The 41,790-nt window shown below is 62.4% G+C and carries 36 protein-coding genes (1 of these 36 running past the window's edge); 14 read left to right on the forward strand and 22 right to left on the reverse strand.

Going from position 1 to position 41,790, the window contains the following annotated elements:
* The 7 genes from H163_RS0111770 to H163_RS0111800 form a co-directional block, all read right to left on the reverse strand.
* Nucleotides 1-467 carry the 5' portion of a DUF1028 domain-containing protein gene (locus H163_RS0111770; RefSeq protein WP_019964784.1) on the reverse strand. 292 nt of this gene lie to the left of the window's left edge, so only the first 467 of its 759 coding nucleotides appear in the window; it begins with the start codon at nucleotides 465-467; the stop codon falls past the left edge of the window.
* A gap of 3 nt (nucleotides 468-470) precedes the next feature.
* Nucleotides 471-2,255 (reverse strand): gamma-glutamyltransferase family protein, encoded by a 1,785-nt coding sequence (locus H163_RS0111775; RefSeq protein ID WP_026355756.1) that lies wholly within the window; start codon nucleotides 2,253-2,255, stop codon nucleotides 471-473.
* Nucleotides 2,256-2,277: 22 nt separating this feature from the next.
* On the reverse strand, nucleotides 2,278-3,147 hold the full coding sequence (locus H163_RS0111780; protein ID WP_019964786.1) for an ABC transporter permease: 870 nt from the start codon (nucleotides 3,145-3,147) through the stop codon (nucleotides 2,278-2,280).
* Nucleotides 3,144-4,091 (reverse strand): ABC transporter permease, encoded by a 948-nt coding sequence (locus H163_RS0111785; protein WP_026355757.1) that lies wholly within the window; start codon nucleotides 4,089-4,091, stop codon nucleotides 3,144-3,146. Before H163_RS0111785 ends, H163_RS0111780 begins: the two co-directional genes overlap by 4 nt.
* Nucleotides 4,092-4,192: 101 nt before the next feature.
* The gene (locus tag H163_RS0111790; protein WP_026355758.1) at nucleotides 4,193-5,704 is read right to left on the reverse strand and encodes an ABC transporter substrate-binding protein; all 1,512 of its coding nucleotides are present in this window, start codon (nucleotides 5,702-5,704) and stop codon (nucleotides 4,193-4,195) included.
* A gap of 164 nt (nucleotides 5,705-5,868) precedes the next feature.
* Entirely contained in the window at nucleotides 5,869-6,612 is a 744-nt protein-coding gene (locus H163_RS0111795; protein WP_019964789.1) for a FadR/GntR family transcriptional regulator, read from the reverse strand.
* Nucleotides 6,613-6,854: 242 nt separating this feature from the next.
* Nucleotides 6,855-7,553, reverse strand: a complete 699-nt coding sequence (locus H163_RS0111800; RefSeq protein ID WP_026355759.1) for an aspartate/glutamate racemase family protein — start codon at nucleotides 7,551-7,553, stop codon at nucleotides 6,855-6,857.
* Nucleotides 7,554-7,671: 118 nt separating this feature from the next.
* Here H163_RS0111800 and H163_RS0111805 point away from each other — a divergent pair, with 118 nt between their 5' ends.
* The 5 genes from H163_RS0111805 to H163_RS0111825 all read left to right on the forward strand — a co-directional run bounded on the left by H163_RS0111805 (nucleotide 7,672) and on the right by H163_RS0111825 (nucleotide 12,675).
* Nucleotides 7,672-8,283 carry a pyridoxamine 5'-phosphate oxidase family protein gene (locus H163_RS0111805; protein ID WP_019964791.1) on the forward strand — a complete coding sequence of 204 codons (612 nt, stop codon included), beginning with the start codon at nucleotides 7,672-7,674 and terminating at the stop codon, nucleotides 8,281-8,283.
* Nucleotides 8,284-8,292: 9 nt separating this feature from the next.
* Nucleotides 8,293-8,718 carry a DUF2306 domain-containing protein gene (locus H163_RS0111810; RefSeq protein ID WP_019964792.1) on the forward strand — a complete coding sequence of 142 codons (426 nt, stop codon included), beginning with the start codon at nucleotides 8,293-8,295 and terminating at the stop codon, nucleotides 8,716-8,718.
* Between the two features lie 69 nt (nucleotides 8,719-8,787).
* Nucleotides 8,788-10,833 carry a M3 family metallopeptidase gene (locus H163_RS0111815; RefSeq protein ID WP_040678743.1) on the forward strand — a complete coding sequence of 682 codons (2,046 nt, stop codon included), beginning with the start codon at nucleotides 8,788-8,790 and terminating at the stop codon, nucleotides 10,831-10,833.
* Nucleotides 10,834-10,888: 55 nt separating this feature from the next.
* The gene (locus tag H163_RS0111820) at nucleotides 10,889-12,253 is read left to right on the forward strand and encodes an FRG domain-containing protein (RefSeq protein WP_019964794.1); all 1,365 of its coding nucleotides are present in this window, start codon (nucleotides 10,889-10,891) and stop codon (nucleotides 12,251-12,253) included.
* A gap of 170 nt (nucleotides 12,254-12,423) precedes the next feature.
* Nucleotides 12,424-12,675: a type II toxin-antitoxin system ParD family antitoxin gene (locus H163_RS0111825; protein WP_026355760.1), complete on the forward strand. Its 252-nt coding sequence runs from the start codon at nucleotides 12,424-12,426 to the stop codon at nucleotides 12,673-12,675.
* A 414-nt stretch (nucleotides 12,676-13,089) separates the two neighbouring features.
* Here H163_RS0111825 and H163_RS0111830 read toward each other — a convergent pair whose 3' ends face one another.
* Nucleotides 13,090-13,305 (reverse strand): hypothetical protein, encoded by a 216-nt coding sequence (locus H163_RS0111830; protein WP_019964796.1) that lies wholly within the window; start codon nucleotides 13,303-13,305, stop codon nucleotides 13,090-13,092.
* A gap of 206 nt (nucleotides 13,306-13,511) precedes the next feature.
* Between H163_RS0111830 and H163_RS0111835 the strand changes: the two genes are divergently transcribed.
* Nucleotides 13,512-13,928 (forward strand): DUF423 domain-containing protein, encoded by a 417-nt coding sequence (locus H163_RS0111835; protein ID WP_019964797.1) that lies wholly within the window; start codon nucleotides 13,512-13,514, stop codon nucleotides 13,926-13,928.
* Between the two features lie 40 nt (nucleotides 13,929-13,968).
* Here H163_RS0111835 and H163_RS0111840 read toward each other — a convergent pair whose 3' ends face one another.
* The 3 genes from H163_RS0111840 to H163_RS0111850 all read right to left on the reverse strand — a co-directional run bounded on the left by H163_RS0111840 (nucleotide 13,969) and on the right by H163_RS0111850 (nucleotide 16,903).
* Nucleotides 13,969-14,724, reverse strand: a complete 756-nt coding sequence (locus H163_RS0111840) for an SDR family oxidoreductase (protein ID WP_019964798.1) — start codon at nucleotides 14,722-14,724, stop codon at nucleotides 13,969-13,971.
* A gap of 216 nt (nucleotides 14,725-14,940) precedes the next feature.
* Nucleotides 14,941-15,765 (reverse strand): S-formylglutathione hydrolase, encoded by an 825-nt coding sequence (gene fghA, locus H163_RS0111845; RefSeq protein WP_019964799.1) that lies wholly within the window; start codon nucleotides 15,763-15,765, stop codon nucleotides 14,941-14,943.
* Nucleotides 15,766-15,775: 10 nt separating this feature from the next.
* Entirely contained in the window at nucleotides 15,776-16,903 is a 1,128-nt protein-coding gene (locus tag H163_RS0111850; RefSeq protein WP_019964800.1) for an S-(hydroxymethyl)glutathione dehydrogenase/class III alcohol dehydrogenase, read from the reverse strand.
* A gap of 385 nt (nucleotides 16,904-17,288) precedes the next feature.
* Between H163_RS0111850 and H163_RS0111855 the strand changes: the two genes are divergently transcribed.
* From H163_RS0111855 to H163_RS0111870, 4 genes are read left to right on the forward strand one after another with little or no spacing between them, the layout of a single operon-like run.
* Nucleotides 17,289-18,542 carry a sarcosine oxidase subunit beta family protein gene (locus tag H163_RS0111855; RefSeq protein ID WP_019964801.1) on the forward strand — a complete coding sequence of 418 codons (1,254 nt, stop codon included), beginning with the start codon at nucleotides 17,289-17,291 and terminating at the stop codon, nucleotides 18,540-18,542.
* A 10-nt stretch (nucleotides 18,543-18,552) separates the two neighbouring features.
* A complete protein-coding gene (locus H163_RS0111860; RefSeq protein ID WP_019964802.1) occupies nucleotides 18,553-18,858 on the forward strand; it encodes a sarcosine oxidase subunit delta in 306 nt (101 codons plus the stop codon).
* Entirely contained in the window at nucleotides 18,855-21,875 is a 3,021-nt protein-coding gene (locus tag H163_RS0111865; protein WP_019964803.1) for a sarcosine oxidase subunit alpha family protein, read from the forward strand. Before H163_RS0111860 ends, H163_RS0111865 begins: the two co-directional genes overlap by 4 nt.
* Nucleotides 21,868-22,437 carry a sarcosine oxidase subunit gamma gene (locus H163_RS0111870; protein ID WP_019964804.1) on the forward strand — a complete coding sequence of 190 codons (570 nt, stop codon included), beginning with the start codon at nucleotides 21,868-21,870 and terminating at the stop codon, nucleotides 22,435-22,437. Before H163_RS0111865 ends, H163_RS0111870 begins: the two co-directional genes overlap by 8 nt.
* An 85-nt stretch (nucleotides 22,438-22,522) precedes the next feature.
* On the opposite strand, the gene H163_RS0111875 is transcribed toward H163_RS0111870, so the two are convergent.
* From H163_RS0111875 to H163_RS0111915, 9 genes are all read right to left on the reverse strand, one after another.
* Nucleotides 22,523-24,013: an inorganic phosphate transporter gene (locus H163_RS0111875; RefSeq protein WP_019964805.1), complete on the reverse strand. Its 1,491-nt coding sequence runs from the start codon at nucleotides 24,011-24,013 to the stop codon at nucleotides 22,523-22,525.
* 100 nt (nucleotides 24,014-24,113) lie between these two features.
* Nucleotides 24,114-24,632, reverse strand: a complete 519-nt coding sequence (locus H163_RS0111880) for an NUDIX hydrolase (RefSeq protein WP_019964806.1) — start codon at nucleotides 24,630-24,632, stop codon at nucleotides 24,114-24,116.
* A gap of 264 nt (nucleotides 24,633-24,896) precedes the next feature.
* Nucleotides 24,897-25,802, reverse strand: coding sequence for a nitrilase-related carbon-nitrogen hydrolase (locus H163_RS0111885; RefSeq protein ID WP_019964807.1), 906 nt, complete (start codon nucleotides 25,800-25,802; stop codon nucleotides 24,897-24,899).
* Nucleotides 25,803-25,897: 95 nt separating this feature from the next.
* On the reverse strand, nucleotides 25,898-26,101 hold the full coding sequence (locus H163_RS0111890) for a hypothetical protein (RefSeq protein ID WP_019964808.1): 204 nt from the start codon (nucleotides 26,099-26,101) through the stop codon (nucleotides 25,898-25,900).
* A gap of 131 nt (nucleotides 26,102-26,232) precedes the next feature.
* Nucleotides 26,233-28,065: a single-stranded-DNA-specific exonuclease RecJ gene (recJ, locus tag H163_RS0111895; RefSeq protein WP_244296132.1), complete on the reverse strand. Its 1,833-nt coding sequence runs from the start codon at nucleotides 28,063-28,065 to the stop codon at nucleotides 26,233-26,235.
* Nucleotides 28,066-28,080: 15 nt separating this feature from the next.
* Nucleotides 28,081-29,076: a class II fructose-bisphosphatase gene (gene glpX, locus H163_RS0111900; protein WP_019964810.1), complete on the reverse strand. Its 996-nt coding sequence runs from the start codon at nucleotides 29,074-29,076 to the stop codon at nucleotides 28,081-28,083.
* 46 nt (nucleotides 29,077-29,122) lie between these two features.
* Entirely contained in the window at nucleotides 29,123-30,454 is a 1,332-nt protein-coding gene (locus H163_RS0111905; protein WP_026355763.1) for a homoserine dehydrogenase, read from the reverse strand.
* Nucleotides 30,455-30,547: 93 nt separating this feature from the next.
* On the reverse strand, nucleotides 30,548-31,765 hold the full coding sequence (locus H163_RS0111910) for an LL-diaminopimelate aminotransferase (RefSeq protein WP_019964812.1): 1,218 nt from the start codon (nucleotides 31,763-31,765) through the stop codon (nucleotides 30,548-30,550).
* Between the two features lie 276 nt (nucleotides 31,766-32,041).
* Nucleotides 32,042-32,380: a hypothetical protein gene (locus tag H163_RS0111915; protein ID WP_147290428.1), complete on the reverse strand. Its 339-nt coding sequence runs from the start codon at nucleotides 32,378-32,380 to the stop codon at nucleotides 32,042-32,044.
* Nucleotides 32,381-32,661: 281 nt separating this feature from the next.
* Here H163_RS0111915 and H163_RS0111920 point away from each other — a divergent pair, with 281 nt between their 5' ends.
* Both H163_RS0111920 and H163_RS22720 read left to right on the forward strand, forming a co-directional pair.
* Complete coding sequence (locus H163_RS0111920) at nucleotides 32,662-34,485, forward strand: PHA/PHB synthase family protein (protein WP_019964814.1); 1,824 nt, start codon at nucleotides 32,662-32,664, stop codon at nucleotides 34,483-34,485.
* A gap of 27 nt (nucleotides 34,486-34,512) precedes the next feature.
* Entirely contained in the window at nucleotides 34,513-35,181 is a 669-nt protein-coding gene (locus H163_RS22720; RefSeq protein ID WP_019964815.1) for a DUF6653 family protein, read from the forward strand.
* A gap of 297 nt (nucleotides 35,182-35,478) precedes the next feature.
* On the opposite strand, the gene speB is transcribed toward H163_RS22720, so the two are convergent.
* Entirely contained in the window at nucleotides 35,479-36,438 is a 960-nt protein-coding gene (gene speB, locus H163_RS0111930; RefSeq protein ID WP_019964816.1) for an agmatinase, read from the reverse strand.
* Nucleotides 36,439-36,660: 222 nt separating this feature from the next.
* On the opposite strand from speB, the gene guaD reads away from it, so the two are divergent.
* Together guaD and H163_RS0111945 are read left to right on the forward strand one after the other, a co-directional pair.
* Entirely contained in the window at nucleotides 36,661-37,983 is a 1,323-nt protein-coding gene (gene guaD / locus H163_RS0111935) for a guanine deaminase (RefSeq protein WP_019964817.1), read from the forward strand.
* Nucleotides 37,984-38,085: 102 nt separating this feature from the next.
* Nucleotides 38,086-41,490 (forward strand): leucine-rich repeat domain-containing protein, encoded by a 3,405-nt coding sequence (locus H163_RS0111945; protein ID WP_147290429.1) that lies wholly within the window; start codon nucleotides 38,086-38,088, stop codon nucleotides 41,488-41,490.
* 70 nt (nucleotides 41,491-41,560) lie between these two features.
* Here H163_RS0111945 and H163_RS0111950 read toward each other — a convergent pair.
* Nucleotides 41,561-41,790, reverse strand: a 230-nt coding sequence (locus tag H163_RS0111950) for an integrase core domain-containing protein (RefSeq protein WP_019964821.1), incomplete at its 5' end; no start/stop codon positions are given.

Raw genomic sequence — 41,790 nt, forward strand, 5'->3', positions numbered from 1 at the left:
CCGCCCGCCGCTTCCCCTGCCTCCATTGCACCAAGCAGCCGCTCGGCAAAGGGAGCGGCTGACAGGTCCCTGTAGGCGGCAAGGGTCCGCTCCAGCACCTGCGGACCGGCAAGCATGTTGCCAGCCACGGATACGTTGTCCCCGATGAGATGCCCGGCCCAGTCGACGCATTTCTTGCCGGTGAAGACTGCATTGCGGCCCTGAGCGTCGATCAGATGCATCTGGCGCTGTTCGGCGCCGTCATCGCGTTCCGTCAGAACCTCGATGATCTCCTGCGGGCTCTTGCCTTCGCCCAGCATCGCCAGGCCATCTGTCCCGTAAAGCGGACTGACGAAGGCTTGCGTGGCAACAGCGCCCACGCCGCCGCGCATGTAGGGGACGGCGGAACCAACCGCAAAGAAGCGGCTGGCAACGGCAATGCCGAGGTGGCCGGTTTCAGGATCACGGGCAACGATGGACCAGGTCATGGCTCAGCGCCCCACCGCATAGGCCTGCATCAGGCGAGGCGTTGCCGCCGCCCGCAGCAGGCCATCGGCATCGCGGCGTGCAGCCGTCAGGCGCCCGACGCTCCAGCTGCCGGCAACGGTCACCTGATGCCCGCGCCGGCGCAGCTCTGCAATTGCCGCCTCGCCGAAGCTCTCCTCCACCATGATGTGGCCCGGCTCGGACGTGCGCGGATAGAAGGAGCCGGGGAAATGGGTGGAGTGGAACAGCGGCGCATCAATGGCCGCCTGCAGGTTCTTCGTGTGATGGGCATAGCGCAGGAAGAATGGCAGCTGCCACTGATCCTGCTGGTCGCCGCCGGGCGTTCCGAAGGCCAGGGTCGGCCGTCCCTGATAGAGTGCAATGGATGGCGTCAGGGTCGTGCGCGGACGCTTTCCAGGCGCAAGGGAGGTGGGCAGCCCTTCCTTCAGCCAGAACATCTGCGCGCGGGAATTGAGCGCAAAGCCAAGCCCCGGAACCACCGGCGAGGACTGCAGCCAGCCGCCGGAGGGGGTCACCGCCACCATGTTGCCCCAGCGGTCGATCACATCGATGTGGACCGTATCGCCCTTTTTCTCGGTCAGATGCGCCATGGTCGGCTCATAGACCGCGCCCCGGCCGGAGAACTCGGCCAGCATGGCCATGGTCGCATCGCGCTGCTGCTCGTAGCCGGGCACGGTTCCGGGGCGCAGGTCGAACGAGGCCTCAGGCCCGATCAGCTTGCGCCGCTCGCTGTTGTAGCCCTCCGACAGCAGGAACTCCGCCGGGATTTCCCCGAATTTCGGATCGCCGTAATAGACCTCACGGTCCGCATAAGCGAGCTTCATCGCCTCGACCACGTGGTGGACGAAATCGGGACCGGCCGGGTCCATCGCGGCAATGTCAAAGCCCTTGAGCAGCGCCAGCGACTGCAGCAGCACCGGCCCCTGCCCCCAGGCCTGCGTCTTGGCCACGGTCCAATCGTGGTAATCAAAAGTCTGCGGAGCCTCGATGGTGGCGCTCCAGTTCGCCATGTCATCGGCCGTCAGCACGCCCTTGTGCTTATGACCGCTCGCATCCATCACCTCGGCCGTCTTCAGGTAGTTGCCGATGGCCTCGGCAACGAAGCCCCGGTAGAAGGCATCACGTGCGGCCTCCACCTGCTCCTCGCGGCCGGTCTTTGCTTCCGCCTCCGCAATGATGCGCTTCCAGGTTTCCGCCAGAACCGGATTGCGGAAGTTGGCATGGGGCTCGGGTGCCGCGCCGCCGGGCAGCCAGGTCTCGTAGGAGGTCGGCCATTCCTTCTCGAAGAAATCACCCAGCCCCTTGATCGTTGCCGACACACGCGGCAGCATCGGATGGCCGTGCTCGGCATAGTAGATGGCAGGCTCCAGCACCTCGCGCAGAGACAGGGTGCCATAGTCGCGCAGCATCAGCATCCAGCCGTCAAAGGCGCCCGGAATGACGGTAGACAGCAGCCCGTCACCGGGGATCAGCTTCAGCCCTTCGCTGGTGTAGTGCTCAATGGTGGCACCTGCCGGGGCTGGCCCTTGCGCGCAGATCACCTCCACCTTGTCCGTCTTCTTGGAATAGATGACCGCCGGCATGTCGCCGCCGGGCCCGCACAGATGCGGCTCGACGATCTGCAGGACAAAGCCTGCTGCAACCGCCGCATCAAAGGCGTTGCCGCCCTTTTCCAGAATGCTCATGCCGACCGCAGAGGCGATCCAGTGGGTCGAGGTGACAACACCGAAGGTGCCGAGGATTTCCGGCCGTGTGGTGAACTCAGTCAATGTCTCTGCCTTCTTCTGCAAATCAGTGTTCGCGCGGGTCCAGCGCATCGCGCAGACCATCGCCCAGGAGGTTGAATCCGATCACCACAAGGAAGATCGCGGCGCCCGGCCACATGGCCATCCAGGGTGCCTGTGAGAGGAAATTCTTCGCCACATTCAGCATGGAGCCCCAGCTGGCCGCCGGTGGCTGCTGCCCGAGGCCGAGGAACGAAAGGCTCGCTTCGGCAATGATGGCGGTGGCAACGGTCAGCGTCGCCTGAACGATGATCGGCGCGGTGACATTGGGCAGGATGTAGCGGAGCATGATGTCCATGTGGCCAAGGCCGACAGAGCGGGCCCCTTCCACATAATCTTCCTGCTTCACCGCCAGCACCTGGCCCCGTGTCAACCGGACGAAAATGGGCATGGCCGACAGACCAATCGCAATCATCGCATTGGTGAGGCTCGGGCTGAGGAAGGCGGCAAGGGCGATGGCCATGATCAGGAAAGGCAGCGCCAGCAGCGCTTCGGTGACACGCGAGATGACGAGATCCACCCAGCCGCCGAAATAGCCGGCCAAAATGCCGAGAGGTACCCCGATGCCGGCGGCAATCAGCACCGAAAAGACACCGGCCATCAGCGAGGCTCTTGCCCCCCAGATCATGCGCGACAGGATGTCCCGGCCCAGATCATCCGTGCCGAGCCAGTGAGCCGCCGAAGGGGCCTTGCGGATCGCCGACCAGCTGGTAGCCACCGGATCGGCGATGGGCAGCAGCGGCGCAAGGATGGCAAGCCCTGAAAAGAAGGCGATGATGATGAGCCCGGCCAGCGCGCTGCGGCTGGAGCGCAGCTTCTTCCAGGACCGGCTGCCCTCGGGGCGGGCCGCCACGGATGGCTGTTCGATCGCAGTCATAGGCTTGCCCTCAGCCGTGGATTGAGAAGGACGTAGAGAATGTCGGCAACAAGGTTCATCGCGATGAAACCCACCGCCGTGCACATGACGACGCCCTGCACCACGGCGTAATCACGGTTGAAGACCGCATCGACGATCAGCTTGCCGAAGCCCGGAATGGTGAAGATCTGCTCGGTCAGCACGGCCCCGGCCAGCAGCTCGCCGAACAGCAGCGCACTCAGCGTGACGACGGGCAGCAGCGCATTGCGGAAGGAATGCGACAGCACCACCTCGCGCGGCGAAAGCCCCTTGGCCCGCGCCGTGCGGATGTAATCCTGCGACAGGACGCCGAGCATGGCCGAGCGCGTGTGCCGCATCAGCGTTGCCGCCAGCGCGGTGCCCAGCACGAAGGAGGGCATGATCATCGTCTGCAGCGAGCGGACGGGATCCACGAAGATCGATTCAAAGCCAGACGCCGGCAGCCAGCCGAGGTTCACCGACACCAGCAGGATCAGCATGATGCCGAGCCAGAAATTGGGCACCGACAGGCCCGACAGCGCAATGATGCTGGCAATATAGTCGATGGCCGTGTTCTTCTTCACCGCCGCCAGGATGCCCATCGGCACGCCGATCAGGAAGGCAAAGATCATCGACATGACAGCGAGCTGAATGGTGACCGGCAGCTTCTGGGCGATGAGTTCGGTTACCGGCTGGTTGGTGCGCAGGGAGACGCCGAGATCGCCGGTCATGACGCCGCCGAGCCAGGTGAGATACTGCACCGGCAGCGGATCATTGAGGCGGTATTTCTCCCGCAGCATTTCCAGAACCGCCGGATCACGCTCTTCTCCCGCCATCACAAGGATGGGGTCGCCGGGCAGAAGCTTCTGCAGCGAGAAGACGAAGATGGAAATGATCAGCAGGGTCGGGATGGCGACCAGCAGACGTTTCGCAATGTAGACAGGCATGGATGCCATCCTTCACGGCACGGTGGGATGGGGAGCGCTGCGGAGGATGCTCCGCAGCGCCGTGGACGCACGGAAACCAGCCCCGCAAGGGGGCGGTTCCGTCAGTCTTCCTTTTTCAGGCCGGTCAGGCGGATCATGCCGTCCGGCGAGGCAACGAAGCCGGTGACATTCTTCTGCATCGCCCAGATCCAGGACTGGTGCCCGAGATAGATGATCGGCATATCGTCGTTGAGGATCACGCTCGCCGCATCATACTTTTCCTTGCGCACGGCATCATCCGTCGAGGCACGCGCCTCGTTCAGAAGCCGGTCGACTTCCGGATTGCAGTACTTGGTGTCGTTGATGCCGCCATTGCAGCTGATGAACTGGTGGATGTTGCCATCCGGATCGACACGGCCCGACCAGTCCGAACGCGACAGCTGATAGTTTCCGCGCGTCTGCTCGTCGAGCAGCGTGGCAAACTCGGTCGACTTCAGGCTGACGTCAAAGCCCGCTTCCGCCACCATAGACTGCACCACCTGCATCATCTGCTGGGCAACCGGATTGTTGGCGACCTGAAGCTCGATGGGCACGCGGTCGTATCCGGCCTCCTGCATCAGTTCCTTGGCCTTTTCAACATCACGGGCAGGCACGGGAAGCGCGGCATTGAACCACGGGCTGTTCGGCGGGAACGGCTGGTTGCCGCCAACGGCCGTGCCTTCATAGACGATCTGGTTCAGGGCATCGCGGTCGATGGACAGCGAGAACGCCTGACGCAGGCGCTTGTCCTTGCCGAAAGGATTGTCGGCCCGCGGACCATTGGCGATGTTCACATAAAGCGCCATGTAGCCGATGTTGACCACATCCGCATAGGTGAGCTTCGCATTCGCCTTCACCGCCGCAGCATCGGTGGGGGCAAGACGCTCGATCATGTCGAGATCACCCGACTGCAGGTTGGCCAGCCGGACGGTGGAATCGGGGATCGGCAGATAGGTAACCTTGTCGATGAAGACATTGTCCTTGTTCCAGTAGTCCTGGAACTTCTCCAGCACGATCCGGTCCTGCTGGATGCGCTCGACAAACTTGAACGGCCCTGCGCAAACCGGGCTGGAGCCGAAGTTGGCCCCAAGCTTTTCAGCCGCTGCCGGGGAGACGATCATGCCGGCCCGGTCCGACAACTGGGCCAGCAGCGTCACGTCGGGCTTCTTCAGCGTGAACACGACCTCGAGCGGCCCCGTTGCCTCGATCTTCTCGACCGAGGACAGCTCGCTCTTGCGGCGGGACTCGGGCAGCGTCATGTTGCGCTCGATGGTGGCCACCACGGCCGCAGCGTCCATGTCCGTGCCGTCATGGAACTTCACGCCCTCGCGCAGCTTCATCGTCAGGGCCATGCCGTCCTCCGACCAGGCCCATTCCGTTGCCAGCTGCGGGATGATCTTCAGATCCGGCGACACATCAACCAGCTTGTCGCACATGGCGGTGTAGACGATGCGCCCGACAAAAGTGCGCGACTGCGCCGGGTCCAGCACATCGGCATCATCCTGCAGGCCGATCTTCAGCTCGGCGGCGGCAACGGGCAGCGCCGAAAGCGCCCCAAAGGCGAGCGCTGTCGTCAGGCGCAAAAGTCGGGTCATGCCATTCTCCTCTGTTCCATTGGTTCTGTTGGCTCACAAGGGACCGGCTTGTCTGTGCCGGCTTGTCCCGTCATCCGGGCGGCTTTCCGCCCGGTGATTTCCGCTTCGGGCGGCTTTCCGCCCGGTGAAGCTCTGTTTCCGGGCGGGAACCGCCCGGTGAAGTCTCAGGAGGCGATTGCCTCGTCAGCCGCGTCTGGCGCAGGCGTCTCATGATCGAGCGATGTCGCGCGGATGAGGCGCTCCTGCAGCATCAGGAGGTGCTGGCGCATCGCCTCCCCCGCCCGCGCCGGGTCACGCGCGGCGATCGCGGCAATAATGTCCTCGTGCTGTGCATAGGCCATGCTGATGCCCGTGCCGGTGCGGGCCCGCTCGCGGATGTTCTGCCAGGCCTCATCCTGCCGGACCTGGTTGATCACATCGAAAATGGTGAGGAACAGCCCGTTGCGCGCGCTCTGGGCGATCTGCCGGTGCAGGGCGCCATCCCACAATTCACGGGCATCGGCGTCATCACTCTCCTTGATGCGCCGGGCAAGATCACGCATGCGCGCCAGCTCCGCAGGCTTGGCCCGCAGTGCCGCCAGCTGCGCCAGTTGCGGCTCGATTCGCAGGCGCACCTCCATGATTTCCATGAAGTCGGTGCCTGCAACAATCGCATCAACCCCTTGCGCAAGGCCGCCCGGCCGCTGCCCGGCAAAAGTGCCCGCCCCCTGCCGGCGCCAGATCTCGCCTTCGGCTTCCAGCACCTCCAGCGCGCGGCGGATGGCGCGACGCCCGAGGCCGAGCTTGGCCGAAAGCGCCCGTTCGGTCGGCAGCTTTCCATCCACGCCGAAGTCACCTTCGCGCAGCATGTCGCGCAGCTTCTCCAGCGCGTAATTGGCATTGTCAGGATGCGGCACAGTCTGGACCATTGAGTGAACCATTTTCAAGATTGGTTCATCCTGTTAGACGACGCGGCAGTCTGTCAAGCGGCAAAGCTAAGCAAATGGCACGCCCAAAGACTGTGCAAATGCCCATCATTTTCGCGGGTAATCTGGAGATGGTTTGACGCCGCGCCCCGGGGCGCGCGCCTCACCCCACAACGGCGAACGGTAACGGCAGACTCCGGAGACAGGAGAAAGATGTGAACCAATGCAGGATCTGGTTCAGTACCTCAAATCTGCCCGCAGGCCGCCTGATGCAGCCAGCGGCCGAGGGTGAGGATGTCGAAGACCGGCAGGCCGAAGCGCAGCCGTAAGGCAGACGAGAACGGCGGCAGGTTGGTGCATTCCAGCAAGAGTGCGCCGGTGGAGGGATGCTCCGCGATCAGCCGCTCTGCCACCCCCTCCAGCTCCGCCTGAAGTGCAGGTGCATCATAGGCCGCCCCGCCCTCGATCAGGCTGCGGAAAGCCCCGCCCTGCGGCAGGCCCGCAACCGGCGTTGCCGGATCAGCGCCCACACCCTCAAAGTGCGCAGGGCCAAGGGAGCCAGCATCATAGGTGATCACCCCGACCGTGCGCCCCTTGGGCAGGAGGCTGGCAATCACCGGGATCTGCAACAGGCTGGAGGTGGCCAGCGGCAGGGACAGACGGGTGGCAAGTGCCGGCTGGCGCGCCGCCAGAAAGCCGCAGGAGGTGATGAGCGCCACGGCGCCCTGCTCCCGCAACGCCTCTCCGGCGGCGGCGAAGGCATCCAGCAGATCCGCATCATCCCCACCCACCACCTTGCGCGCCGTTGCACCGCTGACAGTCCGGTACAGCACCGGAAACGGCCAGCTGGCCGCATTGCCCACATCGCCTGGCGGGCGCTCAAAAGCGGTGTCCAGCATGATGATGCCCAGCGGCGGCACCGGTGCGGCAGCGGCATGATCCATGATCTGCAACGGTTTTCCCCGTGTTGAAAAATTCTGCCCTGCCACATTAAAACACTGGCAGGCCGGACCTGATCAGGATTAGCTCTAGCGCAGCAAAGGCATCAGGGACACCGGCACGATGAGCATCATCACCAGCATTGACGATCTGGAAAAACTCTATGGCACTGCGGGCCCTGCTTCCACCGTCAAGGAAAGCCCGCGCATCACGCCGGAATACCGCCGCCTGATCGAAGCCGCACCCTTCTGCGCGCTGGCCACCAGCGGTCCGGAGGGGCTGGACTGTTCGCCGCGCGGCGACAAGGGCTCCTGCGTCATCATCGAGAATGACACCACCCTGCTGATGCCCGACCGGCGCGGCAACAACCGGATCGATTCCTTGCGCAATGTGGTGCGCGATCCGCGCGTGGCGCTGATGTTCCTCATTCCCGGCCATGGCAACGCCCTGCGCGTCAATGGCCGCGCCGTTGTCAGCATCGATGAGGCGCTGCTGACCCGGCTGGAAATGGAAGGAAAGCGGCCTCGCTCCGTTCTCGTCATTTCCATCGAAACCATCTACTTCCAGTGCGCCCGCGCCATCATGCGCGCCGGACTGTGGGACACCGCCGCCCATGTGGACTCCAGCACCCTGCCGACGCCGGGCCAGATCCTCGCCAGCCTGTCCGATGGCAGCGTCGGCGGCGAGGCCTATGACAAGGAATGGCCAGAGCGCGCCCGCACGAGCATGTGGTGAGGTGGCGCCATGACACTTGAGCCGCTTCTGGCAGCAGGCCCCATCATTGCGACGCATGCCCTTGCCGCCATCGCCGCTGCCGTTCTGGGCGCGATGCAGCTGGCCGCACCGAAGGGAACCCTTCCCCACCGCAGCCTTGGCTATCTCTGGGCAGGGCTGATGCTCTGGGTCGCCGGGTCCAGCCTCTTCATTCACGAGCTGCGGATGACCGGCCCCTTCAGCCCCATCCACATTCTCTCGCTCATCACCCTCATCGGCGTTCCCGCTGCCGTTTACGCGGCCCGGCGCGGCAGGCTGGCCACGCATCGCAAGGCCATGCAGCACATCATGTTCTGGGCGTTGCTGGTGGCCGGGCTCTTCACGTTCATGCCGGGCCGCATCATGCATCAGGTTCTCTTCGGCCCGCCCGCCACCTCCTCCGCAGTCAGCAACTGACGTTTGGCATCTGGAAACTCTTGCCCCATATGAAGGCAGAACGCCTGCCGCCAACCATTGGAAAATCTCATGTCCGGAAACCCTCTCCTCACTGTCTGGTCCACGCCCTTTGGCCTGCCGCCCTTCGCTGACATCACCCCGGCGCATTTCCGCGAGGCCTTTGAAACGGCCATGCAGAGCGCACGCAAGGAAATCAACGCCATCGCAGATCAGGCAGAGGCACCAAGCTTTTCCAATACGATCATTGCCCTTGAAACGGCTGGCGAGGACCTGTCCCGCGTTGCCCGCACCTTCTTCAACCTGACTGGCGCGCACACCAGCGCCGAACTTCAGGACATCGAGCGCGACATGGCGCCGAAGCTCGCCAAGCACGGCTCCGACACCATGCTGAACCCGAAGCTGGCCGCCCGCGTGTTTGACCTTTGGGAGCGGCGCGAGAGCCTCGGCCTGACTGGCGAGGAACTGCGGGTGCTGGAGCGCTACAAGCTGGGCTTCACCCGCTCGGGCGCAGGGCTGGACGAGACCGGCAAGGCCCGCATGGCAGAAATCGGCCAGGAGCTGGCGACCCTCGGCACCCGCTTTGCCCAGAACGTGCTGAAGGATGAATCCAGCTATCAGCTCGTGCTGGAAACGGAGGAAGACCGCGCCGGCCTGCCCGACTTCCTGCTTGCAGCAGCCGCTGCCGCCGCCCGCGACCGGGGGCTGGAGGGCAAGCACGTGATCACCCTCTCGCGCTCCTCCATCGAGCCCTTCCTGCAATTCTCCACCAACCGGGAAAAGCGCGAGGAGGCCTTCAAGGCCTGGGCTGCACGCGGCGAGACCGGCGGGGAGACCGACAACCGCGAAACCGTGGCCCGCACGCTGGCCCTGCGCGCCGAAAAGGCGCAGCTGCTCGGCTATCCGCATTATGCCGCCTACAAGCTGGACGACTGCATGGCCAAGACGCCGGAGGCCGTGCGCGCCCTCCTGACCCGCGTGTGGACGCCTGCCGTGGCGCAGGCCCGCACCGAGCGCGGCAAGCTGGCGGAAGCCGCCCGTGCGGAGGGCAACAACGCCCCCATCGCCCCATGGGACTGGCGCTATTATTCCGAGAAGGTGCGCAAGCGCGACCATGACCTCGATGAGGCGGAGCTGAAGCCCTACCTTCAGCTCGGCAAGATGATCGAAGCCGCCTTCGACACCGCCACACGCCTGTTCGGCCTCACTTTCGAGGAGAAGAAGGGTCTGCCGGTCTATCACCCGGATGTGCGCGTCTTCGAGGTGCTAGGCCGCGACGGCAAGCATGTGGGCCTCTTCCTCGGCGATTATTTCGCCCGCCCCTCCAAGCGCTCCGGCGCCTGGATGAGCGCCTTCCGCTCGCAGCACCGGGCGAAGGGTGAGGTCACCCCTATCATTGTCAATGTCATGAACTTCTCGAAGGGCGCCGATGGCGAGGCCGCCCTGCTGACCTTTGACGATGCCCGCACCCTCTTCCACGAATTCGGCCACGGGCTGCATGGCCTGTTGTCCAATGTCACCTACCCGTCCATTTCCGGAACGTCCGTGGCGCGGGACTTCGTGGAACTGCCCTCGCAGCTTTATGAGCACTGGCTGAGCCAGCCGGAGGTGCTGTCCCGCTTTGCCGTGCATTACAAGACCGGCGAGCCCATGCCCAAGGCGCTGCTCGACAAGGTGCTGGGCGCACGCAATTTCAATCAGGGCTTTGCCACGGTGGAATACACCGCCTGCGCCCTCCTCGACCTCAATCTCCACGAGATCGCGGACCCGGCGGGCATTGATGTCACGGCCTATGAAAAGACGGCGCTGGCGGAAATCGGCATGCCGGACGAAATCATCATGCGCCACCGCATCCCGCATTTCTCCCACGCCTTTTCGGGCGAAGGCTATTCCTCCGGCTACTACAGCTACATGTGGTCAGAGGTGATGGACGCGGACGCCTTCGGCGCCTTCGAGGAAACCGGCAACATCTTCGACCCCGCCACCGCCACCCGCCTCCACGACTTCATCTACTCCGCCGGCGGCCGCCAGGACCCCGAAGAAGCCTACAAATCCTTCCGCGGCCGCGGCCCGGACATTGATGCGCTGCTGGAAAAGCGCGGACTGAAGGCGGCTTGAGAATTAAACATAATTCAAGAGCTAATCTAAAAATTAAGAAATAAGAAGAAAACAAATGGCAGAAAACTTCAACTATATCTCATTTGGAAGCTGGGAATATTTAGAAAATACAGATAGCGAGATCTCGATGAATCGCGGTCGTATGTTTGAGTACACGCCGACTGAAATCGAGAAACGCTTGGAAGATTTCGGAGAAACATCGATATCTTTCCTGGAAAAGCTGCCCACATTCCTCTGTAGCGAGATCTATCGCTCCAAGCCTAATTACTCCATGCTAATACGTTACGGACAGATCAGCAGGACGCATGTAAGCGAAAGAGAAATTACGACTCACTTTGAAAATATAATCGATTTTGGCAAAGTAGAATTCACAAATTTCGAACAGGCACGAGAAGTCTTCAATGCCGATGGATTTCAGCTTTACCGAACACATTGGGCAGTCCGCAATGGCGATGCTCGAGAAATATTAAAGAAACTAGAGGAATTCTGCCCAACTCAAAAACTGATGATCAATCAAGTTCTCGCGCAAAAGGGCAATGCGGCAGAGCCCCCACCGCGCCAGAAGAATATCATCGGAAGCGCAAGTAGTGTCGAAGAGTTCCTAGCATATCTATATGCAATTCCCGCCACTGACTCGACTGAGAACTTTTTTAGAGGACACGAGGATCAAAACTTTGAGCTGACACCATCTCTACTGAGGAAAAGGCTCGATGGCGCGTGGCAATATATGCCACATGAGGACCGATTATGCAAAGAATTACTCATAGGGCATTACGATGACTTCGAAGGAGATCAATATTGCTTCGATCGTCTTGTGCGCATGCAGCACTATGGATTGCCAACACGTCTCCTCGACATAACCAGCAATCCGCTCGTTGCGCTCTTCTTTGCCTGCTATGAAAACGACGAGACAATCAAAACCGACGGCGAAGTGATAATATTCCAAATAAGATCAGAGAGGATAAAATATTACGATTCCGACACAGTAAGTTGCATTTCCAACTTATCAAATCTTACCTACGATCAGAAAGGGGAAATAGATTTAAGTTTAAGCATGGAAGATTTTAATAATCTAGCCGTCGCCCAGAAGCTTCTTCATCATATTCGATCAGAGAAGAGTTACTTCGAAGGGCGGATTATGCCCGACGATCTGGGCTCAATCATTTGCGTAAAGGCCAAGCAGACGAATACTCGCATTAAATCACAATCAGGCGCATTTCTGATCTACGGACACGAGGAAACGCTTCCCGAAGGAGGCAATGAAGGTATTGAGATTTCACGTATTACGGTCAAAGAAAAACAAAAAATCTTGCAACAACTCGACAGTATCAATATCAACGCAACAACAGTTTACCCAAGCATAGAACAGACAACAATCCATCTTCGAAATAGAATAAAAAACCTATCCTTCAATAAGTAAATTTCAATTTTCTTCCGATCACAATTTCCTTCATTTGAAACTACATTAACCTGAATTACACAACAGAAAAAATTCCCCCACGATCGAGATAAAAATAGTATTGTCGAGGCAATTTTACTAAGATAGTTATTCCAAACATTTAACATGATACCAAGATAGAGATGATGCTAATGGCGACCATGACTGTATCCTTGCCAGATCCCGTAAAGGAATGGATGGAGGAGCAGGCCCGCACCGGCCACTATGCGAATGCGAGCGACTATGTGCTTGATCTGATCCGCAAGGATCAGGAGCGCAGCAACAAGATTGCGGCCATGCAGCGCCATGTGGATGAAGGTCTGCAGAGCGGCTTGGGCAGCCGCTTGAAAGAAGAGCTGTTCGCGGCAGCGCTGACACGGACAGCAGCACCGCGCGGCGGCTAGTTGTGGCGTCTGGATGACAGATGCTTACCTCTACCTTGAAGCGCAAGAGAGTGTTCTTTGGCACCTCTTACAAGCCGCAGCCCCCTCCCTCAGGAACCATTGTCTAAAACGGACAGCCAGTCAGGGTCCAGTTCCTCTCCCCCCTTGAGGGGGAGATGCCCCCGGCAGGGGGCAGAGGGGGGTATGCAGCCTGTCCGGTTGCAAGAGAGGGCCTGCCGTATTGAGGCGCTGCTACCCCCCCTCTGTCAGCTTGTGCTGACATCTCCCCCTCAAGGGGGGAGAGGGGCGCTGCGGCAAGACGAAGGCCCGATCCTTCTCCGTGCACTCAATGTAAACACTGCCCTCCTTGAGCGGGGGAGATGCCCCCAGCCCGAAAAACCGCGCTGGGGCGCCAGGTCTCTAGGCCGCATCCTATCACTCTTTGCCGGTGACAATCGGCAGTGTTTCAAGATGCTTGCCGATGGTCTCGACAACATCGTGATGCATCGGAAGATTGATCTTTTCGGTCTCCCATCGCTCCATGAAGAGCGCGACGGTTTCCTCGGCGGTATCGAGGACGAGCTTGCGCGGCAGTTTGGCTTCTCTGGCCTTGCGTAAGCGATCCGCGATCTCTTGGATTTCGTATCTCATCGATGTTTATTTCTGCATCAAAAACCAAATATGATGCAGAATAACACATCGTAACGCCGGAAAATTGCCGTCGCGCTCCCCTCCCCTGCGTCCCTTTGCCATTCCCCCGCACATCGACACCGCCCCCTGCCGCCGGTAGATTTGCCCGGACAGATACTCCCCCGAGGGCGCCGTGTGGTGCCGGGTTTGGCTGATGGCGGTTCAGGATGCAGGTTTCTTCTCAAGGCTCTTCCTCTGACAATGCGGCGTCACAGGCCACGCATCCGCTGTTCCGGGCGGGGATGGTGGCGGCCGGGCTGTGCGGGGCGGCCGGCGTCGCGCTGGCGGCGCTTGGCACGCATATGGATGCAACCGGGATGATGAGTGTTGCCTCCAACATGCTGCTGTTCCACGCCCCGGCGTTTCTGGGCCTCGGCGCGCTGGCACAACTGCGGCGGGTGCCGCTGCTGCCCGTGGCCTTCGTGCTGCTGCTGGCGGGCGTTGCGCTGTTCAGCGGCGATCTGGTCAGCCGGGCGCTCACGGCTGAACGGCTGTTTGCCATGTCCGCGCCCACGGGTGGCTCACTGATGATCTGCGGCTGGCTCGCCGTGCTGCTCAGCGCGGCCTTCGTGCGGCCGCGCTGAAGATCAACCTCCCGGTGCACTGACACACCGGGAGCTTCCCTCAGGTCTTGGAGATGGAATTGCCGCCATCGGCGGTCAGTGCCGTGCCGGTGACGAAGGAGGCATAGTCACTGAGGAGGAAGGCGGCAGCTGCCGCGATCTCTTCCGGCCGGGCAAGGCGCTTCAGGGCATGCAAGCCGGCCACCCAGTCCAGCGAGGCCTGATCCTGCGGCGCCATGTCCGTGCGGGTGCCGCCCGGCAACAGGGCGTTGACCCGGAGCCCTGCCGCGCCATGTTCGGCGGCCAGAACCTGCGTCAGGCCAATGAGCCCCGCCTTTGCCGCCGCATAGGCTGCCATACCCGGCAGGCCCGCCGCATGGCCGACGAAGGTGGAGGTGAAGACGATGGCGCCCTGCCCGCCATCCGCCAGCATGGCCGGGATCTGCGCCCGTGCCAGATGGAAGGCGCTGGTGAGGTTGACCTCCAGCACCCGGTGCCAGTTGGCCGGGCTCATCTGCGGCAGCGGCACCATGTCCCCCACCATGCCGGCATTGTTGAAGGCCCCGTCGAGACGGCCGAACTGGCCGAGCGCGGCATCCACCAGCGCCTGCGCATGTTCCGCCTCAGCCACATCACCAGAGACAGGGACAGCTGCGCCGCCGCCCGCGCTGATCTCAGCTGCCAGCGCCTCCAGCCTGTCCTTGCGTCTGGCGCCAATGACGAGCCTTGCCCCGCGTGCCGCAAACATCCGCGCTGCCGCTTCGCCGATGCCGCTGCTGGCGCCGGTGATGATGATGACCTTGTCTTTCAGTTGCATGGATCTGCTCTCCGGTTGAAAACACCGGCAAGCTAGGCGGCAGGAGAAGCCGGGACGACCCGAAACCAGACTGGCAAGCCCTTGTCCGGACAGGAATATTTTTGCATTCCGCTCGCTTTCCGGGTTGCGGCGGATGAGGAAGCGGGAGGCCCCAACGGCAAAGGGCGGAGCCGTTCCCGGCCCCGCCCCTTGCTCATTGCGAAAACGCGTATTGCGTCACTTCAGCCGTGCGGCATGCCATTCCACATGATCGCGGCCGAAGGTGGCGACGAAATTGTAGGAATGGTCATAGCCTTCCTGCAGGCGGACGGTGGAGGGCGTGCGGGTGCGGCCCAGCGCTTCCGCGAGGGCTTCGGGCTTCAGCAGGTCGAGGAACTGGTCGGACAGGCCCTGATCCACCAGAAGGTCCGAAGACCAGCCCTTGTCCGCCAGCAGATGCACCGCATCATGGCCGCGCCACAGGCTTTCGTCCGGACCGAGATATGCCCCCAGCTGCTTGCGGCCCCAGTCCGAGGCGGACGGGTGGGCAATCGGGGCGAAGGCCGAGAGCGAGGCATAGTGGCCGGGGTGGCGCATGGCGAGCGTCAGCGCGCCGTGGCCGCCCATGGAATGGCCGGTGATGCCGTGGCTGTCCGTCACGGGGAAGGACGCGGCCACAAGATCGCGCAGCTCGCGCACCACATAGTCCTCCATGCGGAAATGCGGTGCCCATGGCGCCTGCGTGGCGTTGACATAGAAGCCAGCGCCCTGCCCCAGATCATAGGCCTCGTCATTGGCGACACCTTCGCCGCGCGGGCTGGTGTCGGGGAAGACGATGGCCAGACCGAACTCGGCCGCATGGGCCTGCAGCCCGGCCTTGGTCATGGCGTTCTCGTGGGTGCAGGTCAGGCCCGACAGATACCACAGGCAGGGCACGCGCCCCGCCTGAGCCTGCGGCGGCAGGTAGACGGCGAAGGTCATCGGCACACCGCAGACCTTGCTGTCATGGGTGTAGACGCCCTGCACGCCGCCATACATGCGGCTTTCGGAAACGGTCTTCATCACCCGCCCCTCAATAGACCACGACGGAGCGGATGGACTCGCCCGAGTGCATCATGTCGAAGCCCTTGTTGATGTCTTCCAGCGGCAGCAGATGGGTGATCATCGGGTCGATCTCGATCTTGCCGTCCATGTACCAGTCGACGATCTTCGGCACGTCCGTGCGCCCGCGCGCGCCGCCGAAGGCGGTGCCCATCCAGGTGCGGCCCGTGACGAGCTGGAACGGGCGGGTGGAGATTTCCTGCCCGGCGCCAGCCACGCCGATGACCACCGACTTGCCCCAGCCGCGGTGCGAGCATTCCAGCGCCTGCCGCATCACCTTGGTGTTGCCCGTGCAGTCGAAGGTGTAATCAGCCCCGCCGATGGTGTCGGCACCGCGCTTCGTCAGGTTGACGATGTAAGGAACGATGTCCTCGCCGATTTCCAGCGGGTTGACGAAATGGGTCATGCCGAAGCGCTCGCCCCATTCCTTCTTGGAGTTGTTGATGTCGACGCCGATGATCATGTCCGCACCGGCAAGGCGCAGGCCCTGAATGACGTTGAGGCCGATGCCGCCGAGACCGAAGACGACCGCCGTGGCGCCGATCTCCACCTTGGCGGTGTGGATGACCGCACCGATGCCGGTGGTGACACCGCAGCCGATGTAGCAGATCTTGTCGAAGGGCGCGTCCGGGTTGACCTTGGCGAGCGCGATCTCCGGCAGAACCGTGTAGTTGGCGAAGGTCGAGCACCCCATGTAGTGATGGATCTTGTCCTTGCCGATGGAGAAGCGCGAGGTGCCGTCCGGCATCAGGCCCTGGCCCTGCGTGGCGCGGATGGCGGTGCACAGGTTGGTCTTGCGCGACAGGCAGGACGGGCACTCGCGGCACTCGGGCGTATAGAGCGGAATCACATGGTCGCCCGGCTTCAGGCTGGTGACGCCCTTGCCCACTTCCACCACGACACCGGCGCCCTCATGGCCCAGGATCGCCGGGAAGATGCCTTCCGGGTCGGCACCCGACAGGGTGAAATCATCGGTGTGGCAGATGCCGGTGGCCTTGATTTCCACCAGAACCTCGAAGGCACGCGGGCCTTCCAGATTGACGGTCATGACTTCCAGCGGCTTGCCCGCCTGAACGGCGACTGCGGCGCGAACTTCCATGGGATCTCCCCTCCTTCGATGGACAAGTCATCAATGATGATGGCCGTGTTATAAGCAGTGGCGTTCATCTGAGCCACCCCTGGTAACAGATCGAGCGGCAGAGCGTGTCACGAAACGCGACACAAATTGTCCAGGCCGTCACACAGAGCCCCCTGTTCCATCGGAATTTTCCAGTCTGAACGGCCGCCGCGGCGGGCATGTCGGATTCTGACCATTGCGGGACTGTCTGAGGTTAGGATGTTGTAAAGCTACCGGCAAAAATGGGAGACCTGTTCTGACGGGAGGCCCCCTTGTGTCCAGCCGCCCGCGTCAGTCACACTGAGACAACAAGCCCTGCCCGGCGGCGGCGCAGTGGCACACCATGACAAGGAGCCTGCCGGCGGCAATGACGCGCTATTCCCTTCTCGAACTGGCGAAAAATGCCTTCAGCGCGCACAAGAACTGGGGCCGCCACTGGCGCTCCCCGGAGCCCAAGGCCGCCTATGACGTCATCATCATCGGCGCGGGCGGCCACGGGCTGGCCACCGCCTATTACCTGGCCAAGGTGCACGGCATCACCAATGTGGCCGTGCTGGACAAGGGCTGGCTGGGTGGCGGCAACACGGGCCGCAACACCACCATCGTGCGCTCCAACTATCTGTGGGAGGAAAGCGCCGCCCTCTACCAGCATGCGCTGAACCTGTGGGACGGGTTGTCGCAGGACCTCAATTACAATGTCATGTATTCCAAGCGCGGCGTGATGATGCTGGCCCATACGGTGCATGACGTGCAGGTGTTCAAGCGCCACATCCACGCCAACCGGCTGGCCGGGGTCGAGAACGAGTGGATGACGCCGGAAGAGGCGAAGGAATTCTGCCCGCCGCTCAACATCGAGAAGAACATCCGCTATCCGGTGATGGGCGCGGCGCTGCAGCGGGTGGGCGGCACGGCCCGGCACGATGCGGTGGCCTGGGGCTATGCACGCGGGGCCAGCGCCATGGGTGTCGACATCATCCAGAACTGCGCCGTCACCGGCATCCGCCGTGCGCCTTCCGGCGAAATCACGGGCGTTGAGACCTCACGCGGCTTCATCGGCGCCAAGAAGATCGGCTGCGTCGCTGCCGGCAACACCTCTGTTGTCATGGCCATGGCCGGGCTGAAGCTGCCGCTGGAATCCAATCCGCTGCAGGCGCTGGTGTCCGAGCCGGTCAAGCCCGCCTTCCCTTGCGTGGTCATGTCCAACACCATCCACGCCTATATCTCCCAGTCCGACAAGGGTGAGCTGGTGATCGGCGCGGGCACGGACCAGTTCGTTTCCTATTCGCAGGCAGGCGGTCTGCACATCACCACCCACACGCTGGATGCCATCTGCGAGCTGTTCCCCATGTTCCGGCGCATGCGCATGCTTCGCAACTGGGGCGGCATCGTCGACAACACACCGGACCGCTCGCCGATCATCGGGCTGACGCCGGTACCGGGGCTTTATGTCAACTGCGGCTGGGGCACGGGCGGCTTCAAGGCGACGCCGGGCTCGGGCCATGTGTTTGCCCACACCATTGCGACTGGCGCGCCGCACCCGATCAACGCCCCCTTCTCCCTGGACAGGTTCCGCACCGGACGCCTGATCGACGAGGCGGCTGCTGCCGCCGTGGCTCACTGAGGCTTTCTCCATGCTGCTGATTTTCTGCCCTTGTTGCGGCGTCGAACGGCCCGAGACCGAGTTCCGCTACGGCGGCGAGGCACATATCGCCCGCCCTGCCGACCCTTCCACCCTCGATGATGAGGAATGGGCCCAGTTTCTCTACATGCGCTCCAACAAGCGCGGGCTCTATGCCGAGCGCTGGCGCCACACCCACGGCTGCGGACGCTTCTTCAATGCCGTGCGCGACACGGTGAGCGACAAGTTCGTCTGCACCTACAAGGCCGGGGAACCGAAGCCTGATCTTGAAGCCCTTGCCCGGGAGGCCGCGAAATGACCAGCCACAGCACACGCGGCGGCCACATGCGCACCGGCAACGGCGGACGGGTGGACCGGTCCCGCCACCTCAGCTTCACTTTCGATGGAAAGGAAATGACCGGCCTTGCGGGCGATACGCTCGCGTCTGCCCTCATTGCCAACGGGGTGCATCTGACCGGCCGCTCCTTCAAGTATCACCGCCCGCGCGGCATCGTGACGGCGGGCTCGGAGGAGCCGAATGCGCTGGTAGGCGTCTACCGGCACGGCGACCAGACGCCGAACCTGCGCGCCCCGCAGGTGGAGCTTTACGAGGGCCTCACGGCCATCAGCCAGAACCGATTCCCCTCGCTGGAGTTCGATGTGGGGGCGGTCAACAATGTGCTGTCGCCGCTGTTTCCGGCGGGCTTCTACTACAAGACCTTCATGTGGCCGAAGGCGTTCTGGGACCGGGTGTATGAGCCCGTGATCCGCGCCGCCGCCGGTCTCGGCAAGCCGCCCAAGCTGGCCGACCCCGACCGTTACGCCAACACCTATGCGCATTGCGATGTGCTGGTGATTGGCGCTGGCCCCGCTGGCCTTGCCGCTGCCCTTGCGGCCAGTGAGAGCGGCGCTCGGGTGATCCTGTGCGACGAGCAGGCGGAAATGGGCGGCTCACTGCTGGCAGAAGCTGGCGCCACCATCGAAAGCCATGCAGCGGCGGACTGGGTGGCGGCAACGCTGGCAACGCTCGCTGCACGCGGCAATGTTACCCTGCTGCCGCGCACCACGGCTTTCGGCTATTTCGTGCAGAACTTCGTCGCCCTCGCCGAGCGGGTAACGGACCATCTTGCCCATCCCGATCCGGCGCTGCCGCGTGAAAGGCTGTGGCAGGTGCGCGCGAAGGAGGTCGTCATCGCCGCTGGCGCCCATGAGCGTCCGCTCGTCTTCCCGGAAAACGACCGGCCCGGCATCATGCTGGCGGGCGCAGGGCGGACCTATCTCAACCGTTATGGCGCAAAGGTTGGCCGCAACGTGCTGGTGGCTGCCGCCTGTGACAGCGCTTGGACGGCAGCCTTCGATCTCGCCGCTTCCGGCGTGGATATCGCTGCCATCGCCGACCTGCGCCGCACACCGCCGGAGCATCTGGCCGCGGAAGCTGCAAGGCTCGGCATCCGGGTGGAAACCGGCTGCACCGTCACCGGCACCTCCGGGCATCTGCGCGTCAGCAAGGCGCTGCTGGGCCGGTTGCGCGAGGATGGCAGCGTGGCGGCAGCAGGTGACATCAGCTGCGACGCCATTCTCATGTCCGGCGGCTGGACGCCTGCGGTCAGCCTCTATTCCCAGTCCCGTGGCAAGGTGGTCTGGAATGACGGGATGCAGGCCTTCCTGCCGGGGGTGAGCGTCCAGAACGAGCGGTCCGCCGGCAGCTGCCGGGGCGTGAACGGCCTTGCTGCCGTGCTCAACGATGGCTATGCCGCCGGTGAGCAGGCCGCGAACAAGGCCGTGGGTGCGCCGCTGAAGGCACGCAGCATCCGCGCAGATGGGGCTGAAGCTGCCACCGGCGGATTCCTCGGCGCTCTGCCGCATGACCGTGATGCTTCCCGCGTGAAGGCCTTCGTCGATTTCCAGAACGATGTAACGGCCAAGGATGTGGAACTGGCCGTGCGCGAGGGCATGCATTCCATCGAGCACATCAAGCGCTACACCACCACCGGCATGGCAACGGATCAGGGCCGCCTGTCCAACCTCAACGCGCTGGCGATTGCCTCCGGCGCGCTTGGCACGGCCCTGCCGCAGGTGGGCCTCACCACCTTCCGCCTGCCCTACACGCCGACGACTTTCGGCACCTTCGCCGGATCTTCACGCGGAGATGCCTTCGATCCCGTCCGCCGCACACCCTCCCATGACTGGGTGGTGAAGCAGGGCGGCGTCTTCGAGGACGTGGGCCAATGGAAGCGCACCTGGTATTTCCCCAAGGCAGGCGAGGACATGCATGCCGCCGTCGCCCGCGAGTGCCGCACGGCACGGCAGACGGCCGGCCAGTTCGACGCCTCCACCCTTGGCAAGATCGAAGTGGTGGGCAAGGACGCGGCCGAGTTTCTGGAGCGCTTCTACACCAACCCGTGGAAGGGGCTGAAGCCAGGCCGCTGCCGCTACGCAGTGCTGCTCAACGAGGCCGGTTACATCATCGATGATGGCGTGGTGGGCAGGCTTTCGGAGGACAGGTTCCACGTCACCACCACCACGGGCGGCGCAGCACGGGTCTTTGCCATGATGGAGGACTTCCTCCAGACAGAATGGCCGGACCTCGATGTGTGGATCACCTCCACCACCGAACAGTTTGCCGTCATCGCCGTGCAGGGACCGAAGGCGCGCGAGATCATTGCGCCCTTTGTCGAGGGGCAGGATCTTTCGGCGGAAGCCTTCCCGCACATGAGCGTTACCACCTGCCGCTTTGCCGGGCTGCCCTGCCGTCTGTTCCGTGTGAGTTTCACGGGCGAACTCGGCTTTGAAGTGAATATCCCCGCCCGCCATGGCGCCAAGGTGTGGGAGATGATCTGGGCCGAAACCGAAAAGCACGGCGGCTGTGTCTATGGCACGGAAACCATGCACGTGCTGCGCGCGGAAAAGGGCTACATCATCGTCGGTCAGGAAACCGACGGCACCGTGACGCCTGCCGATGCGGGCCTGGAGTGGGCCATCGGCAAGAAGAAGTTCGACTTCGTCGGCAAGCGCTCGCTCGCACGGCCGGATCTGGTGGCCACGGGCCGCAAGCAGGTCGTTGGCCTGCAGCCGGTCGATCCCAAGCGGATGCTGGAAGAAGGCGCGCAGATCACCGCCGAGGCGAACCCGGCCAAGGGCACGCCTGCATTGGGCCACGTGACCTCGGCTTACTGGAGCGAGGCACTGGGCCGCACCATCGGTCTTGCCATCGTCAAGGATGGCCGCAGCCGCATGGGTGAAGTCCTGCAGGTGCCGATGCCCTCGGGTGCCATTGCCGTGAAGATCGTAGATCCTGTGATGTATGACCCGGAAGGAACCCGTCTCGATGGCTGAGATCTATACCCCTGCCGCAGGCGAAACCCCGGTTCTGCGTCACCAGGGCCTGACCGTATCACGCTGTGCAACGCTGGCCCGGCTCTCCTTCCGGGGCCGCGCCCCGGCGCAGGAGGCCATCGCCTCTGTGCTTGGCACTGCCCTGCCACAAAAGCCGCTGACGGCGGCCGTATCCGGCAGCAAGGCGGCCCTGTGGCTCGGACCCGATGAATGGCTGCTGCTGGCCCCTGAAGCGGAGCTGGACGCCTTTCAGGCGGCTGCAGACAGCGCCGTCTCCGGCCTCGCTGCGTCGGTGACGGATATCTCGCACCGTCAGGACGCGGTGCTTGTCTCGGGCGCAAAGGCCGTCTGGCTGCTCAACACCGGCGTCTTCCTTGATCTCAGCCTCGCCGCCTTCCCGGTGGGTATGGTCACCCGCACCCTCTGCCACAAGGCGGAAGTGGTGCTGTGGCGGATTGCAGAAGACAGTTTCGTGCTCGAATCCTGGCGCAGCTTCCTGCCTTACGTGCTGGAACACATGGAAGATGCAGCTCTGGAATTGGGGGCGCAGGTGCCCGCGTGACGAGGCCGCAGCAGCCCCTGAGCGGAAACAGAAAAAGCCCGGAAGCGTAACCGCTTCCGGGCTTTTGTCATGAGGCGGAGAGCTTTCAGCCGAGCAGGAAGGACAGCGCCACAAGCACGCCGGCGCCGAGCAGCGCAGCAGCCGGAACCGTCACCACCCAGGCAGCCAGGATCGTCATCACATGAGCGCGGCGGACGAGGAAGCGGCGCTTCTGCTCCTCACGGTTCCTGATCGGACGCAGACGCTTGCCCTTGCCCGCGCCATCCGCCATGACAGTCAACCGCGACCCGACGCGCTGGGTTTCCCATTCGCGGAAGAAACCAACACCGAAGACGCCGCCGACAGCCACATGGGTGGTGCTGACGGGCAGACCCAGAGCGGAGGCAAGGATCACCGTCACGGCGGTCGCGAGCGCCACGCAATAGGCCCGGATCGGATTGAGCTTGGTGATCTGCTGGCCGACAAGGTGGATGAGGCGCGGACCGAACAGCACCAGTCCAAGCGAAATGCCAATGGCGCCGATGACCATCACCCAGAGCGGGATCTCCACCTGATTGACCGTATGACCGGACTTGATCACCCCTGCAATGGCAGCCACCGGGCCCACCGCATTGGCCACATCATTGGCCCCATGGGCAAAGGACATGAGCGCTGCCGCACAGACTAGCGGCAGGGAAAACAGGCGGCGGACAGACTGGTTGCGGTTTTCCATGCCCCGCGCCTGACGGCGCACATAGGGCCGGGCCAGCAGCCAGGACACGGCGGCAACCCCAAGTCCGGCCAGCATGGCCCCAGGCAGCTTGAGCCCGGCGGCAGGAAAGGCTTTCATCACGATGTAGGTGCTGAAAACGCCCGTCATCGCGGCAATGAGAATGGGCACCCAGAAGCGGGAAGCCGCAATCTTGTCCGGCTGGTAGACTGTGACATTGCGGACGAAGGCAAGAAAGACAGCGGCCAGAATGCCGCCAAGCACCGGTGATGTGACCCAGCTGATGGCAATGCCGCCCAGCGTCGTCCAGTTGACCGCCGCAATGCCTGCTGCTGCCGCACCAGCCCCGGCTACGGCGCCGACAATGGCCTGCGTGGTGGAGACGGGAGCGCCGATCCAGGTGGCAAGATTGACCCAGACACCCGCCGCCACCAGCGCCGAAAGCATGACCAGCATGAAGGCCTGAGGGTTGGCCAGATCCTGCGGATGAATGATGCCGCTGGAGATGGTGCCCACCACCTCACGCCCCGCCAGCAGAGCGCCGAGCGTTTCACAGACCGCCGCGATGGCGAGAGCCGACCCCAGCGACAGGGCGCGCGCACCAACCGCCGGCCCCATGTTGTTGGCGACATCATTGGCGCCGATGTTCAGTGCCATATAGGCGCCGAGCGCGGCAGCGGCGATCAGCATGGAGCCGGAAACGCCACCGCCGACAAATTGCCAGGCAGCCAGCGCACAGACCATGATGAAGACAAAGGAGAGGCCGGGCGCAACGAGACGGCGCGCAGCCGTTCCGGCTGCATCCTCGATATAGCCGATCCGGTCGAGATCCTTGTCGAGGGCAGATTGAGTTTCGGGTTTCTTCAACGTGCAGCGCCTCGCGGCGTCCCCAGTGACGTCCTACATGCGGACGCCGCAGAGCACCCGCTACAGGTTTTTCATGAATTGGCGCCGTTATTGCAGATTTTCAGGCAGCTGTAACCCGGTCGCGCTCTAGCCGCTTCAGGATATCCACCAGACCCGGCTCGCTGGCCAGCTTGATCGCTTCGGCAACCGGCAGCCAGCGGCATTCCCGCTCGCCTGCCTCGGGATAGTCCTCGGCCTGCGCCTGCGCCTCGATCAGAAAGACGAGCACATCGGTGTCGACGCGCAGGCCGCTGTCGAGGCCCTTGGTGGAACGGAAACGGCCATAGGGCTCCTGCGAGACCTTTCCGGTCACGCCCGCCTCTTCAAAGGCTTCGATCATCGCCGTGCGGTGTGATCTGTGGTCCAGCTCCGGCCAGCCTTTCGGCAGGATCCAGCGCTTGGTGCCGCGTGAGGCAACCAGCAGCACCTCCAGCTGGCCGTTGCGCACACGATGGCACAGGGCCGCAATCTGCAGCCGTGCCGGGCGCAGGAAGAGGCCACGCAGAAGGCCCCACAGACGCTGTGTGGTAGACTGGGACGTCACTGCCGGGTCCAGATATGAGGTCGCACTGTCCACCATCGGACGTCCTTTCCCTCAACCGTGTGAAAGAAGAGGCCTGACAGGGGCGAAACACCCCCCTTAAAGGCTCAAATGAAAACTCTCGCCTTTAAGAAATGTTCATTCGAACCGGCAAGTCAAGGCATGCTCAGACAGAATGACGCCGATAATGCGACATTCCGTAAAGTCATCTTCAAAAAATCGAAAAATTTGCCGGCTAACTCGAAAATGCGCGCTTTGCAGCAATCCGGAAGCGCAGTTTTCTGCGCTTCCGGCGCCATGCCGTCAAGTGTTGAGATCCTCGCGTTCCACGGTGATTCCCTCCGCACTCCAGCTTCCCGGCCAGACCTCGGCCCCGCCGGCGCGCAGCTGGCGCACGGCATCGAGCGGCGGATGAACGATGAGGAAGGGCTCTTCTCCGGTGATGCCGCCCGTAGGCGCCAGGGTCGCAGCAATGCCCGTGAAGCCCAGTTCGGCTTCGCAAGGGGTGAACAGCGTCGCACCGGAGATATTGGTGTCATTCTGTGTCGTGCCGGTGGAGGCGCCCGTCACGCCGCAGACGGCAACGCAGGTCATCAGTTCCACCGCCCGCGCCTTGGCACAATCGAATACCCGGTGATAGCCGGAAAGCTGCGATGTCATGGAGGGCACCAGCAGCAGGTCGATCTTTTCCGGCGCCAGCAGACAGGACAGCGCCGGCATTTCCACATCAAGGCAGATGAGCATGGCCATGCGCACGCCCTCCAGCTCGAACACCTTCAGCCGCTTGCCGGGCTTGAGCGTCCAGCTTTCCGGATCCTTCTCGAAGGGTGTCAGCGCCAGCTTGTCGTGGGAATGGGCTTCTCCTTCCGGGGTGTAAAGCCAGGCCCGGTTGGTGAAGCCGCCGTCTTCCGCGGGCCAGGGTGTTGAACCTGCCAGAAGCGAAAGGCCGTATTTGCGCGGCAGATCCGCCAGTTGCGGCGCAATTTCCTGTGCAACGCCTGCCATGAAGGCCAGCTCGGATGTTGGCGCAAGTCCGTCCGGCTTGAACGAGAGGCAGGCCTCGATGGCATATTCCGGCAGCATCAGAAGCCGTGCACCGCCCTCCTTTGCACGCTGCATGCGGGCTTCAATGGCGGCCACATACTCCGCCGGTGAGGCCGGTGCGAAGCCGAGATTGAAGGCGCAAAGGGCAATCGGAAAGTCAGTCATGGCCGGTCCATATGCTGTTGCGGGGCAAACTTACCCCTTCTGCATGACCGATTTAAGAGCGCTGGTAAAGAGACGGAAACGTGATCTGCGGGCGTTCAGCCCGGGATGCCCAGCTTGAAAAGGCTGAGCAAGGCAGCAACTGTCAGGCATTCCTGCAGGGGCACGGGAATGAAGCTGGACGGCAGCGGTGCAGGATCGGCATCCACGCCAGCGCGGACCTTGGCAAGGCCAGCGAGCGCCCGATCGGCGGAACGGTCCAGTTCCGCAAACACCGCTCTGAGTTCGTCCTGGCTCTTCATCAGATCCCCGCGCTGTATCCTTCAGCCTGATGACTCTACCGCGTGCCCCTTACGGCATGGTTAATGCTCTGCGAATGGGGCAGAAAAACGCAAAACCTGCCCCCGCGCGACCTATGCTGCCCGCAGGTCCCTCACAGCCGGTTCACCTGCGGGTCCGCAACATCCAGAATGCGCAGCTGCACCCGCTGCGCGCCCTGCCAGGTGTCGATGGAGAGGCTGCCCGCCACATGCAGCGTCTTGCCGCGTCCGGCCAGCAGCGCTTCGCCGAATGGCTTCTCGGCAGCCTTGAAGGCAATGCCCTTCAGCGTCTGGCCATCAGCACCGGCCAGCGTTGCCCGCACATGGCCATTGCCAACCACATCAGCATAGGAAATGCGGTGTGAGGGGAAGGCAAACACCGGCTCCGGATGACCAGCACCAAAGGGCCCGGCCAGTTCCAGCTTGTTCAAAAGCTCGATCGTTGCACCACCCGCCGTCAGCGCCGCATCCACCTTCATCTCGCGGCTGGCGCTGGCGATCTCCACGTCCTCGCGCAGCATCTCGTTGAAGAAGGCAGTCAGCTCCCCTTCCCGCTCGCGCCGGACGGTAAGGCCGGCAGCCATGGCATGTCCGCCGCCTTTTTCCAGCAGCCCTTCCTCCACGGCCTTGCGCACGGCACGGCCAAGATCGACGCCGGGGATCGAGCGGCCGGAGCCGGTGCCCTTGCCGCTGGCATCATAGGCGATGGCAAAGGCCGGGCGGCGGTGGCTTTCCTTGAGGCGGGATGCGATCAGCCCGACGATGCCCGGGTGCCAGCCGTCAGAACCGGTCAGCAGCACAGCAGGATCTTCAGCCTGGATGCGGATGACGGCCTGCGCATCACCTTCTTCCAGCATCACCGCCTCCATCGCCTGCCGCTCGGCATTCAGCCGGTCCAGCTGTTCGGCAATGGCGCGGGCCTGCGCGCTGTCACGGGTGGTCAGAAGGCGGGCGCCAAGGGCAGCATCTCCGATGCGCCCGCCCGCGTTGATGCGCGGCCCCAGCAGGAAGCCCAGATGATAGGAGGACGGCTTGCCGCCCACCCGCGCCACATCCGCCAGCGCCGCAAGACCGGGGTTGGAACGGGCATGCATGGAAATGAGGCCCTTGGTGACATAGGCGCGGTTCAGGCCCTTGAGCGGCACCACATCGCAGACCGTGCCAAGGGCAACGAGATCGAGCAGCGCCAGCAGATCCGGCTCCCGGCGTCCGGCAAAGGCGCCGCGCCGGCGCAGTTCGCGGTTGAGGCCGACGAGAAACAGGAACGTGACGCCCACGGCCGCCAGATGCCCCTGCCCCGACAAGTCGTCCTGCCGGTTCGGATTGACCAGCGCGCGCACCTGCGGCAGTTCCACGCCACACTGGTGATGGTCGATCACCACCACATCCAGCCCCAGCCGCGCCGCCGTCTCGAATGCCTCGAAGGAGGTGCTGCCGCAATCGACGGTCACCAGCAGCCGTGCCCCATCGTGGTGCAGCGCCTCGATGGCCGGGCCGTTGGGGCCGTAGCCCTCGATGATGCGGTCGGGAATATGAATCACCGCTTCCTGCCCCACCTCGGCCAGATAGCGGGAGAGCAGCGCGGAAGACGTGGCACCATCCACGTCATAATCGCCAAAGATGGCGATGCGGGTGCCGGACTGGACGGCATCAGCCACCCGCGCCACAGCCTGATCCATGTGAACAAGGCTGGAAGGGTCCGGCATCAGCCCCTTCAGCGTCGGGTCGAGAAAGGCTTCCGCCTCCTCCAGCGCCACATCGCGGGCCGCCATGACGCGCGCGATCACATCGGCAAGGCCGAACCGCTGCGCCATGGCAAGGGCGGTGAGCGACTGCGCCTGTGTCAGCCGCTCACGCCAGATCTGTCCGTTTGCAGAACGTGTCACGCCCAGCACGGTGCGCCCGGTCTCCGAAGCGGCACCTGCAATAGGTCCGGCACCTGTCACGCCCTGCCCTCCAGCTCAGTCCAGATGGAACTTTTCGACCTGGGTATGCTGGGCCTTGATGTAACGCACGGTGCCCGTCGAAGAGCGCATGACCACGGTGTGGGTGGTGATGCGTTCGCGGCCGAAGCGCACGCCCTGCAGGAAGTTGCCATCGGTCACGCCGGTGGCCGCAAACAGCACGTCGCCGCAAGCCATCTCCTCAAGCTGATACTTGCGCTTGATGTCGGAGATGCCCATGCGGTGGGCACGTTCCACCTGCTCGTCGCGGGTGATGACGAGACGGCCCTGCATCTGGCCGCCGATGCAGCGCAGGGCTGCCGCCGCCAGCACGCCTTCCGGCGCGCCGCCGATGCCGGCGTAGATGTCGATGCCGGTCTCTTCCGGGTCGGTGGTGTGGATGACACCAGCCACGTCACCGTCACCGATCAGGCGGATCGCAGCGCCGGTGGCGCGGATGTCCTCGATCAGGCGGGCATGACGCGGACGGTCGAGCACACAGGCGGTGATTTCGGAGATCTTCACGCCCTTGGCCTTGGCCACATTGGCAAGGTTCTCGGCAATTGGGGCATCAAGGTCGATGATGCCGGCCGGATAGCCGGGCCCGATGGCCAGCTTCTCCATGTAGCTGTCCGGCGCGTTCAGCAGGCCGCCTGCCGGGGCCAGCGCGATCACGGCCAGCGAGTTCGGCAGGTTCTTGGCGCAGATGGTGGTGCCTTCCAGCGGGTCAAGGGCGATATCCACCTTCGGGCCCTGCTTGGTGCCGACTTCCTCGCCGATGTAGAGCATCGGTGCTTCGTCACGCTCGCCCTCGCCGATCACCACCGTGCCGTCGATCGGCAGGTTGTTCAGCTCGCGGCGCATGGCGTCCACGGCGGCCTGGTCGGCAGCCATTTCATCGCCGTGGCCACGCAGGCGGGCAGCTGCAACGGCTGCACGCTCGGTCACGCGGGCCAGTTCCAGCGTCAGAATGCGGTCAAGCGAGCTTGAGGCTGCGGTTTCTTTCTTCGGCATTGCAATCCCCTGAACACATGAATGGGACCATCCTCACGGGATGGGCTTAAGACAGTTTCTCGATGCGGATCATCTGCGGCCGGTCAGCCACCACGCCCTTGGCCTCGATGGACTCCAGCGCCTGACGGACAGCCGTCTCGGAGGTCTCATACGTGATCAATATGACAGGCTGAGCTTCATGCACCTCGGTTTCGGCGCCATTAAGGCCACTGCCCGGCGCACGGCGGCGGCGCTGGACGATGGATTCCAGCGAGATATCCGCATCTGCCATGCAGCGCGCGATCGTCGCAAAGGCACCCGGACGGTCAAACACGGACAGGCGGATGTAATAGCCGCCCTCATGCATGCGCATGCCCGCGCGCTTGTAGTCGGTGAGCACGTTGCTCGGCGCACCCAGCGCCGGGGCAATGTCGCCACGGGCAATGTCGGCGATATCCGAAGCGACGGAGGATGCCGTGGCATTGCCGCCCGCACCGGGGCCAACCAGCACGACGCCGCCGACAAAGTCGCCATCCACCGCAACGGCATTCAGCACGCCATCGATACGGGCGATGGCCGAAGTCTTCGGCACCATGGTCGGGTGCACGCGCTGCTCGATGCCGCTTTCGGTCACCTGAGCGACGCCCAGAAGCTTGATCCGGTAACCCAGCTCATCTGCCGCCTTGATGTCGGCCGTGGTGATGGAGCTGATGCCTTCCAGATAGATGTCGTCGGCGCTGATCTTGCAGCCGAAGGCAAGGCTCGTCAGCAGCGCCAGCTTGTGCGCCGTGTCGTTGCCTTCGATGTCGAAGGTGGGGTCCGCTTCCGCATAGCCAAGGCGCTGTGCATCGGCCAGGCACTCGGCAAAGGACAGGCCCTCGCGCTCCATCCGGGTCAGGATGTAATTGCAGGTGCCGTTGAGAATGCCATAGACGCGGGTGACGGAATTGCCCGCCATCGCCTCACGCAGGGTCTTGACGATGGGAATGCCGCCCGCAACCGCCGCTTCATAGTTGAGCGAGACACCGGCCTTTTCGGCGATCCCGGCCAGTTCCACGCCATGGGCAGCCAGCAGCGCCTTGTTGGCGGTGATGACGTGCTTGCCGGAGGTGAGCGCGGCACGGACGCAGGCCTCGGCCGCACCAGAGGCGCCGCCGATCAGTTCCACCACAACATCCACATCGGCAGAGCGCGCCATTTCGGCTGCATCATCAAACCAGGTGACACCAGTGAGATCGAGGCCACGGTCACGGGTCTTGTCCCTTGCGGTCACCGCAGTCAGGACAACGGGACGCCCGCACTTGCGGGCCAGTGCATCCCCATTCTTGGACAGGAGACGGATGAGCGAAGCTCCGACCGTTCCCAATCCCGCGACACCAAGTCTCAAAGCTGAAGCCATTGACGATATGTTCCGGTTGATGAGGGCCAGCGCCCGCCGCGGGGCGCCAGCCGGTTTAGTCCGGGTGCCGGGAAGTCCCGGCCTGTGAGAAGATCAGCGCGCGGCGCTGACCGGCACGACGTTGTGCAACGTTTCATCCGCCGTTTCAAGGAAACGGCGCAGGTTGCGTGCAGCCTGACGCAGGCGCTTCTCGTTTTCGACGAGGCCGATGCGCACATAGTCATCGCCATATTCACCGAAGCCGATGCCCGGTGCGACGGCGATCTCGGCCTTCTCCAGCAGCAGCTTGGAGAATTCGAGACTGCCGAGCGCCCGGAACTTCTCCGGGATCGGCGCCCAGGCGAACATGCTGGCTTCGGGAGCCGGGATGTTCCAGCCGGCGCGGCCAAAGCTTTCCACCAGCACATCGCGGCGGCGCTTGTAGGTGTTGCGCATTTCCACGATGCAGTCATCCGGCCCGTTGAGCGCAGCCGTTGCAGCCACCTGGATCGGCGTGAAGGCGCCGTAATCGAGGTAGGACTTGACGCGGGCAAGCGCCGCCAGAAGCCGCTCGTTGCCGACGGCAAAGCCGACGCGCCAGCCCGGCATGGAGAAGGTCTTGGACAGGGAGGTGAACTCCGCCGTCACCTCGATGGCACCCGGCACCTGCAGCATGGACGGCGGCGGCGTGTCACCGAAATAGATCTCGGAATAGGCCAGATCCGACAGGATGAAGATGTCGTGCTTGCGCGCAAAGGCGACCACATCCTTGTAGAACTCCAGATCCGCCACATAGGCGGTCGGGTTCGCCGGATAGCACATGATCACGGCAATCGGCTTGGGCACCGAGTGGATGACCGCACGCTCCAGCGCGTGGAACACTTCCGGTCCCGGCTCGGCAGGAATCGCGCGGATCGCGGCACCGGCCATCAGGAAGCCGAAGGTGTGGATCGGGTAGCTGGGGTTGGGGCTCAGCACCACATCGCCCGGCGCGGTGATCGCCTGGGCCATGTTGGCAAAGCCTTCCTTGGAGCCGAGCGTCGCCACCACCTGGGTGTTGGGGTTCAGCTTCACGCCGAATCGGCGCTCATAATAGGCTGCCTGGGCCTTGCGCAGGCCGGTGATGCCCTTGGAGGCGGAATAACGGTGGGTGCGCGGGTCCTGCACCACTTCGGTCAGCTTCTCGACGATATGCGGAGGGGTCGGCAGATCCGGGTTGCCCATGCCAAGGTCGATGATGTCCGCGCCCTGCGCTCGTGCCGCCGCCTTGAGCTTGTTGACCTGCTCGAAGACATAGGGGGGCAGTCTGCGGGTCTTGTGAAACTCTTCCATGGCGCGGGCCTCGCGTTCCTTTTGCTGCTAGCCGAACACATCCGGCGGACGTTCTCCGCCAGATTCGCTGACCACCTGGTCAGACGCAAAAAGGGGGACAGATGTCACCGTTTTCTGTGTGGCGCTCTTCTTATCAGCACCATTTCACTTGCGCACGCACCTTCAAGGGCCTGCACCGTGTTTTTTTGATGGCTCATGACAGTTCACAAGCCGCCCATCACAAGCCGGCGTCACCGCAAGCCGGTCAGTCCTGCAGGCACCCCGGAGCCTTGCTGTTTACTGACCTTCGATTTCCTGAAGTGCTGCCTGGCCATGGGCATCGCGCAGCCGCGCGAGCTCTGCCGCCGACCCTGACGCGCCGCTGCCGCCCTGCACGGCAGCCCGTGCCTCGGACAGCTTCTTCAGCCGTTCCAGATTCGCCTCGCGCGCCTGATCGTCCAGAACGCCGGAAACCTCTTCGCCATCCTGCGCAATGGTGGGCGGCAGCGGCGGCAGGGAGGTCTGCGGGCGCTTCCCCGTGATGGGTGCACTCACCATGCTGAAGACAGATGTATCCGGCTCGCTTGCGCAGCCGCCCAACAGCACCACCACACCCAAAGCCGCAATCGCTCTCACCGTCTCAAACCTCCGCAAGGCGCACGGCACCAGGGCCAGCGCGCAAAACATCTGGCCGCTTATAACCCCGTGAACGGCCTGCGGTCACTCGCCAATCCGGTGTTTTTCGGATTTCCCGCCAGCATCAGTTGATTATGCTTGAAATCAGCATTCGCCCTCGCCCCATTCCGTGTCATAAATCGGAACGGCAACATTGATAGTGAAGGCGCCAAAGCATCGCAGAACGCCGCAAGGCCGGCCGCGCAGAGAAAAAGCAGTCCGAAAGGGAGGGGAACCCTGACATGGCAGATGACCGCCGGAACGCAGACGAACAGAACAATCCGGTCATGCAGTACATCGTCAACAATCCGGAAGCCTTTGCGCATAATCTGGCGAAGATGATGGAGAACGGCGGCAAGGCTCTGGCCGCCTATCTGGAGCCCCGTGAGAAGGGTGAAGCCTCGTCGCAGACCCCGGACGAGCTGACCTCCGTCGTCAAGACGCTGGCACAGGTCGGCGAATACTGGATGTCCGATCCCCAGCGCGCCATCGATGCCCAATCCCGCCTGTGGGGCGGCTACATCAATCTGTGGAACTCCTCCCTCAAGCGCATGATGGGCGAGCCTTCGCAGCCCGCCGCCACGCCCCCGCCGCGCGACAAGCGTTTCGAGGACCCGGACTGGAACGAGAACCAGTTCTTCGATTTCCTCAAGCAGCTCTACCTGATCACCAGCAACTGGGCCCAGTCCATGGTGAGCGAGGCCGAGGGGCTGGACGAGCACACGAAGCACAAGGCCGATTTCTACGTCCAGCAGCTGTCCAACGCGCTGTCCCCGTCCAATTTCGTGCTGACCAACCCGGCGCTGCTGAAGGAAACACTCGCCTCCAACGGCGAGAACCTGGCACGCGGCATGGAGTTTCTGGCCGAGGACATCAAGGCAGGCGGCGGCGACATCAAGATCCGCCAGACCGATGCCAGCAAGTTTGCCCTCGGCAAGAACCTCGCTCTTACTCCGGGCAAGGTCATCGCCCGCAATGATGTGTGCGAGGTGATCCAGTACGATCCAACCACGGAAACCGTGCTGAAGCGCCCGCTGCTGATCGTCCCGCCCTGGATCAACAAGTTCTACATTCTCGATCTGACACCGGAGAAGTCCTACATCAAATGGGCGGTGGATCAGGGGCACACGGTCTTTGTCATCTCCTGGATCAACCCGGATGAGCATCAGGCGCAGAAGAGCTTCGAGCACTACATGCGCGAAGGCATTCTGAGCACGCTGGACGTGATCGCCAGGACCACGAAGGAAACCAAGGTCAACACCATCGGCTATTGCGTCGGCGGCACGCTGCTGGCCGTGACGCTGGCCTATATGGCCGCAACAGGTGATGACCGCATCGCTTCGGCCACCTTCTTCACCACGCAGGTGGACTTCACCTATGCTGGTGACCTGAAGGTCTTCGTGGACGAGGAGCAGATCGCCATTCTGGAAAAACGCATGGCCGAACGCGGCTATCTGGACGGCTCCAAGATGGCATCCGCCTTCAACATGCTGCGCTCCAACGATCTGATCTGGCCCTACGTGGTCAACAACTATCTGCGCGGCAAGGAGCCCTTCCCCTTCGACCTGTTGTTCTGGAACTCCGATTCCACCCGCATGCCGGCGGCGAACCACTCCTTCTACCTGCGCAACTGCTACCTGGAGAACAACCTCTCCAAGGGCAAGATGGAGATCGGCGGCCAGAAGCTGGACCTGAAGAAGGTCACGATTCCGGTCTATAATCTGGCGACGAAGGAAGACCACATCGCCCCGCCGCATTCGGTGTTCAAGGGCTCGTCATGCTTCGGCGGGCCGGTGGACTACATCCTCTCCGGCTCCGGGCACATTGCCGGTGTGGTCAACCCTCCGGCCCGCGGCAAGTACCAGTACTGGACCGGCGGCAAGCCCGAAGGCGCCTATGAGGACTGGCTGAAGACGGCAGTGGAACACCCCGGCTCCTGGTGGCCGCATTGGGATGCCTGGCTGCGCCAGCAGGACGGCAGCACGGTGAAGGCCCGCAAGCCGGGCGCGCACCGGGTGAAAATCCTGGGTGACGCGCCGGGAACTTACGTTAAGATAAAGGCCTGATCCGGAGAACCGGATTGCTGCCGCGCAATGGGCGCGGCAGATGCTCAGGGAGCGGTTTCGGGGCACGCCGTCAAGACGATGGAAAACGCAAGGCAATTGAGGCCGCAGGGCGGGCAGGCACGCATCCGCCCGTCCGTCATGCCGGCCGGGCAGATCCGCTGGCTCGGCATGAACGCAAAGGTCTGGCAGCGCCACGCCAGCGGCTGGAGCGTGTGGACCCGCTTTGCCACCCTGCCGGTGCTGCTGCTGGCCGTGTGGAGCCACAGCATCATCGGCCTGCCCGGCGCACTGGCGGCCACCGGCCTCGTGCTGATCTGGCTCTGGCTCAATCCCCGCCTGTTCCCGCCGCCCCGCCGGACGGACCGCTGGCACGTGCGCGCCACCTTTGGCGAGCGGATCTGGCTGAACCGCATGTTCGTGCCCATTCCGGCAGAAATGTCCCGCACCGCCCTCGCCCTGTCTCTGCTGGCAGGCGCCGGTTTCATTGTTGCGCTGTGGGGCGCTGCGGAAAACATGCTGGCTCTGACGCTTGGCGGCGCGGCGCTCACCTATGCCGGCAAGATGGCCTTCCTGCATCAGATGACGAAGCTCTACGCGCGGATGAAAGACAGCCACCCGCTCTACAAGGCCTGGACGCTTGCCCCGCAAAACGACAACAGCAGCCCCTCCGGCCTGTTCAACCGCAAGCACGGGTGAGAGCTGAGCGATCAGCGGCTTTCCGCTCTCCCTCTCCATCGTCATCCCGGTTTGGCGCGCAGCGGCAAGACCGGGATCCAGTGCGCCTGGAGCAGGAGATGACTCACACCGGGGCTACTGGATCCCCGCCTGCGCGGGGATGACTGAGGGGCGGGACAGTTTTTCAGCTACTTGACTTTGGACAGCGCCGCTCCCGTCTTGTGCCGGGGCCTGTCAGGAGGGCATGATTGCCCCCCTCAGGCAATTGCACACCAACAAGCAGCCCGGTGCCCGTTCACACCGGGCCATGGCCTCCCCTTACCCCTGCCGCTTCTTCTCGGCCAGCAGCCCGAGGTAATGCTGGGCAACGCTGGCGCCGGCGATGGAGGTGATGTCGGCGTGGTCATAGGCCGGCGCCACTTCCACCACGTCGCCGCCGACGAAATTGAGCGGCCCGAGGCGGCGCAGGATCATCAGCGCCTCGCGCGAGGTGAGCCCGCCCGCCACCGGCGTGCCCGTGCCCGGCGCAAAGGCGGGGTCCAGGCAGTCGATGTCAAAGGTCATGTAGGCCTTGGCATCGCCCACCCGGTCGCGGATCATCTCCACCACCCCATTGACGCCGAGCAGCTCGACCTCTTCGCCATAGAGAATCTCGAGGCCGCAGGTGTCGGGCGCATGGGTGCGGATGCCGATCTGGATCGACTTGTCCGGATCGATCAGCCCTTCGCGCACGGCGCGGCCCGTAATCGTGCCGTGGTCGATGCGCCCGCCATCATCCGGCCAGGTGTCCTGATGGGCATCGAACTGCACCAGCGCCAGAGGCCCGTGTTTGGCCACATGCGCCCGCAGCAGCGGCAGCGTGACGAAATGATCGCCGCCGATGGAGAAGAGATGCACATCCTGATCCAGAATCTCGCGGGCCTGCGCCTCGATGCAGGCCGGGATTTCGGCGTTGCGGCCATAGTCAAACGAGACATCACCATAATCCACCACGGCCAGCCCCTCGAACGGGTCAGCATGGAACGGATATTGCGGATCACCGTCAAAGATCGCCGAGGCGCGGCGCACGCCCTGCGGGCCAAAGCGCGCGCCGGGACGGTTGGACACAGAAGCATCAAAGGGAATGCCCAGCACCGCCGCATCCACGCCCGTGAGTTCGCGGCTGTAACGCCGGCGCATGAAGGACAGCACGCCGCCATAGGTGGGCTCATGCGAGCCGCCGGTCACGCTGTTGCCGAACACCGCATTGTCGGTCGGACGGGGACGCTTGAAAGACATGGGAACTCCGGAAAAGTCAGGAACACGGGGCCGCCTGCCCCGCGCCGCGACCCTAGCCCAGCCATCCGGGAAAACAAGGGGCCTTGCCGGGACATCAAGACATCTTCGTGCGTCAGCCGGCTTTCAGGCGCACCGCTCATGCCCTTGTGCCGTCCCCTGCCCCTCATTAAAAAGGATGGGTTTGGCGGATGGCTGCCTAATCCGTCCTTGCTGCCCGCTCACATGGAGATCAGACCCTTGCCTCACGCCACCACAAAGCTGCTGCGCGGCCGGACCGTTTCGTTTCTGCGCCGTCCCATGGGCGCGGGCGATGAGGGGGCGCTGGCGGTGCATGAGGATGGCGGGCTCCTGATCGAGAACGGGCTGATCACCGCTGCGGGTGATTTCGCTGCTGTGGCCGCAAAGGCGCCGGAAGGGACGCCCGTCACCGACCACCGCCCGCATCTGATCCTGCCGGGCTTCATCGACACGCATCTGCATTTCCCGCAGGCGCAGGTGATCGCCTCCTGGGCGGACCAGCTGCTGGACTGGCTGAACGACTACACGTTCCCCGCCGAACAGCGCTTTGCCGACAAGGCCCATGGCGCGCGCATCGCCAGCACCTTCTATGACACGCTCATCGCCCACGGCACCACCACGGCGGTGGCCTATTGCTCCAGCCACCCCAATTCGGTCGAGGCCTATTTCGAGGAGGCGGAGCGGCGCGGCATGCGCATGCTGGGCGGCAAGACCATGATGGACCGTAACGCCCCCGCCGCCCTGTGCGACACCGCCCAGAGCGCCTATGACGACAGCCGCGCCCTTTTGGAAAAATGGCACGGACGGGGCCGCGCGCTTTACGTCATCACCCCGCGCTTTGCCATCACCTCCACGCCGGAACAGCTGGAGGCGGCCGGCACGCTGCTGCGCGAATTTCCGGACTGCCACCTGCAGACCCACATCAACGAAAACCTCAACGAAATCAGCTACACGCTGGAGCTCTACCCGCAGGATGCGGATTATCTCGCCATCTACGAGCGCTACGGCCTTCTGAGCCAGAAGACCCTGCTCGGCCACTGCATCCACATGAATGACCGGGAGCTGGCCGTGATGCGGGAGACGGGCTCGGTCGCCGTGTTCTGCCCCACGTCAAACCTCTTCCTCGGCAGCGGGTTGTTCGACAAGGCACGCATGGACAGCGCGGGCGTGCGCACCGCCATCGCCACGGATATCGGCGGCGGCACGTCCTATTCCATGCTGCGCACACTGGACGAAGGCTACAAGGTGCTGCAACTCCAGCGCCAGCGCCTCCACCCCTTCGAGACCTTCTACTGGGCCACCCGCGGCAATGCCGAAAGCCTGTCCCTCGCAGACAGGATCGGCACGCTGGAGCCCGGCACGGAAGCCGACATCATCATCCTCAACCCCGCCGGCACCCCCGAAATGGCCCTCCGCGCCGAAACCGCCCGCTCCCTGGCGGATGAGCTTTTCATCCTGCAAACGCTGGGCGATGACCGGGCGGTGGTGGAGACCTATGTGGCGGGGGTGGGGATGAAGGGGGGATGAGCTGACGAGCCCGAAGTTGTACGGCACGGCAAACCCATGTAAAAATTGCATGAATCGCGCGCTGCGCTTGCCATTTCACTTCTGGGTCGCCGGAGTTTGGACTTGCCTCATCACGAAGGTTATCAGGAAGCGCTGCGGCGGATCGCAGCTTGCCGCGCAAGCGGTGCAGAAGAACTGGATCTCGGCGGCCTGCAACTGGAAGAAATTCCACCAGAACTTCTTGAACTGAGCTGGCTGAAACAGCTTTATCTGGGTGCCGCTGCAGAAGCTCGGAAAAATGCCTATCTGATTTACCAAAATTTAAACACAGAAGAGCTGCGCAACACATATCACATGTTGCCGGAGAGTTTCTCAACCGCTTTCGCTCAACTTGAGTTTCTGGATCTCAGCTACTCACTGCTGGCCAGCCTCACTCCCCTTGAGGGGCTAACAAACCTGACAATGCTTGAGTGCGTCGACACACAGGTCAGCGACCTTAAACCTCTTCAGAGACTGACAAAATTAATAACCCTCAATTGCAGCGGCACACAGGTTAGCGACCTCAAACCGCTTAAACATCTGCAAAGCTTAAAAACTTTAAATTTCAGCGACACACAGGTTAGAGATCTCAAACCCCTTCAACGACTGATTAGCCTAAAAATAATAGAGTGCGTGAGCACGAAGATAAATAACCTAATACCCCTTCAAAGACTGGAAATATTAGAGAAAATTGACTGCAGTGGCACACGGGTTAGCGACCTAAAACCTCTTAAGCGCCTTATAGAATTAAGACATATAAATATCAGCGGCACACAGGTCAGTGATCTTAAACCCATTCAGCAACTGACTAGCCTGACAACGCTTGTATGCGTTGGAACACAGGTGTGCGACCTCACCCCCCTCAAGCGGCTGACTAAACTTACACACCTCGATTTTAGAAGCACAGAAGTCAACGACCTCAAGCCCCTTCAAGAGCTCGATAGCTTGATAACACTTGCGTGCGCCAACACGCAAGTAACCGTCCTCAATCCACTTCAACGACTGACAAAATTGACAGATCTAGATTGTGGAGATACTCAGGTTAGTGACCTCAGACCCATTAAAAAGCTCACAAGATTAAAAACTCTCGACTGCAGTGGCACACAGGTAAGCGATCTCAAACCCATTCAAAAGCTGACAAGACTAACATCTCTAGTTTGCAGCAGCACATTGATCAGCGACCTCAAACCCGTTCAACAGATGACAGTTTTAACAGAAATAGACTGCAGCAATACACAGATCAGAGATCTTCAACCTCTTAAGGATCTGACTAAACTGACGATTCTGAATTGCAGCGACACAAAGGTCAGCGACCTTACTCCGCTCGCAAGGCTAACAGGCTTGTCACAACTCGACAGCAGTAACTGCCATCTAAAAACTGTACCTTTGGGTTTCTGGCAGAACACAAATCTTGAGCAAGTGAACTTGCACAATACCATTCTACCGGGCGTTCCAGATGAGGTTCTAGCGAGCACCGTCTCAGGCAACTGCCTCCCTGCTCTGCGAGCACATCTGGCCGATCTGGGCGATGATCCGGAGCCGCTTAAAGACGTGAAACTGATGGTGCTGGGCAATGGCCGCATCGGCAAGACCCAGATCTGCAATCGTTTGAGAGGGCTGAACTTTGACGCCGAAGCCGACTCAACACACGGTATCCAGCTCACAAGCGCACCAATCCCTGAAAATTCCGGCCAATTCAACATCTGGGATTTCGGCGGTCAAGACATCTATTTTGGCACCCATGCACTTTTTCTGAAATCCCGAGCCGTCTTCCTGCTGGTCTGGACGCCGGAAACGGACAATTCGGACGAGGCCGAGCACGGTGGCACCAAGGTTCGCAACCGTCCCGTCAGCTGGTGGCTCGGTACCGTCCGCCGTCTCGGCAGCCCCAGAACACCGCTGATCGCAGTCCAAAACCAGCTTGACCGGTTTGAAGATGCCGGTGAGCATCCGGCAGTGGCTACGCTCCGGCAAGAGGATCACTATTGCCGCTCCCTCTCCTACAGCGCAAAGACGCAGGAGGGCGAAGCGTCCTTGAAAGAGCGGTTGAAGTATGCGGCACAGGAGTTCAACCCGCCTCTTATTGGCAAGGTCCGGCTGGCGGTCATTCATCAATTGCGCAAACTGCGCGAAGAGGATCTGACACACCCACCGAGTGAACGTCAGCACCGCACGCTGTCCTTCATGGAGTTCCAGCGCCTTTGTGATGATGCCGGCGGCATCAGCAACACGGAGCTGTTCCTAAACTTTCTGCACAATGCAGGTGAAGTGTTCTGGCAGCAGGGCCTTTTCGGCGATTCCATCATTCTTGATCAGGCATGGGTGCTGGAAGCGGTTTACTCTGTCTTCGACCGGACAAAGAGCTACCAGTATCTGCTCAGTCAGCGAGGATGCTTCACCCGGGATACACTTGCCATGCTGTTGTGGGACAACGCAGGCTACACAACAGCTGAACAAGAGCTGTTCCTTGGCTTCATGCAGCAGGCGGGCATCTGCTTTGCGGTCAGATCTGAGCTGACCTCTCCAATAGAGACGACATTCGTCGCCCCGGACCTCCTGCCGGAGCACTACGCAGACGAAGGGATCACCGGAACCATTGAGGGGAACGACCACACACTTGAATTTCCCACATTGCCTCCGGGCTTCATGCGCAACGTAATCGTGAGAGTCGGGCGAAAGGCCCGAATGAACTGTCACTACTGGCGGCATGGCTTTTGTGGCTATGACGCAACCACGCAATCTCGCGTTCGAGTAGAGGAAACGATCAGAGATGACTGGTCGGGATCGATCACCATTACTGCAGAAGGCACCCAGTCAGACCCTTTGATCAAGAAGCTGACACAATGGATCCTTGAAGAGGCGCAGTTGTTCGGCTTAGAAACTCAAGAAAAAACTTTACGCGAATTGCCAGAAAAATTGCCTGAACCTGACTTCCAGCCAGACCCGAAGCGGCCTTCCAACTACTTCGTCTCCTACGCATGGGCCGATGAAAAAACACCTGACCGGGACAGAATTGTCGATGAGTTTTGTCAATCTGCTCAGCAAAAGGGTGTTCAGATCCGCAGGGACAAGGACGAAATAGGCTTAGGAGATTCAATATCCGATTTCATGAGCACGCTCACGAAGGGTGACAAGATCCTGATTGTGTTGACTGACAAGTACCTTCGCTCCCGCAATTGCATGTTTGAACTTTACGAAATCTGGAGGCTGGCGAAGGGCGATAGGGCTGATTTTCTTGAAAAGGCACGTCTTTTCAGCGCACCCGACGCCGGAATTTTCACGCCAGTTGGGCGGGCAAAAATTGCGCGGCACTGGAAGACAGCTTACGACGAGGAAAAAGAGTTTCTCGATGACATGGGCCCCGGCGACCGCCAAAGCCATCACAGACTGAAAACATATGCTGCGCACGTCGGTGAAATTCTGGAGGTGATTGCAGACACCCTGCAGCCACGCACTCTGGAAGACCTGCTCGACTACGCCCTCACCTGATCCCCCCCCAAACAAAAAAAACCCGCCGGTTTGAACCGTCCCGGGTTTTCCGGAGGCAGTTTCATTTGAGTCATGCAACCATATCGAGGGTCTTTTGGGCTGCATGGTATTTGGCTTCGGCCTCTGCGGGCGGGATGTGCCCGATGGGGCCGAACAGGCGGTTGTTGTTGAACCAATCGACCCAGCGCAGGGTCGCCATTTCGACGGCCGACGCGCTCGGCCATGACCGCTGGCGCCAGATGACCTCGGCCTTGTAGAGGCCATTGATCGTCTCGGCCAAGGCGTTGTCGTAACTATCAC

The organism is Pannonibacter phragmitetus DSM 14782 (assembly GCF_000382365.1).
Lineage (GTDB): Bacteria > Pseudomonadota > Alphaproteobacteria > Rhizobiales > Stappiaceae > Pannonibacter > Pannonibacter phragmitetus.

What these genes read in the sequence shown, in the direction of transcription:
- H163_RS0111780 (WP_019964786.1), bottom strand. Translation starts at nt 3,147, where the DNA reads ATGACTGCGATCGAACAGCCATCCGTGGCGGCCCGCCCCGAGGGCAGC.
- H163_RS0111785 (WP_026355757.1), bottom strand. Translation starts at nt 4,091, where the DNA reads ATGCCTGTCTACATTGCGAAACGTCTGCTGGTCGCCATCCCGACCCTG.
- H163_RS0111790 (WP_026355758.1), bottom strand. Translation starts at nt 5,704, where the DNA reads ATGACCCGACTTTTGCGCCTGACGACAGCGCTCGCCTTTGGGGCGCTT.
- H163_RS0111795 (WP_019964789.1), bottom strand. Translation starts at nt 6,612, where the DNA reads ATGGTCCAGACTGTGCCGCATCCTGACAATGCCAATTACGCGCTGGAG.
- H163_RS0111800 (WP_026355759.1), bottom strand. Translation starts at nt 7,553, where the DNA reads ATGGATCATGCCGCTGCCGCACCGGTGCCGCCGCTGGGCATCATCATG.
- H163_RS0111805 (WP_019964791.1), top strand. Translation starts at nt 7,672, where the DNA reads ATGAGCATCATCACCAGCATTGACGATCTGGAAAAACTCTATGGCACT.
- H163_RS0111810 (WP_019964792.1), top strand. Translation starts at nt 8,293, where the DNA reads ATGACACTTGAGCCGCTTCTGGCAGCAGGCCCCATCATTGCGACGCAT.
- H163_RS0111815 (WP_040678743.1), top strand. Translation starts at nt 8,788, where the DNA reads ATGTCCGGAAACCCTCTCCTCACTGTCTGGTCCACGCCCTTTGGCCTG.
- H163_RS0111820 (WP_019964794.1), top strand. Translation starts at nt 10,889, where the DNA reads ATGGCAGAAAACTTCAACTATATCTCATTTGGAAGCTGGGAATATTTA.
- H163_RS0111825 (WP_026355760.1), top strand. Translation starts at nt 12,424, where the DNA reads ATGGCGACCATGACTGTATCCTTGCCAGATCCCGTAAAGGAATGGATG.
- H163_RS0111830 (WP_019964796.1), bottom strand. Translation starts at nt 13,305, where the DNA reads ATGAGATACGAAATCCAAGAGATCGCGGATCGCTTACGCAAGGCCAGA.
- H163_RS0111835 (WP_019964797.1), top strand. Translation starts at nt 13,512, where the DNA reads ATGCAGGTTTCTTCTCAAGGCTCTTCCTCTGACAATGCGGCGTCACAG.
- H163_RS0111840 (WP_019964798.1), bottom strand. Translation starts at nt 14,724, where the DNA reads ATGCAACTGAAAGACAAGGTCATCATCATCACCGGCGCCAGCAGCGGC.
- fghA (WP_019964799.1), bottom strand. Translation starts at nt 15,765, where the DNA reads ATGAAGACCGTTTCCGAAAGCCGCATGTATGGCGGCGTGCAGGGCGTC.
- H163_RS0111850 (WP_019964800.1), bottom strand. Translation starts at nt 16,903, where the DNA reads ATGGAAGTTCGCGCCGCAGTCGCCGTTCAGGCGGGCAAGCCGCTGGAA.
- H163_RS0111855 (WP_019964801.1), top strand. Translation starts at nt 17,289, where the DNA reads ATGACGCGCTATTCCCTTCTCGAACTGGCGAAAAATGCCTTCAGCGCG.
- H163_RS0111860 (WP_019964802.1), top strand. Translation starts at nt 18,553, where the DNA reads ATGCTGCTGATTTTCTGCCCTTGTTGCGGCGTCGAACGGCCCGAGACC.
- H163_RS0111865 (WP_019964803.1), top strand. Translation starts at nt 18,855, where the DNA reads ATGACCAGCCACAGCACACGCGGCGGCCACATGCGCACCGGCAACGGC.
- H163_RS0111870 (WP_019964804.1), top strand. Translation starts at nt 21,868, where the DNA reads ATGGCTGAGATCTATACCCCTGCCGCAGGCGAAACCCCGGTTCTGCGT.
- H163_RS0111880 (WP_019964806.1), bottom strand. Translation starts at nt 24,632, where the DNA reads ATGGTGGACAGTGCGACCTCATATCTGGACCCGGCAGTGACGTCCCAG.
- H163_RS0111885 (WP_019964807.1), bottom strand. Translation starts at nt 25,802, where the DNA reads ATGACTGACTTTCCGATTGCCCTTTGCGCCTTCAATCTCGGCTTCGCA.
- H163_RS0111890 (WP_019964808.1), bottom strand. Translation starts at nt 26,101, where the DNA reads ATGAAGAGCCAGGACGAACTCAGAGCGGTGTTTGCGGAACTGGACCGT.
- glpX (WP_019964810.1), bottom strand. Translation starts at nt 29,076, where the DNA reads ATGCCGAAGAAAGAAACCGCAGCCTCAAGCTCGCTTGACCGCATTCTG.
- H163_RS0111905 (WP_026355763.1), bottom strand. Translation starts at nt 30,454, where the DNA reads ATGGCTTCAGCTTTGAGACTTGGTGTCGCGGGATTGGGAACGGTCGGA.
- H163_RS0111910 (WP_019964812.1), bottom strand. Translation starts at nt 31,765, where the DNA reads ATGGAAGAGTTTCACAAGACCCGCAGACTGCCCCCCTATGTCTTCGAG.
- H163_RS0111920 (WP_019964814.1), top strand. Translation starts at nt 32,662, where the DNA reads ATGGCAGATGACCGCCGGAACGCAGACGAACAGAACAATCCGGTCATG.
- H163_RS22720 (WP_019964815.1), top strand. Translation starts at nt 34,513, where the DNA reads ATGGGCGCGGCAGATGCTCAGGGAGCGGTTTCGGGGCACGCCGTCAAG.
- speB (WP_019964816.1), bottom strand. Translation starts at nt 36,438, where the DNA reads ATGTCTTTCAAGCGTCCCCGTCCGACCGACAATGCGGTGTTCGGCAAC.
- guaD (WP_019964817.1), top strand. Translation starts at nt 36,661, where the DNA reads ATGGAGATCAGACCCTTGCCTCACGCCACCACAAAGCTGCTGCGCGGC.